This window comes from Pseudomonas fluorescens (assembly GCF_902498065.1).
Classification (GTDB): Bacteria; Pseudomonadota; Gammaproteobacteria; order Pseudomonadales; family Pseudomonadaceae; genus Aquipseudomonas; species Aquipseudomonas fluorescens_BJ.
The window spans coordinates 1-57186 of record NZ_CABVIR010000002.1; the positions used below are offsets into that span (position 1 = coordinate 1).

Consider the following 57186-nt stretch of genomic DNA (forward strand, 5'->3'; position numbering starts at 1 on the left):
TCCTGCGGCTGAAGATAATCTTAAGGAGGAAATTGCAGATTCGATGATTTACCTTATAAGAATTGCCAATATTCTGGAGATTGATTTGCCTGTAGAGATCAATAAAAAAATAGAGAAAAATAAAATTCGATATGGAAAGCAAAGTGGTTAGGCGGGTTTTTTTTCTTGCTGTAAATACAGGGTATACAAAAGACGGAACCCCTGACAGACGTTTTTTAGACTTCTACTCTGAAAGAAGTGGCAGAGGGCTCCATTGCGCTATCGTGGGTAATGTGGCGATACCCAGCGGATTTGGTACAAATAGCAATACGCCACGGATTGAAATAAATCCAATTTGGGGTGAGGTAGCGGAGGCTATTGCAAGTAGAGGCACCCTTCCAGGGATACAGCTAAGTACAACTTGGGAGAATTACGTTGGGGCAAAGAATTTTATAGCCAAAACGCCACTTGAGCAATTGACGAACTATAAAAACGTAGCATCAAAATTTGATGATGACCATGTCCGAGCGCAGTTCGCATCACTCGAAACCGCTACCAAAGTCGCAGTTGATTCAGGCTTCAAGCACATTCAGCTTCACGCTGCTCATGGTTATTTTTTTAATCTTGTTCTTGATAATCGATTTTCAAATAATCATGGCTTAGCGATAGAGTTAACTCATAAGTGGCTTGAGTTGGCAATAGGGGCGGAGGTCGAAACCTCTATCCGAATATCGGCTGTTACTGGGGCTGAAAATTTTGATTTGGAGCAAAGCTCTTTCCTTGAGGAAATTGTAAAAGTTCCCTTTGATTTTCATGATATATCTGAAGGGTTTTACAATATTAACAAAAAACTAATATATCCATCCATACAAAAAATATTGGATGAACGTATTGATCGGAGTGTTGCTCTTGCCGTTAAGTATCCAGAAAATAATTTTATCGTGTCTGGTAAGTCGCGTATTCTGGAGCTAGAAAATGTACCTGAAAATGTCCATGTTGGTATCTGCAGGGATCTTATAGCTAACGCGAATTTTTTGGATGAGCAAGAAAGAGGATGTAAAAATAAAATGAAGTGTCACTATTATTCTCGAGGAGAAAGCTTTATGACTTGCGGTCAATGGGGGCGGGGGACAAGCACTTTATAGTATTAGCAACATCGAAAGAGCGTTCGGGTGGGGGGATTGCAAGAGGCTGATTATAGCAAGTGGGCGCTCGGGCATGTTGTTCGCTGCACTCACCATTGTGTCTGCATCAGTGTTCCCGATATTTTTGTTGGGGAAGCTGTTTACGTTGAATTTTCTGGTTGTGATGCTGGTGTTACTGCGTCGTTTTTTGCATGCGCTGTCATATTCATATTCTTCAGTGTTGCTTTTATTCTTACAAAAATAAGGTCCAATATTGGATGGGGCTGGAGTCGATGATTTCAATTAAGGCAGGTTGGGAATTGATGAGTGGGGCGTGGCGCGAGTTTCATTGAATGTCTTTCAAATAGTCCTTGAGAGCAGCAAGCGGGACGTAAAATTGCTCCATCGCCTGCGCAATGCTGAGTTTTGCTGCCAGTCGATGCAGTTCGCGTCCCAGAACGGAATCAATACCGCCGACAGCATTCAGCGCCAAACCCAAGCATTCATCCACTTTTCCCTGAATCCCCTCAACATCCCCCCTCCTTACCAACAACCCAAAAACCTCCCGCTCATAATCACTCATGATCGGATCATCCCGCAAAATCGGACTCGATCCCTCGGTCTCATAAGCCAGCTTCAGACAGAACAAAGCAACAGTTTCCAGCAGCAGTTCCATGGGATGAATCCTTGAGAATTGTCGTACCAACCGAGAACGATAAGATCAAAAGCATCGCCAGCAAGCCGGCTCTTACAGGTCGGCGGGGTGTCAGGTGCTTTTCTACAGGCGAAAAAAAAGGCCTTGCTAAGCAAGACCTTTCTTAATTTTGGTGCCCCGAGGGAGACTCGAACTCCCACTCCTTTCGAAAACGGATTTTGAATCCGCCGCGTCTACCAATTCCGCCATCAGGGCTCAATGGCGGCGAAGTATAGAGATGAGATTACCGTCGGTCAATCAGGTACATAGAGAATTTTCACTATTTCGGCTAGACTTCCGGCCCCTGCTAGACGAACCCCATCATGCGCGTTGCTGACTTTACTTTCGAACTCCCTGATTCGCTGATTGCTCGCCACCCTTTGGCCGAGCGTCGCAACAGTCGCCTGTTGACCCTGGATGGGGTCAGCGGCGCCCTGGCGCACCGTCAATTCACTGATTTGCTTGAGCATTTGCGCCCGGGCGATTTGATGGTGTTCAACAATACCCGGGTGATTCCGGCGCGGCTGTTTGGCCAGAAGGCTTCCGGCGGCAAGCTGGAAATCCTGGTGGAGCGGGTGCTCGACAGTCATCGCGTGCTGGCCCATGTGAGGTCCAGCAAGTCGCCGAAGCCGGGTTCGAAGATCCTGATCGATGGCGGTGGCGAGGCCGAGATGCTGGCGCGTCACGATGCGTTGTTCGAGCTGGGGTTTAGCGAGGAGGTGTTGCCGCTGCTCGACCGCGTCGGGCACATGCCGCTGCCTCCTTATATAGACCGCCCGGATGAAGGCTCGGACCGCGAGCGTTATCAGACGGTGTACGCCCAGCGCCTGGGCGCGGTGGCGGCGCCGACGGCGGGGTTGCATTTCGATCAGCCGCTGATGGAGGCGATTGCCGCCAAGGGCGTCGAGACCGCGTTCGTGACCTTGCACGTGGGCGCGGGTACGTTCCAGCCGGTGCGGGTCGAGAAGATCGAAGACCATCACATGCACAGCGAATGGCTGGAAGTCGGCCAGGACGTGGTTGATGCCGTCGCCGCTTGTCGCGCTCGCGGTGGTCGTGTGGTGGCGGTGGGGACCACCAGCGTGCGTTCCCTGGAAAGCGCCGCGCGCGATGGCGTGCTCAAGCCGTTCAGTGGCGACACCGACATCTTTATCTACCCGGGCCGGCCGTTTCATGTGGTCGATGCCCTGGTCACCAACTTTCATTTGCCCGAATCCACGCTGTTGATGCTGGTTTCGGCGTTCGCCGGTTATCCCGAAGCCATGGCCGCTTATAAAGCCGCCGTGGAGCATGAATACCGCTTTTTCAGCTACGGTGATGCGATGTTTATCACCCGTAATCCCGCACCACGTGGCCCTGAGGACAAAGAATGAGTCGCCAAAGTCGTATGTCGTTTGAGTTGCTTGCTACTGACGGCAAGGCTCGTCGCGGTCGTTTGACCTTCCCTCGCGGTACCGTCGAGACCCCGGCGTTCATGCCGGTCGGTACTTACGGCACCGTGAAGGGCATGTTGCCGCGGGATATCACCGCCACTGGCGCGGAAATCATTCTGGGCAACACCTTCCACTTGTGGCTGCGTCCTGGCACCGAAGTGATCAAGAAGCACGGCGACCTGCACGATTTCATGCAGTGGAAAGGCCCGATTCTTACAGACTCTGGCGGTTTCCAGGTGTTCAGCCTGGGCGCGATGCGCAAGATCAAGGAGGAGGGCGTGACCTTCGCTTCTCCGGTGGACGGCGCCAAAGTGTTCATGGGTCCGGAAGAGTCGATGCAGGTCCAGCGTGACCTGGGCTCGGACATTGTGATGATTTTCGACGAATGCACGCCGTACCCGGCTGACGAAGACGTCGCGCGCATTTCCATGGAGCTGTCGTTGCGTTGGGCCAAGCGTTCGAAAGAAGCCCATGGCGACAACACGGCGGCGCTGTTCGGTATCGTGCAGGGCGGCATGCACCAGGACCTGCGCATGCGTTCGCTGGAAGGCCTCGACCAGATCGGTTTCGATGGCCTGGCCATTGGCGGTCTGTCGGTGGGCGAGCCCAAGCACGAGATGATCAAGGTGCTGGATTACCTGCCGGGCCAGATGCCGGCTGACAAACCTCGTTACCTTATGGGCGTTGGCAAACCGGAAGATCTGGTTGAGGGTGTGCGCCGCGGTGTGGACATGTTCGATTGCGTGATGCCAACCCGTAATGCCCGCAATGGGCATCTGTTCATTGATACTGGCGTGCTGAAGATCCGTAACGCGTTCCATCGCCATGATGATTCGCCGCTCGATCCGACCTGCGATTGCTATACCTGCCAGAACTTCTCCCGCGCTTATCTGCATCATCTGGACAAGTGCGGCGAAATGCTGGGAAGCATGCTCAATACCATCCATAACTTGCGTCATTATCAAGTGCTTATGGCTGGTTTGCGCGAGGCTATTCAACAGGGTACATTGGCCGCCTTTGTCGATGCCTTCTACGCCAAACGCGGGTTACCTGTTCCGCCTTTGGACTGAGTTTTCTGACCCCAAGATTCAACATTTGCAACTGGAGTGCTAAATGAGCTTTTTTATCTCGAATGCCATGGCTGACGCTGCTGCACCGGCCGCTGCCGGCCCAATGGGTGGCGGTTTTGAGTGGATTTTCCTGGTCGGTTTCCTGGTCATCTTCTACCTGATGATCTGGCGTCCACAGGCCAAGCGCGCCAAAGAGCAGAAGAACCTGCTGAGCAGCCTGCAGAAAGGCGACGAAGTTGTGACCACCGGCGGCATCGCCGGCAAGATCACTAAAGTGGCTGATGATTTCGTGGTTCTGGAAGTTTCCGACACCGTCGAAATGAAGTTCCAGAAAGGCGCCATTGCCGCCACGCTGCCAAAAGGCACGCTGAAAGCGATCTAAGTTTCAACTTCTACTCAATCGACGGGGCGCGCAAGGCGCCCCGCGTCATAAGCGGGCGGCGTGATGCTGAACAAATACCCTCTGTGGAAATACATTCTGATCCTGGCGGTGCTGGCGGTCGGTCTGATTTATTCCGCTCCCAATCTATATCCTGATGACCCGGCCATTCAGGTCAGCGGTGCAAGCACTGCGCTGCAAGTCAATCAGGCTGATCTGGATCGTGTGAGCGCTGCGCTCAAGGAATCCGGGATCAACGTCAAGGCAGCCACGCTGGCGGCCAACGGCAAGGGCGGTCTGATTCGTCTGACCAAGGCTGAAGACCAGCTGCCGGCCAAAGACGTCGTGCGCAAGGCATTGGGTGATGACTACGTCGTTGCACTGAACCTGGCACAAACCACCCCGCAATGGTTGCGCAGCCTGGGCGCGCACCCGATGAAGCTGGGTCTGGACTTGTCCGGTGGTGTGCACTTCCTGCTGGAAGTGGACATGGACAAAGCCCTCGACGCACGTTTGAAAGTGTACGAAGGCGATGTAAAGAGCCTGTTGCGTAAAGAGAAACTGCGCTATCGCAGCCTGCCGCAACTCAACGGTGCCATCCAGCTGGGCTTCGCTGATGAAGCTTCCCGCGAACAGGCCCGCGCACTGATCCGCAAGAACTTCAACGATTTCGACATTGTTCCGGCCGACCTCAATGGTCAGGCGGTGCTGCGTCTGGCGATGACCCCGGCCAAGCTGGCGGAAATCCGCGAATACTCCATCAAGCAGAACTTGACCACGGTACGTAACCGCGTCAACGAACTGGGTGTTGCCGAACCGATCGTTCAGCGTCAGGGCGCCAACCGCATCGTGGTTGAGCTGCCGGGCGTGCAGGACACCGCAGAAGCCAAGCGTATCCTCGGCAAGACGGCCAACCTTGAGTTCCGTCTGGCGGCTGAGCCTGGCGCTTCGAAAGCCACTTCCGAGACTTTCGAGTTCCGTGAAGGCAATCGTCCGCCGGCACAGATCGAGCGTGGCCTGATCATCACCGGTGACCAGGTGACTGATGCCAAGGCTGGCTTCGGTGAGCAAGGCACGCCAGAAGTGAACATCCGTCTGGATGGCCACGGTGGCGAACTGATGAGCCGCGCGACGCGCAGCAACGTCGGTCGCAGCATGGCGGTGATCTTCATCGAGCAACGTCCGGTTACCACTTACGTCAAGCAAGTGGTTAACGGCGTCGAGAAAGACGTACCGGTTCAAACCTTCAAGGAAGAGAAGAAGATCATCAGCCTGGCGACCATTCAGTCGCCGCTGGGTGCTCAATTCCGCATCACTGGCCTGAATGGTCAGGGCGAGTCGTCCGAACTGGCGCTGTTGCTGCGTGCCGGTGGTCTGGCTGCACCGATGTACTTCGCTGAAGAGCGCACAATTGGCCCGAGCCTGGGTGCCGACAACATCACCAAAGGTATCGATGCATCGCTGTGGGGCATGCTGTTTGTCTCGCTGTTCATCATCGCCATCTACCGCTTCTTCGGCATCATCGCCACCGTCGCGCTGGCGGTGAACATGGTGCTGCTGCTGGCCCTGATGTCGCTGCTGGGTGCAACGCTGACCCTGCCGGGTATCGCCGGTATCGTATTGACCATGGGTATGGCGGTCGACGCCAACGTGCTGATCTTCTCGCGGATTCGTGAAGAGATCGCGGCGGGCATGACCGTACAGCGGGCAATCAACGAAGGCTTCGGCCGGGCATTTACTGCGATTCTCGACGCCAACCTGACAACACTGTTGGTCGGCGGGATTCTCTTTGCGATGGGCACCGGCCCGGTCAAAGGCTTCGCAGTGACCATGTCCCTCGGGATCTTTACCTCGATGTTCACGGCCATCATGGTGACCCGCGCGATGGTCAACCTGATCTTCGGCGGTCGTGACTTCAAGAAGTTGTGGATTTAAGGGGCTGCCATGTTACGTACAATCAACTTCATGGGCGTTCGCAACGTTGCGTTCGGCGTCACATTGTTCCTTACCGTGCTGGCCCTGTTCAGCGTCGCCACCAAGGGCATGAACTGGGGCCTGGACTTCACCGGCGGTACGCTCATCGAGCTGACCTACGAGCGTCCGGCCGATGTCACCAAGGTGCGTGAGCAACTGGCGACTTCGGGTTATCACGAGGCAATCGTGCAGAGCTTCGGTGCGACTACCGATTTGCTGGTGCGCATGCCGGGTGAAGACCCGCAGCTGGGTCATCAAGTGGCGGAAGCGCTGCTGAAAGTCGGCGGCGACAACCCGGCAACGGTCAAGCGCGTCGAGTTCGTCGGCCCGCAGGTCGGTGAAGAGCTGCGCGACCAGGGCGGCCTCGGCATGCTGATGGCGCTGGGCGGCATCCTGATCTACCTGGCGTTCCGCTTTCAGTGGAAGTTTGCGGTCGGTGCGATCGTATCCTTGATCCACGACGTGATCGTGACCATCGGTATCCTGTCGTTCTTCCAGATCACCTTCGACCTGACGGTATTGGCGGCGGTGCTGGCGATCATTGGTTACTCGCTCAACGACACCATCGTGGTATTCGACCGGGTTCGTGAGAACTTCCGGGTGCTGCGCAAGGCCAACCTGATCGAGAACATCAACATCTCGACCACGCAAACCCTGCTGCGGACCATGGCGACTTCGATCTCCACCTTGCTGGCGATCGCGGCACTGCTGTTCTTCGGTGGCGACAACCTGTTCGGCTTCTCCATCGCCCTGTTTATCGGTGTTCTGGCGGGTACTTACTCGTCGATCTACATCGCTAACGTGGTGCTGATCTGGCTGAACCTGAGCAGCGAAGATCTGATTGCTCCTGTGGCCACTGACAAGGAAGTCGACGACCGTCCATAACGGCCATCGCTTTTCCAGCTGTCAGCCGAAAAAGGCGCGAGTTGAACTCGCGCCTTTTTTTATGCTCCAAGGCTGGGAGAAGCGCGGACATGTTCCGCATGTGATGGTCAGGAGGTTCATGTGAACAAGTCGTTGCTGGTTGGTGCGGTATTGGGTGCTGTCGGTGTGACTGCCGGGGGTGCTGTTGCCACCTACAGCCTGGTTAAAAGCGGCCCTGAGTATGCGCAAGTTCTAGCCGTTGAACCGGTCAAGACACAAATCAAAACGCCACGTGAAGTGTGCAAGGACGTCGCAGTGACCCGGCAGGCGCCGGTGAAAGATCAACACCAGATTGCCGGTACAGTGGTGGGTGCGCTGGCAGGTGGTCTGTTGGGTAACCAGATCGGCGGTGGCACCGGCAAGAAAATTGCCACGGTTGCGGGCGCGGTCGGTGGTGGTTATGCCGGCAACAAGGTCCAGGAAGGCATGCAGGAGCGTGACACCTACACCACGACTCAAACTCGCTGTAACACCGTGAATGACATCAGCGACAAGGTTGTTGGGTACGACGTCCGTTACTCGCTGGACGGCAAGGAAGGCAAGGTGCGGATGGATCGCGATCCGGGCAACCAGATTCCGGTGGATAAAGAAGGTAAGTTGATCCTGTCGCAGAATCAGCAGGGTCAGTAAATCGCTCAGATTCAAAAAGAAGCACCCTTTGGGGTGCTTTTTTTGTGCCCGGAATTCATGCGTCACCACAAATCCCCTGTGGGAGCGGGCTTGCCCGCGATGGCGTCATCAACTGCACCATCAATATAGACTGACACTCCGCTATCGCGGGCAAGCCCGCTCCCACAGGGATCTACAGTGTTCTTGAGGGTGGATTTGCAGGCATAAAAAAAGCACCCCGAAGGGTGCTTTTTCTGTCGCGGGAAGCTTAGCGCTTCAGCGAGGCCGGCAGGTGCGGCTGGATCGCCGTCAGCACTGCCTTGAAGCACTTGGTGTTGCCGGCAACGATGTGGCCTTTCTCAAGGAAATCGTGACCGCCGGTGAAGTCGCTCACCAAACCGCCGGCTTCCTGGATCAGCAGGGCGCCTGCAGCCATGTCCCACTCAGACAGGCCCGACTCCCAGAATGCGTCGAAACGGCCAGCAGCCACATAGGCCAGGTCCAGGCTCGCCGAGCCAGCGCGGCGGATGCCGGCAGTCTGGCCAACCAGGGCGCGGAACATGCCCAGGTAGTTGTCGAGGTTGTCCATCTGGTCGTCGCGGAACGGGAAACCGGTACCCAGCAGGGCGCCGTCCAGGCTGGTGCGACCGCTGACGCGCAGGCGACGACCGTTCAGTTGAGCGCCGCGACCACGGCTGGCGGTGAATTCTTCCTGGCGAACCGGGTCCAGAACAACAGCGTGTTCCAGGCGACCGCGGTATTTGCAGGCGATGCTGACAGCGAAATGAGGAATGCCGCGCAGGAAGTTGGTGGTGCCATCCAGTGGATCGATGATCCACAGGTATTCTTCGCCTTCGATCCCGGTGCCGGCGTGCATGCCGGTTTCTTCACCCATGATCGAGTGATTCGGGTAAGCCTTGCGCAGCGCGTCGATGATTTTCTGTTCAGCGGCGCGGTCCACCTCGGATACGTAATCCTTGGCGTCTTTTTCGTCGACCTTGATGGTATCCAGGCGCTCGATGGAGCGGAAGATCAATTCACTGGCGCTGCGGGCGGCGCGCAGCGCGATATTCAGCATGGGCTGCATGGATGTGTCACCTAAGGTTGTTAAAGAAAGCCGGGCATTCTATCAGAACTTTTCTACAGGAGAAGGTCGGCGTTCGCTTTCATAGCTTAACGGTAGTAGGCGCTGTAAGATTCGGCTCCCCTTTATTGTGTTCGAGAACGCCTCCCGTGCTGCATAACATTCGTGTCGTCCTGGTCAATACCAGCCACCCCGGCAATATCGGCGGGGCTGCGCGTGCCATGAAGAACATGGGCCTGTCGCGGCTGGTGCTGGTCGAACCGAGGTTGTTCCCGCATCACGAGGCCGATGCCCGCGCCTCCGGTGCCGGCGACATCCTTGAAAACGCGCAAGTCGTCGCCACCTTGGAAGATGCCTTGGTCGGCTGCAATCTGGTGCTCGGCACCAGCGCTCGTGACCGGCGTATTCCCTGGCCGCTCCTCGATCCTCGCGAATGCGGGACGAAAGTGGTCGAGGAAGCAGGGCAGGGCGCCGAGATTGCCTTGGTGTTTGGTCGTGAAGATTCCGGCCTGACCAATGAAGAGCTGCAGCGATGTCATTATCACGTGCACATCCCATCAGACCCTGAGTTCAGCTCGCTGAACCTTGGGGCAGCGGTGCAGGTGTTGAGCTATGAAGTGCGTATGTCCTGGCTCGCGGCCCAAGGCCAGCCGAGCAAGGTCGAGAAGGAAGAAGTGGCATCGGTCAAAAGCGCTGAGCTGGCGACCATGGATGAGCTGGAACGGTTCTATGAGCACCTGGAACAAACCCTGGTCGCCATCGAATTCCTCGATCCCGAGAAACCACGGCACTTGATGGCGCGCCTGCGTCGGTTGTACGGACGAAGCTCGGTCAGCCGGGCGGAAATGAATATATTGCGTGGCATCCTCACGGAAACCCAGAAAGCGGCCCGTGGTGAGCTTCTAAAGCGGAAGGATTAAAAATGTTCGAGCGTTTGCGTGAAGATATCCAGAGTGTTTTCCATCGTGACCCGGCGGCGCGTAACGCTTTTGAAGTCCTGACTTGCTACCCGGGCATGCACGCCATCTGGATTCATCGTTTGTCTTCGATGTTGTGGCGAGCGGACCTGAAATGGCTGGCGCGGCTGGTGTCGAACTTCGGCCGCTGGTTGACCGGGATCGAGATCCATCCGGGCGCCAAGGTCGGTCGTCGGTTCTTTATTGACCATGGCATGGGCATTGTCATCGGTGAAACCGCTGAAATCGGCAACGACGTCACGCTTTATCAAGGTGTGACGCTCGGTGGCACCAGTTGGAATAAAGGTAAGCGTCATCCGACTCTGGAAGATGGCGTTGTGGTGGGTGCTGGTGCCAAGGTGCTCGGCCCGTTCACCGTGGGGGCGGGGGCCAAGGTGGGCTCCAATGCCGTGGTGACCAAGGCTGTGCCGGCCGGGGCGACGGTGGTTGGCATTCCGGGGCGGATCATCGTCAAATCCGATGAGGAGCAGGACGCCAAGCGCAAGGCCATGGCCGAGAAGATCGGTTTCGATGCCTACGGTGTCGGCGAAGACATGCCCGATCCGGTGGCGCGCGCGATCAATCAGTTGCTCGATCATTTGCAGGCGGTTGATGGGCGTCTGGAGGGGATGTGCGGGGCGCTGAAGGATCTGGGCAGCAATTACTGTGCGAAAGATCTGCCTGAGCTGCGCGAAGAAGACTTCGCGTGTGTGAAGGACAAGGATCAGAGCCAGGCCGGCTAGGCCGAGTCGACTTTAGTCGCGGGCAAGCCCGCATCCACAAGGTCTCGGGTGAAACACCGATTGTGTGAACAACGAGATCCCTGTGGGGGCGGGCTGGCCCGCGATGAACGATAACGCGGTACTACTGGCTGTCACAGGCCAGCCTTTGTTATGATGCGGCCGCTCTTTTGCGGGTAAACCTGACTAAAGTACTAGGTCTTATAGTTGACTTAAATACTCGGGAATTGCATACTCGCCCCATTCCGAACTCCGTGGTAATTGTCCATGCGACTGACTACAAAAGGCCGATACGCCGTGACCGCCATGCTCGATCTGGCGTTGCACGCGCAGCACGGGCCGGTGTCCCTGGCCGATATCTCCGAGCGCCAAGGCATCTCCCTGTCCTACCTCGAACAGCTTTTCGCCAAATTGCGCCGCAGCAATCTGGTGTCCAGCGTCCGTGGTCCGGGCGGCGGCTACCAGCTGTCCCGCGACATGCAGGGCATCCAGGTCGCCCAGGTGATCGATGCGGTAAACGAATCGGTCGACGCCACCAAGTGCCAGGGCCAAGGGGATTGCCATCAAGGCGACACCTGCCTGACCCACCACCTGTGGTGCGACCTGAGCTTGCAGATCCACGAATTTCTGAGCGGTATCAGCTTGGCTGATCTTGTCACTCGCCGTGAGGTACAAGAAGTAGCCCAGCGTCAGGACCAGCGCCGTTGCAACAGCAAGGCGCCGCGCCTGGACAAGATTGAAGCGTCCGCCGTCGAATGACAGCCAGAGAGCTAACGGCACGCCAGCCAGCCTGATTTAGGAGATAGTCCATGAAATTGCCGATTTACCTTGATTACTCTGCGACCACCCCGGTTGATCCGCGTGTTGCGCAAAAAATGAGTGAATGCCTGCTGGTCGACGGAAACTTCGGTAACCCGGCGTCCCGTTCCCACGTGTTCGGCTGGAAAGCTGAAGAGTCGGTCGAAAACGCTCGTCGTCAGGTCGCAGACCTGGTCAACGCCGACCCGCGTGAAATCGTCTGGACCTCCGGTGCTACCGAATCCGACAACCTGGCAATCAAGGGTGCGGCGCATTTCTATGCGACCAAAGGCAAGCACCTGATCACCACCAAGATTGAGCATAAGGCTGTCCTCGACACCATGCGCCAACTGGAGCGTGAAGGCTTCGAAGTAACCTACCTCGAGCCTCAGACCGATGGCCTGATCACGCCGGCGATGATCGAAGCAGCGTTGCGTGACGACACCATCCTGGTCTCGGTCATGCACGTGAACAACGAAATCGGCACCATCAACGACATCGCCGCCATCGGCGAACTGACCCGTTCCAAGGGCATCCTGTTCCACGTCGACGCTGCTCAGTCCACCGGCAAGGTCGACATCGATCTGCAGAAGCTGAAAGTCGACATGATGTCGTTCTCCGCCCACAAAACCTACGGCCCTAAAGGCATCGGCGCGCTGTACGTCAGCCGCAAGCCGCGTGTGCGCATCGAAGCGACCATGCACGGCGGCGGTCACGAGCGTGGCATGCGTTCCGGCACCCTGGCGACCCACCAGATCGTCGGCATGGGCGAAGCCTTCCGCGTAGCCAAGGAAGACATGGCGGCCGAAAACGTGCGTATCAAAGCCCTGAGCGACCGTTTCTTCAAGCAGGTCGAAGACCTGGAAGAGCTGTACGTCAACGGCAGCATGACCGCCCGCGTTCCGCACAACCTGAACCTGAGCTTCAACTATGTTGAAGGCGAGTCGCTGATCATGGCGCTCAAGGATCTGGCAGTTTCGTCCGGCTCGGCCTGCACCTCGGCTTCGCTGGAGCCTTCGTACGTACTGCGCGCCCTGGGCCGCAACGACGAACTGGCACACAGCTCGATCCGCTTCACCTTCGGCCGTTTCACCACCGAAGAAGAAATCGACTACGCCGCGCAGAAAGTCTGCGAGGCCGTTACCAAGCTGCGCACCCTGTCGCCGCTGTGGGACATGTACAAAGACGGTGTCGACATTTCGAAAATCGAGTGGGCGGCACACTGATTTCAAGTCGCCGCAAACCAGCCCTGTCGAACCCAGGTTCCCAGGGCTTCAAGAGCGACTCTCTGATGAGTGAGGATTAAGAATCATGGCTTACAGCGAAAAGGTCATCGACCACTACGAAAACCCGCGTAACGTCGGCAAGATGGACGCGGAAGACCCGGATGTCGGCACTGGCATGGTCGGCGCTCCGGCGTGCGGCGACGTGATGCGCCTGCAAATCAAGGTCAACGAGCAAGGCATCATCGAAGATGCCAAGTTCAAGACCTACGGTTGCGGTTCGGCTATCGCCTCCAGCTCCCTGGCGACCGAGTGGATGAAAGGCAAGACTCTGGATGAAGCAGAGACCATCAAAAACACTCAGCTGGCCGAAGAACTGGCCCTGCCGCCGGTGAAAATTCACTGCTCCGTACTTGCTGAAGACGCTATCAAAGCGGCCGTTCGCGACTACAAGCAGAAGAAAGGCTTGATCTGAATTTTTGGCGACGAGTAAGGAGTCACCGATGGCTATCAGCATGACAGAAGCGGCTGCTCAACACGTGCGACGCTCCCTCAACGGGCGCGGCAAAGGTGAAGGGATTCGTCTGGGTGTTCGCACCACAGGCTGTTCCGGCCTTGCCTACGTGCTGGAGTTTGTCGACGAGGTGGTTGCAGAGGATCAGGTGTTCGAAAGTCACGGCGAGAAAGTGATCATCGACCCTAAAAGCCTGGCCTACCTGGACGGCACCGAGCTCGATTTCGTCAAGGAAGGGTTGAACGAAGGCTTCAAGTTCAACAACCCCAACGTACGCGGTGAATGTGGCTGCGGCGAAAGCTTCAACATCTGAGGCTTCTTGTGGGTACTCCTTGTCATTTCGCTTTATTTGAGCTGCAACCGAGTTTCAATCTGGATCTCGACCAGCTGGCTACGCGCTACCGTGAGTTGGCGCGCAGTGTTCATCCGGACCGTTTTGCGGACGCTTCCGAGCGCGAGCAGCGGTTGGCGCTAGAGCAATCCGCGAGCCTCAACGAGGCCTATCAGACGCTCAAAAGTCCCCCGAAGCGCGCGCGATACCTGCTCGCTCTGAATGGTGGCGAGCTGCCGCTGGAGGTCACGGTGCATGATCCGGAGTTTCTTCTGCAGCAGATGGCGCTGCGTGAAGAGCTCGAAGACCTGCAGGACAGCGCTGATCTGGCCGGTGTTGCGGTGTTCAAGCGTCGCCTGAAAACCGCGCAGGATGAACTGAACCAAAGCTTCGCAGCCTGTTGGAACGATGCAGCGCAACGCGAGCAGGCCGAACGCCTGATGCGGCGCATGCAGTTCCTCGACAAGCTCACCTACGAAGTGCGCCAGTTAGAAGAGCGCCTCGACGATTAACCCAGTGCCGCTCCGGTCGCACGCCTGATATACAGATAAGTCCTGATCACGATGGCCCTACTGCAGATCGCCGAACCCGGCCAAAGTCCTCAACCGCACCAGCGTCGTCTGGCTGTGGGGATCGACTTGGGCACTACCAATTCGCTGGTCGCTGCATTGCGCAGTGGTCTTTCCGAGCCTCTGGCCGACGCTGACGGGCAGGTCATTCTGCCGTCTGCCGTGCGCTACCACGCCGATCGCGTCGAAGTGGGCGAGTCGGCCAAACTGGCTGCCGCTGCCGATCCGTTGAACACAGTGCTGTCGGTCAAGCGCTTGATGGGTCGTGGTCTGTCCGACGTCAAGCAATTGGGCGATCAACTGCCGTACCGCTTTGTCGGCGGCGAGTCGCACATGCCGTTCATCGACACCATTCAGGGGCCGAAAAGCCCGGTCGAAGTCTCCGCCGATATCCTCAAGGTGCTGCGTCAGCGCGCCGAGGCTACTCTGGGTGGCGAACTGGTTGGCGCGGTGATCACCGTTCCGGCCTATTTCGACGATGCTCAGCGTCAAGCCACCAAGGACGCGGCCAAGCTGGCCGGCCTGAACGTGCTGCGTTTGCTCAATGAGCCGACCGCTGCTGCCGTGGCCTACGGTCTGGATCAGCACGCTGAAGGTCTGGTCGCGATTTATGACCTGGGCGGCGGCACCTTCGATATTTCTATTCTGCGCCTGACCGGCGGTGTGTTCGAAGTGCTGGCCACTGGTGGCGACAGCGCCCTGGGCGGCGATGACTTCGACCATGCGATTGCCGGCTGGATCATAGAGAGCGCCGGTTTGTCCGCCGACCTCGATCCGGGTGCGCAGCGCAATCTGCTGCAAACCGCTTGCGCGGCCAAAGAAGCCCTGACCAATGCTGGCGCCGTAGAAGTCGCTTACGGCGACTGGAACGCCGAGCTGACCCGCGAAGCGTTCAATGCGCTGATCGAGCCAATGGTTGCTCGCAGCCTGAAAGCCTGTCGCCGCGCCGTGCGTGATTCCGGTATCGAGCTGGAAGAAGTGCACGCCGTGGTCATGGTCGGCGGTTCGACCCGCGTCCCTCGTGTTCGTGAAGCAGTCGCCGAGGCCTTTGGTCGCCAGCCGCTGACCGAAATCGATCCGGATCAAGTGGTGGCCATCGGTGCCGCGATCCAGGCCGATACCTTGGCTGGCAACAAGCGCGATGGTGGCGAACTGTTGTTGCTTGACGTGATTCCGTTGTCCCTGGGGCTGGAAACCATGGGCGGCCTGATGGAGAAGGTGATTCCGCGCAACACCACCATCCCCGTCGCTCGCGCCCAGGACTTCACCACGTACAAAGATGGTCAGTCGGCCATGGCGATTCACGTATTGCAGGGCGAGCGTGAGCTGATCAGCGACTGCCGCTCCCTGGCGCGCTTCGAGTTGCGCGGCATTCCGGCGATGGTGGCCGGTGCGGCAAAGATTCGCGTGACCTTCCAGGTTGACGCCGACGGCCTGCTCAGCGTCTCGGCCCGTGAATTGGGTTCGGGCGTTGAAGCCAGCATCCAGGTCAAGCCGTCCTACGGCCTGACCGACGGCGAAATCGCCAAAATGCTCAAGGATTCGTTCCAGCACGCCAACGACGACAAGGTCGCCCGTGTATTGCGTGAACAGCAAGTCGATGCCCAGCGCCTGATCGAAGCGGTGCAAGCCGCCCTCGAGGCTGACGGCGAGCGTTTGCTCGACGCCGAAGAGCGCATGGTCATCGAATTGCAGATGCAGGAACTGACCGAACTGATGAAAGGTACCGATGGCTACGCCATCGAGCAGCAGACCAAGCGTCTGTCGCAAGTGACCGACGCCTTTGCTGCCCGCCGCCTGGACTCGACGGTGAAAGCCGCACTGGCGGGGCGCAACCTGAATGAAATCGAGGATAACTGATGCCGCAGGTCATTTTTCTGCCCCACGAGAAGTTCTGCCCGGAAGGCATGGTTGTCGAGGCTGAGCCCGGCATCTCCATTCTCGAGCTGGCCCATGAACACCACATCGAGATGGAAAGTGCCTGCGGTGGCGTCTGCGCCTGCACTACTTGTCACTGCATCATCCGCGAAGGTTTTGACTCGCTGGAAGAAGCGGATGAACTGGAAGAAGACTTTCTTGATCGGGCCTGGGGTCTGGAAGCGCAATCGCGTCTAGGCTGTCAGGCGATCGTCGGGACCGAAGACCTGACCGTCGAAATTCCGAAATACTCGCTCAACCACGCCGCCGAAGCGCCGCACTGATTCAAGGAACTGTCATGAGTCTCAAGTGGACTGATGTACTGGAAATCGCAATCCAGCTGGCCGAAAGCAAGCCTGATGTTGACCCAATGTCGGTCAACTTCGTCGATCTGCGCAAATGGGTGATGGAATTGCCCGAGTTCGACGACAAGCCTGAACATTGTGGCGAAAAGATCCTGGAGGCCATTCAGGCCCACTGGATCGAAGAACGCGACTGAGCCACGCTGCAGGTTAGGCAATACCCAAGAACCCGCGTATAATTCGCGGGTTTAATTTTTCACAAATTACCGTTTCTGGAGTTACACCATGGCTGTTCAACGTACTTTCTCCATCATCAAGCCTGACGCTGTTGCAAAAAACGTCATCGGCGAGATCACCACTCGTTTCGAAAAAGCAGGCCTGCGCGTTGTAGCTTCGAAACTGAAGCAACTGTCCAAAGCCGAAGCTGAAGGCTTCTACGCTGAGCACAGCGCTCGTGGTTTCTTCGGCGACCTGGTTGCTTTCATGATCTCCGGTCCGGTTGTCGTTCAGGTTCTGGAAGGCGAAAACGCTATCGCTCTGAACCGTGAGCTGATGGGCGCTACCAACCCTAAAGAAGCTGCTGCCGGCACCATCCGTGCTGACTTCGCTGATTCCATCGATGCCAACGCTGTACACGGTTCGGACTCCGAAGCCGCTGCTGCTCGCGAAATCTCGTACTTCTTCGCAGCTACTGAAGTAACCACTCGCTAAGCATTGGCTTAAGAGTGAAGGTGAATCCATGACTACATCGACTGTAAAAACCAACCTGCTGGGTCTGACTCAACAGGAAATGGAAAAATTCTTCGACTCGATCGGGGAGAAGCGTTTCCGTGCCGGTCAGGTAATGAAATGGATTCACCACCTTGGCGTCGATGATTTCGACGCCATGACGAACGTCAGCAAGGCCTTGCGCGACAAGCTCAAGGTTATTGCCGAAGTTCGCGGTCCTGAAGTCGTCAGCGAGGACATTTCCACCGACGGCACCCGTAAGTGGGTGGTGCGCGTGGCATCCGGCAGCTGCGTCGAGACCGTTTACATTCCCCAGGGCAAACGCGGCACTCTGTGCGTTTCGTCCCAGGCAGGCTGTGCCCTGGATTGCAGTTTCTGCTCCACCGGCAAGCAAGGTTTCAACAGCAACCTCACCGCCGCCGAAGTCATCGGTCAGGTGTGGATTGCCAATAAATCGTTCGGCAGCATCCCGGCAACTGCCGACCGTGCCATCACCAACGTGGTGATGATGGGCATGGGCGAGCCGCTGCTGAACTTCGACAACGTCGTTGCGGCCATGCATCTGATGATGGACGACCTGGGTTACGGCATTTCCAAGCGCCGTGTGACCCTGTCGACCTCCGGCGTGGTGCCGATGATCGATGAGCTGTCCAAGCACATCGACGTCTCCCTGGCGTTGTCCCTGCACGCACCGAACGACGCATTGCGTAACCAATTGGTGCCGATCAACAAGAAGTATCCGCTTAAGATGTTGCTCGAGTCGTGCCAGCGCTACATGTCGTCGCTGGGCGAAAAGCGCGTGCTGACCATCGAGTACACCTTGCTCAAAGACATCAACGACAAGGTTGAACATGCCGTTGAGATGATCGAGCTGCTCAAGAACATCCCGTGCAAGATCAACCTGATTCCGTTCAACCCGTTCCCGCATTCCGGTTACGAGCGTCCGAGCAACAACGCGATTCGCCGTTTCCAGGATCAGCTTCACCATGCCGGCTTCAATGTCACCGTACGCACCACCCGCGGTGAAGACATCGATGCCGCGTGTGGCCAATTGGTAGGGCAGGTGCTGGATCGCACCCGTCGCAGTGAACGTTATATCGCCGTGCGCGAGTTGAGCGCTGACAGCGATATGGCGCAGAACGCTGCGAAATAATTCAAGAGAGGATCTCTATGTCCCTGCGCTTCGCGCTGCTTGTGCTGTTGGCCAGTCTCTGTACTGGTTGCGTCCTGTCGGGCGATTTCAATCCGATGAAGACCAGCAAGGGCCGCGATGAAGCGCGTGTTGCCTACGTGCAACTGGGTTTGGGCTACTTGCAGCAGGGTATGACCGAGCGCGCCAAGGTGCCGCTGAAAAAGGCCTTGGAGCTCGACAGCTCGGACCCTGACGCCAACGCCGCTTTGGGTCTGGTGTTTCAGGCGGAGATGGAGCCGGAGCTGGCGGACGAGCATTTTCGCAAGGCGCTGTCGTCCCGGTCCAACGATGCACGCATCCTGAATAATTACGGCAGTTTTCTTTTCGAACAGAAACGTTACAAAGAGGCTTACGAGCGCTTCGAACAAGCCGCCGCCGATACCCTGTATCCTGAGCGTTCACGGGTGTTCGAGAACCTGGGCATGACCGCTTCCAAGCTTGGCCAGCGTGATCTGGCCCGGCAGCAACTGGAAAAAGCCCTGCGTTTGAACCGTCAGCAACCCCGCGCATTGCTGGAAATGGCTGAGTTGTCTTACGAAGACAGGCATTATGTGCCCTCGCGTGACTATTACGACCGTTTTAGCCTGCTCGCGGAGCAAAATGCACGTAGTCTATTGCTCGGCGTTCGGCTGGCAAAAGTGTTTGAAGATCGCGATAAGGCCGCCAGTTTTGGCCTGCAATTAAAACGACTCTATCCCGGTTCGCCGGAATATCAGCAATACCTGTCGGAGCAATGATGAAAGCGGCGCATCCCGAAGTTGTAGCAGCGAATCGCGTTAACCCCGGTGAGACTTTGCGCCAGGCCCGCGAAAGCAATGGCTGGTCGCTGGCCGAAGTGGCCCTCAAGCTCAACCTCACCGTTAATTCCCTGAGTAATCTGGAAGCCGGCGCATTCGACAAGCTGCCGGGGCATACTTTCGCTCGCGGTTATATTCGCGCGTACGCCAAATTGCTGGGCATGGACCAGACCGTTCTGGTTCAACAGTTCGACCAATCCACCGGCACTGACTCCCAGGGCGCCAACGTCCACAGCCTGGGTCGCATTGAAGAGCCGGTGCGGGTTTCTCACACTATTCTGCGAATCGTCAGCCTGCTGTTGCTGATCGCGGTGATCGGCGGTGGTTTTGTCTGGTGGCAGGATCAAACCTCATTGCGCACCAAAGACCTGATCAGTCTGAGTCCGGAGCACGTTGAAGTCGAAGGCGCCGACGGCACCACCCAGATCCATCCGCTGGACGAGCCGGAAGACCAGGCTGTCGCGGAAGGCCAGGCGGAAGGCTCGACGTCGCTGGCATTGCCGCAAGCCGAAAATTCCACTGACGCACCGGCCGACGCTGAAGCCACTGCGCCTGCAGTTGCTCCAACCGCACCGGTTTCCCCAGCACCTGCTGCACCGACGCACAGCACCGCGCCGGTTGTCGCGACGCCGGTAGCGCCATCCCCGACCGCACCTGTGGTATCGACCCCGCCTGCGAGCGCTTCGGTCACACCAACAATTCCTGCTCCGGCAGCGGCTGCCCCGGTTGCCGGCCAAGGCCAGGTTCAACTGCAATTCACCGCCGATTGCTGGACACAAGTCACCGACGGCAGCGGCAAAGTGCTGGTGAGTGGCCTCAAGCGTAAAGGCGAAAACGTTACTGTCAGCGGCAAGCCACCGTTTGCCGTGCGCCTGGGCTTCGCCCGTGGTGCGCAGGTCAGCTACAACGGACAGGTGGTTGATGTCGCTCCGTTCACCAGTGGCGAGACTGCTCGCCTGAAGTTGGGTCAATAAGTCATGCACGGCGAATCTCCAATCAAGCGTCGCGAATCCCGGAAAATCTGGGTCGGTAACGTACCTGTTGGCGGCGATGCGCCCATCGCTGTGCAGAGCATGACCAACAGCGACACCAATGATGTCGCCGCCACTGTCGCCCAGATCAATCGTCTGGAAGCCGCTGGCGTCGATATCGTGCGCATTTCCGTGCCGGACATGGACGCCGCCGAAGCTTTCGGCAAGATCAAGCAACTGGTCAAAGTGCCGTTGGTGGCCGACATTCACTTCGACTACAAGATCGCTCTGCGCGTAGCCGAATTGGGTGTTGATTGCCTGCGCATCAACCCGGGCAACATTGGTCGCGAAGACCGCGTGCGTGCGGTAGTCGATGCCGCCCGCGATCGCGGGATTCCGATCCGCATCGGCGTCAACGCCGGTTCCCTGGAAAAAGACCTGCAAAAGAAATACGGCGAGCCGACACCGGCCGCGCTGGTCGAGTCTGCCCTGCGTCACGTCGAGCACCTTGAGCGCCTGAACTTTCAGGACTTCAAGGTCAGCGTGAAAGCCTCCGACGTGTTCATGGCCGTCGCTGCTTACCGCCTGCTGGCCAAGGAAATCGTCCAGCCGCTGCACTTGGGCATCACCGAAGCCGGTGGTTTGCGTTCAGGCACAGTGAAATCCGCCGTGGGCCTCGGTATGCTGCTCGCCGAAGGGATTGGCGATACTATCCGCATCTCGTTGGCGGCTGACCCGGTCGAGGAAGTGAAAGTCGGCTACGACATTCTCAAATCCCTGCACCTGCGTTCCCGTGGCATCAACTTCATCGCCTGCCCGAGCTGCTCGCGGCAGAACTTCGATGTGGTCAAAACCATGAACGAGCTGGAAGGGCGCCTCGAAGATCTGCTGGTGCCGCTGGATGTCGCGGTTATCGGGTGCGTGGTCAACGGGCCGGGCGAAGCCAAGGAAGCCCATATCGGCTTGACCGGCGGCACGCCAAACCTGATTTACATCGACGGCAAGCCGTCGCAGAAACTGACTAATGACAATCTGGTGGATGAGCTTGAACGCTTGATCCGCCAGAAAGCGGCCGAAAAGGTCGAGGCTGACGCAGCTGTAATCGCTCGCGGCTGATCGAACGAATTTAAGGATTTAAAGTGAGCAAGTCTCTGCAAGCCATACGTGGCATGAACGACATCCTGCCCGAACAGACTCCCCTGTGGCGTCATTTCGAGGGCACCGTTTCGCGTCTGCTGGATAACTACGGTTACAAGCAGATCCGTATGCCGATCGTCGAGTTCACCGAGCTGTTCAAGCGCTCCATCGGTGAAGTGACCGACATCGTCGAAAAAGAGATGTACACCTTCGAAGACCGTAACGGTGATTCGCTGACCCTGCGCCCTGAAGGCACGGCGGCCTGCGTGCGTGCGGTGCTCGAACACGGCATCACTGGCGGTGGCCAGGTGCAGAAGCTTTGGTACATCGGCCCGATGTTCCGCCACGAACGTCCGCAGAAAGGCCGTTATCGCCAGTTTCACCAGATCGGTGTCGAGGTGTTCAACCTCGATGGTCCGGATATCGACGCCGAGCTGATCGTGCTGACCTGGCGCCTGTGGGGCGAGCTGGGTATCCGTGATGCGGTCAAGCTTGAGCTCAATAGCCTGGGCACCAGCGAATCCCGTGGTCGTTATCGCGAAGCACTGGTCGAATTCCTGTCCGCGCACCTGGACAAGCTCGACGAAGACAGCCAGCGCCGTCTGAAGACCAATCCGTTGCGCGTTCTGGACACCAAGAACGCCGACACTCAAGCGATCCTGGTCGACGCGCCGAAAATGGCCGACTACCTCGACGACGAATCCCGCGCGCACTTCGAGGGCCTCAAGGCTCGCCTGGACGCCGCCGGTATTCCTTACGTGATCAACCCGAAGCTGGTACGCGGGCTCGATTACTACAGCAAGACCGTTTTCGAATGGGTCACCGACAAGTTGGGCGCTCAGGGCACCGTGTGTGCCGGCGGTCGTTACGACGGTCTGGTGGAACAGATGGGCGGCAAGCCGACCCCGGGCGTTGGTTTCGCCATGGGCATCGAGCGTCTGGTGCTGCTGCTTGAGACCCTGGAGCAGATCCCGCAAGAGATCTCCCGTCAGGTCGACGTCTATCTCTGCGCATTCGGCGAGGCTGCCGAGTTGGCGGCCCTGAAGTTGAGCGAAAAGGTTCGCGATCAATTGCCCAACCTGCGCCTGCAGATCAATGCCGGCGCCGGCAGCTTCAAAAGCCAGTTCAAGAAAGCCGACAAGAGCGGTGCACTGTACGCATTGATCCTCGGTGACGACGAAATGGCCCAGCAAGTGGTAGGTTTCAAACCCCTGCGTGGCCAGGGCGAACAACAAAGCATTGCCTGGGATGCGCTTGCTGCACACCTGGCCACCTGCGTCGTGCAGGGTTGAAGCTGTCATAAACAGCCGATTTAGCGATTAAGGAGTATTGGGGTGTCGAGTACCGAAGACGAAAACCTGGCGGATTTGAAGGACTGGTGGACACGCAACGGCAAGCCCCTGGTCACTGGCGGCCTGTTGGCGCTGGTCATCGTGTTCGGCTGGCAGGCCTTTCACAAGTATCAGAGCAATCAGTCGCAAGGCGCCTCGATTCTCTATCAGCAATTGCTCGAAACCACGCTGACGCCTGACGGCAAGCCTGATGCCGCCCGTGTTTCGGACCTGGCCGGCAAGCTCAACAGCGAATTTGGCGGTAGCGCCTACGCACAATATGGCAGCCTGTTCGTGGCGAAAGTCGCGGTCGACAGCGGCAAGCTGGACGACGCTGCCACCGAGCTGAAAGCCATCGTTGCCAAACCGGCCAACCCGGCACTGGGCGAAATCGCCCGTCAGCGCCTGGCGCAGGTACTGGCCGCGCAGAGCAAGGTCGATGAAGCCCTGAAGCTGCTCGAAGGCGATGCCGATAAAGCATTCCTGGCCACTCGCGAAGAACTCAAGGGCGACCTGCTGGTGCAGTTGGGTCGTACCGACGAAGCAAACGCTGCGTATCAAAAAGCCAAGGCGGCATTGTCGGATGAAGCGGCAGTCGGTGGCCTACAAATCAAGCTGGACGATCTGGCCAAAGGGGATGCGTGACGTGATCCGTTGGAAACATGCAGCATTGCTGGCTCTGGCCGTTTTGGCCGCGGGTTGCAGCAGCAACAGCAAAAAAGAATTGCCACCTGCCGAGCTGGTCGACTTCAAAGAAGAAGTGGTCCTGCAAAAACAGTGGAGTCGTTCGATCGGTGACGGTCAGGGCGAAACCTACAACATGCTGGTTCCGGCGATCGATGGCGATACCATCTATGCCGCCGACGTCACTGGCGTGGTGATGGCGATGGATCGCAGCAATGGCGACGTCAAATGGAAGAAAGATCTTGAGCTGCCCGTTTCCGGCGCCGTTGGCGTGGGTTATGGCCTGCTCGTGATCGGAACGACCAAGGGCGAAATCGTTGCGATGGACGCCACCAACGGTGAAGAGAAATGGCGCGCTCGCGTGTCCAGCGAAGTGCTCGCGCCGCCGGCCAACAACGGTGACGTGGTTGTCGTTCAGACTCAGGATGACCGTCTGATCGGTCTGGATGCCGCTACCGGCAACCAGCGCTGGTTGTATGACAGCACGCCTGCCGTCCTGACCCTGCGTGGCACCAGTGCGCCGATCGTGACCAACCGCCTCGCAGTGGCTGGCTTGTCGACCGGTAAAGTGGTTGCGCTCGATATCTCCAACGGCGTGCCGGTGTGGGAACAGCGGGTTGCGATCCCACAAGGTCGTTCGGAACTGGAGCGCGTTGTCGATATCGACGGCGGCTTGCTGCTGTCCGGCGGTACGTTGTACGTCGCCAGCTACCAGGGTCGCGTTGCGGCACTGGACCTGGAAAGCGGTCGTCAGCTCTGGCAGCGTGATGCGTCCAGCTATGCCGGCGTTGCCCAGGGTTTCGGCACTGTGTACGTGAGCCTTTCTTCGGGCACCGTTGAAGGCGTCGACGAGCGTTCCACCACGGCTTTGTGGAGCAACGACTCGCTGGCTCGCCGTCAACTGTCGGCTCCGGAAGTGTTCTCCAGCTATGTTGCAGTCGGTGACATGGAAGGCTACGTCCACCTGCTGAGCCAGGTAGACGGTCGCTTCGTCGGCCGCGAACGCATCGACAGCGACGGTCTGCGTGCCCGTCCGCTGGTGGTGGGTGACACGATTTATCTGTATGGCAACAGCGGCAAACTGGAAGCCCTGACCATCAAGTAACGACTATGCTTGGGGTTTAACCCCCAAGCGGCCCCGTCCTGCGGGGCTCGCAGCGTTTCCAAGCGCTGCCCCGAGCACCAGCCGCTGCCTCGCAGCGGCTTTTGTATTTTCTGAAATAACGAAGTGGAGAGCCGCATGGTTCCCGTAATCGCCCTGGTGGGCCGACCGAACGTCGGCAAATCCACCTTGTTCAACCGCCTGACCAGGACTCGCGACGCCATCGTCGGCGACTTGTCCGGTCTGACCCGTGATCGCCAATACGGTGAGGCCAAGTGGCAAGGGCGTTCCTACATTCTGGTCGACACCGGCGGTATCTCCGGTGACGAGCACGGTATGGACGAAAAAATGGCCGAGCAGTCGCTGCTGGCCATTGAAGAAGCCGATGTCGTTCTGTTCCTGGTAGATGCCAAGGCCGGTTTCACCGCCGCCGACCAGATGATCGCCGAGCATTTGCGCAAACGTAACAAGCGTTCCTACGTGGTTGCCAACAAGGTCGACAACATCGACCCTGAAATGGCCCGCGCCGAATTCGCCCCGTTGGGCATGGGCCACGCGATCCCGATCGCCGGCGCTCATGGTCGTGGCATCACCCAGATGCTGGAAATCGCCCTGAGCGACTTCCCGAAAGACGAAGAAGAACCGGAAGACGGCGAAGAAGAGCTCGTTGCCGAAGGCGAGGAAGCCAAGCGCATTCCTGGCCCAAGCGAAAAAGACGGGATCAAGATCGCTATCATCGGCCGCCCGAACGTCGGCAAGTCGACCCTGGTCAACCGCATGCTCGGTGAAGACCGGGTAATCGTGTATGACCAACCCGGCACTACCCGCGACAGTATCTACATCCCGTTCGAACGTAACGACGAGAAGTACACGCTGATCGACACCGCCGGTGTGCGCAAGCGCGGCAAGATCCACGAAGAAGTCGAAAAATTCTCCGTGGTCAAAACCCTGCAAGCGATCAAAGACGCCAACGTGGTGATTTTCGTGATGGACGCCCGCGAAGGCGTGGTGGACCACGACCTCAACCTGCTTGGCTTTGCCATTGAATCGGGTCGCGCGCTGGTCATCGCGATCAACAAGTGGGACGGCATGACGCCGAGCGAGCGCGACTTCGTGAAGGTCGAGCTGCAACGTCGACTGTTCTTCGTTGACTACGCCGACATCCACTTCATCTCGGCGCTGCACGGCACGGGCGTGGGCAACCTCTACGCCTCCGTACAGAACTCGTTCAAGTCCGCGGTCACCCGCTGGCCGACCAACCGCCTGACCCAGATTCTGGAAGATGCGGTCGGTGAGCACGCGCCGCCGATGGTCAACAACCGCCGGATCAAGCTGCGTTACGCTCACTTGGGTGGTGCGAACCCGCCGATCATCGTGATTCACGGTAACCAGATCGAGAAGGTGCCGAAGTCTTACGTCCGTTACCTGGAAAACACTTACCGTCGTGTTCTGAAGCTGGTCGGTACGCCGATCCGCATCGAGTTCAAAGGTGGCGAGAACCCGTATGAAGGCAACAAAAATTCGCTGACTGACCGTCAGGTCAACAAGAAGCGTCGCATGATGTCGCACCACAAGAAAGCCGATAAAAAGCGCCGCGACAAGCGCTGATCAGAGGCTTGCCGAGACCCTTGTGGGAGCGGGCTTGCCCGCGATGGTTGCACCGCATCAGGTACACCGCGTTATCGTTCATCGCGGACAAGCCACCACAGGGATCGGGGTGAAAGGGAGGGCGCTTTATGCGCCCTTTTTTTATGGGCGTCGGATGGGCTATCCTCGGGCTCTCCCGCGCCGCCGTTAGAGCCGGGTGTAGAGCAGGGAATGACCGATGATCACCAGTAAGCTGCCGAATGTCGGCATCACTATCTTCACGCAGATGTCTCAGCTCGCGGCGCAAACCGGGGCGATCAACCTGTCCCAGGGTTTTCCCGATTTCGATGCCCCGCAAGCCCTGTGCGATGCGGTCGGTCGGCACATCGCCAATGGCCATAACCAGTATTCGCCGATGACCGGCCTGCCGGTCCTGCGTCAGCAAGTGGCGGCGAAGATCGCTCGCAGCTACGGCGTCAATGTCGATGCCGACCACGAAGTCACCATTACGCCCGGGGCCACCCAGGCGATCTTCTGCGCCATTCAAGCGGTTATCCACAGCGGCGACGAAGTGATCGTGTTCGATCCGTGCTACGACAGTTACGAGCCGTCGGTGGAGTTGGCCGGTGGCCGTTGCGTGCATGTGCAGCTCGGGCTGAATGATTTCTCCATCGACTTCCAGAAACTGGCTGAGGCCATTACCCCGCGCACGCGGATGATTGTGCTGAACACACCGCACAACCCAAGCGGCGCGTTGATCAGCCGTGCCGAGCTCGATCAGTTGGCGGATTTGATCCGTGATCGCGATATCTACCTCGTCAGCGACGAAGTCTACGAACACCTGGTATTTGACGGTGTGCCTCATGTCAGTGTGCTTAATCACGAAGAGCTGTATCAGCGCGCCTTCGTAGTCAGTTCGTTCGGCAAGACCTATCACGTCACTGGCTGGAAAACCGGTTATGTGGTCGCGCCACCGGCCCTCACGGCGGAGCTGCGCAAGGTGCACCAGTACGTCAGTTTTTGCGGGGTTACGCCATTGCAATACGCTTTGGCCGACTTCATGGCCGAACACCCGGAACACATAGAAGAACTGCCGGGTTTCTACCAGGCCAAGCGCGACCTGTTCTGCGACCTTCTGACGCCGTCGCGCTTCAGTTTCACCCGCGTGACCGGCACCTATTTCCAGTTGGTCGATTACTCGCAGATCCGCCCGGACCTCAACGACGTCGAGATGGCGCTGTGGATGACCCGCGAACACGGCGTGGCGAGCATCCCGATCTCAGTGTTCTACCAGACGCCACCCGAAGGCCAGCGCCTGGTGCGCTTGTGCTTCGCCAAACGCGAGGAGACCCTGCGTGAAGCAGCGGCAAAACTATGCGTGATCTGAGTGCATTGCCAAATCTGACCATCGCGCTGATCCAGACAAGCCTGGCCTGGCATGACCGCCAGGCCAATCTGGAGCATTTCGAACAACTGCTGGAGCAGGCTCGCGGCGCCGACCTGATTATTCTGCCGGAGATGTTCACCACCGGTTTTTCCATGGAGTCCGAGACGCTCGCGGAGCCGGAAAACGGTCCCACCAGCAAATGGCTGCGCGCCCAGGCTGCGCAACTCGATGCTGTGATCACCGGCAGCATCATCGTTCAGGCCGCTGATGGCAGTCATCGCAATCGCCTGTTGTGGGCGCGACCGGATGGCGAGGTCTGGCATTACGACAAGCGCCACTTGTTCCGCATGGCCGGCGAGCACAATCACTACACACCGGGCGAGCGTCAGGTGCAGTTCGAGCTCAAAGGCTGGCGCGTGCGGCCGCTGATTTGCTACGACTTGCGTTTCCCGGTGTGGAGCCGGGACGCTCAGGACACCGACCTGTTGCTGTACACCGCCAACTGGCCGGGGGCACGGCGTCAGCACTGGAACCGTTTGTTGCCGGCACGGGCGATCGAAAATCTTTGCTATGTAGTGGCAGTGAATCGCATTGGGACTGACGGCAAAGGCTTTGCGTATACCGGCGACAGTCAGGTGCTGGATTTCCAGGGCGAGACCTTGCTCAGTGCCGGCGAAGCCGATGGCGTGTTTCAGGTGGTATTGAATGCCGCCGACCTTCAGGCTTATCGCACGCGTTTTCCGGCGAATCTGGATGCTGATACGTTTGAGTTCACCTGATCGGTGAGGGTTTAACGATTCATGGTTTCAGATTTCTCTGGAGGGGCCGATAGCAAGGTCAGCCAAGGAGGAATGCCCCATGATCAACGTGAGCACCATCACTATTAACTCGTACGCCGTGTCCTCGCCGAATGTCGCGACCGGAGAGCCTGACGAACGCAAGCTGGTCCCGGTTGATGACGCGACTGACGAGGATGGCAAGCTGCGCGTCAACAGCGCCGGTGCCAACATCGACTCTGTCGGCGGCGCCAGTGACCCGATTAGCATGTTGAAGAAACAGATCGAAGCAGCCCAGAAATTGCTGGCCGAACAGCAGGCTCAACTGGCGAATGCGCAGAAGATCCAGGACGACGAGCAGAGGGCGGCGCAGGTGATGGAAATCCAGAACCAGATCGCCGTGACCAGCAGCAACTTGCAAGTGCTGCAAGCCGCGTTGTTGCAGGCGATGTTTAGCGTTGATACTCACGCCTGACATGGTTGTTGCCTGAGCGGGCCCCATCGCGGGCAAGCCCGCTTTCACAGTGAAGGGGGCGAACACAATTTGTGTGTACATCCGGTCCCTGTGGGAGCGGGCTTGCCCGCGATGGGGCCATAACAGGCAACACAAAAACAGCAGGCAAACAAAAAGGCCCCAAGGTTCGCACCTTGGGGCCTTTTGCATTGCTGCAAACGCTTACGCCGCTTTCGCTTCCGGCTGGCTCAACGAGCGGTTCAGCGCGCTGAACAGGGCCTTGAAGCTGGCGGTGGTGATGTTTTCATCGATACCCACGCCGTGCACCGCACGTTGTCCTTCCACGCGCAGTTCAATGTAGGCCGCAGCCTTGGCGTTGGTGCCCGCGCCGATGGCGTGTTCGTTGTAATCCATGATTTCCACCGGAATCGGCAGACCGGCTACCAGTGCTTCCAGTGCGCCGTTGCCTTTGCCACGCCAGTGCAGGTTGGTTTCACCCTGGCCTTTGCCGGAGACTTCCACTTCCACGGCGCTGTGACCGTTTTCTTCCTGCAGGCGATGGCTGACCAGCGCGTACGGGGTGTTGGCCTGCAGGTATTCGCTGTGCAGCAATGCGTGGATCTGCTGAGCAGTCATTTCGAGGCCCAGACGATCGGTTTCACGCTGCACGACCTGGCTGAACTCGATCTGCATGCGACGCGGCAAGCTGATGCCGTACTCCTGTTCCAGCAGGTAAGCGATACCGCCCTTGCCCGACTGGCTGTTGACGCGGATCACCGCCTCGTAGCTGCGACCGATGTCGGCCGGGTCGATCGGCAAGTACGGCACTTCCCACAGGGCATCCGGTTTCTGCTGGGCGAAGCCCTTGCGGATGGCATCCTGGTGCGAGCCGGAGAACGCGGTGTGAACCAGGTCGCCGACGTACGGGTGACGCGGGTGCACCTGGATCTGGTTGCACTCTTCGACGACTTTGCGCACGCCGTCGATGTCGGAAAAGTCCAGCTCAGGGTGAATGCCCTGGGTGTAGAGGTTCAGTGCCACAGTCACCAGATCGACGTTGCCGGTACGCTCGCCGTTGCCGAACAGGCAGCCTTCGACACGATCCGCGCCAGCCATCAGGCCCAACTCGGTGGCGGCCACGCCGGTGCCACGGTCGTTGTGGGTGTGCAGGCTGATGATCACGCTGTCGCGACGGTTGATGTGACGGCCGAACCATTCGATCTGGTCGGCATAGATGTTCGGGGTCGCGCATTCAACGGTGGCTGGCAGGTTGAGGATCACCTTGTGCTCAGGCGTCGGGTTCCAGACTTCGATGACCGCGTCGCAGACTTCCTTGGCGAATTCCAGCTCGGTCGCGCTGAAGGTTTCCGGCGAGTATTCGAACGTCCACTGGGTGTCCGGCTGAAGGGCGGCGTATTTGACGAACAGCTTGGCAGCGTTGACCGCGATAGCCTTGATCCCGTCCTTGTCCTGATTGAAGACAATGCGGCGGAAGGAAGGGGAGGTCGCGTTGTACAGGTGAACGATGGCTTTCTTCGCCCCGCGCAGGGATTCGAAGGTGCGCTCGATCAGGTCTTCACGGCCCTGGGTCAGCACCTGAATGGTGGTGTCGTCCGGGATGTGGCCGTCTTCGATCAGGGTGCGCACGAAGTCGAAGTCGGTTTGCGAAGCGGCCGGGAACGAGGCTTCGATTTCTTTCACGCCGACCTGCACCAGGGTTTTCCAGAAACGCAGCTTCTTGACCGCGTCCATCGGCTCGATCAGCGACTGGTTGCCGTCGCGCAGGTCGGAGCTGCACCAGATCGGCGCGGCGGTGAGTGTCTTCGACGGCCAGGTACGGTCCGGAATGTCGATGGTCGGGAACGCGCGGTATTTCGAAGACGGGTCTTTGAGCATGCTCATCGGGAAATCCTTATTGTGTGGGCCGAAAAAAGGCGGCCTGCCGGTGGATCAAAAGTTCTTGGGAAAAGCGTAAGACGAGGCGTCGCAATTCAGCCCGGCAGTCGTGCGCTGACGAGGCACAGACTGCGGTGCTGGCGAAGCTGAATGAGGGTGTGAGAGGTTTTCATGCCTTCAACCCTAACCGCGAGGGTGAAGGATGGCAAGCAGTCGAAAAAAATTGAGAGGAATATCCGAAAAGCCTCTTTAATCGAGATTTTATTGCTCTAATTATCAGTGATCGTTTTGTTGTTTGCGCAAGGTTTGCGCCATGCGCAATTGAATACTTTGAATTGTTGGTTTCGTCAGCACAGCTATTCTTAAAGTCTCGGCAAGACGACTGGCAGGCAGGAGTCGAGAATGAACGAATCGGATTGGAAGCGTTACAGCGCGTTGCGTCCCTTGGCCCATGAGCGGATGTGTGTCCGGATCATGGAAGAGGTTGAGCGCACGGTGCTGGATAAAAGCCTGGCGACTTATGAGCGGATAGAAGCCAGTGAAGAGTTGCTCAAGGCTGGACAAAAGGAACTGTATTGGGCGTTCGGTGTGTTCAGGTGTTCACGGCATGAGGCCCGCTCGCATTTGCTTGGGCTGTGTGCTCGGGAGTTGATCCGACCTGAGGAATTGACTGGTTTCTCGGAGGAGACCCAGGCGTGGATCAAACACTGCCTAGCGGATCGGGAAGTCCACGGGATTGAGGATCTTGAGGCGGAATAAGCAGCGGTAGTGATGGCCTCTTCGCGAGCAGGCTCGCTCCCACATTTGATCTTTGTCGCACCGAAGATCCATTGTGGGAGCGAGCCTGCTCGCGATAGGGCCGCTAGCCTCAACGGCTATTTATGGCTGGAACGCACCGATAAAGATGGCCGGATCCACCCGCGCATCATTCAGGCTGATATTCCAGTGCATATGCGGCCCGGTCGCCCGCCCGGTGGCGCCAACCTTGCCGACCACACCGCCACGCGCCATCTGTTGCCCGACCTTCACATCAATCTTCGACATGTGGCAGAACATGCTGATAAAGCCCTGCCCATGGTCGACAAACACCGTGTTGCCATTAAAGAAGTAGTTACCGATCAGAATCACCTTGCCCGCCGCCGGGGTCTTGATCGGTGTGCCGGCGCCCACGGCGAAATCCAGGCCCGAGTGGGGATTGCGCTCCTCTCCATTGAAAAAACGGCGTACACCGAACTTGCTCGACAGCGGCCCGTTGACCGGTTTGTCCAACAGCAGGTTGCTCGGGGTATTCGGACTGAACGTGCGGTAGGCGGCGATCTGCTCGGCCAGTTCGCGCTCGATGCGTTTGAGATTGTCCGGGTCCGGATTGACCTGTTGGGTGTTTTTCAAGGTGATGCGCTGTTCCGGGTATTTCTTGTTGCCGACGGTGAAGCTCAGATTACGACCGCCGCTGCTGATGGACTGCGCCCCCGGCTTGACGGTCAACGGCACACCCACAATCGCCAGCCAATTGTTCTGTTCCTTGACCACCAGCACCGGTTTTCCTTGATAACTGGCTTTCGGTGCCTGGGCCGCGGCGCCCAGATCCACCACCGCCACGCCGCCCGGCACCGGTTTGTTCAGCAGACGGGTGATGTAGCTGTCGGCGTGGGCGTTGAAGGTCAGGCACAGCAACAGCAGTGGAGCTAGAAAACGCGGCATGGATCAATCCAGTAAAGAAAGGGTGACAGGCGTCAGGTGATTGTCTTCGACCCGCACTTGCAGTTCGCCTTCACCCAGTTTGGCTTTGAGGCGCTGGCCGTTGTGGGTTTGCGCGGCGTTGCGGATCGCGTTGCCGCGCTCGTCGAGCAAAATGCTGTAGCCACGGCCGAGGGTCGCCAACGGGCTGACCACGTGCAGCGTCTGCACCTGACTTTGCAATTGCAGGCGACGGGATTTGAGGCCTTCGCGGATGGCCCGGGGCAGGCGTTCGGCGAGGCTGTCGAGGCGCTGGCGCAGCATCGCCAGTTGCCGCCCCGGATGCTGCCCGGCGAGGCGGGTTTCGAGGCGGATCAAGCGTTCGCGACGGGTATTGAGGCTGCGTTCGAAGGCACGGCGCAGGCGCATGTCCAGATCATCCAGGCGTTGTGCTTGCTGGCGCAGACGTTCGCCGGGATGGCGCAAGCGCCGAGAGATGCCTTCGAGGCGCAGTCGATCACGCATCAGGCGATCGCGCATGCGCATCACCAGCCGACGGTGCAGGCTCTCGACCCGACGCACCAAATCACTTGAGTCCGGTGCCAGCAGTTCGGCGGCAGCGGATGGCGTCGGGGCGCGAACGTCGGCCACGAAGTCGCTGATCGAGACGTCGGTTTCATGGCCGACGGCGCTGACAATCGGTGTCACGCAAGCGTCTACGGCGCGAGCCACGGCTTCTTCGTTGAAACACCAGAGGTCTTCCAGCGAGCCGCCGCCACGGGCCAGGATCAATGCATCAAAACCACGGGCGTCCGCCAGTTTCAGCGCGCGGACAATCTGCGCCGTCGCTTCGCGGCCCTGCACGGCGGTGGGGATCAGCGTCAACTGTACCTGCGGCGCACGACGACGAAACACGCTGATGATGTCCCGGATCACCGCGCCGGTCGGCGAACTGATGATGCCAATGCGCTGCGGATGCGCCGGCAGCGGCACTTTGCGCTCGGCACTGAACAGGCCTTCGGCGCTGAGTTTTTCTTTCAAGGCATCGAACGCCAGGCGCAGCGCGCCATCACCGGCCGGCTCGACGGTATCGAGGATCAGTTGATAATCGCCACGTCCCTCGAACAGCGAAACCTTGCCGCGCACCTTGACCGCCAGACCATCCTTCAGCGCCTGACGAACCCGCGCCGCGTTCTGCCGAAACAATGCGCAACGCACCTGGGCGCCGCTGTCCTTGAGGGTGAAATACACGTGGCCGGACGCCGGGCGGGCGAGGTTGGAGATTTCGCCTTCGACCCAGATATTGCTGAACACGTCTTCAAGCAACACCCGCGCGCGGCCGTTGAGCTGGCTGACAGTCAGGACTTCACGGTCCAGGCCGAGTCTTGCAAAGGGATCTTTAATCATGGGGCGCAGTTTAAAGGCATTCGGCGCTGAATCTCCATGCGTCAGCGTAAATCCCTGTGGGAGCGAGCTTGATCGCGATGACGGTTTAACATTCACCATTGATGTCGACTAACACATCGCTATCGCGAGCAAGCTCGCTCCCACAATGATTTGTGCAGGTGTTGATGAAGCGTTGGGCCAGTGCCGTCGGATTCTGCCGGCAGGCGAGGGCGACGGTGCTGTGGCAATCCGGGTCGGCCAGGGGCAGGAAATGAATGTCGGGCGGCGCAATGTCCTGCATCGATTCCGGCAGCAGGGCGATGCCGAACCCGGCCTGAATCAATTGCAGTTGCGTGGTTTTGCGCGACACCACTCGGGCCGCTTTTGGAAAGAACCCCTGACGCATGCACAGCTCGGCGGACAGATAACTCAACCCGCCACGCTGGGGATGAGGAATGGAGATAAACGCCTCATCCTTCAGTTGCGCCAGGTCGATGCCCCGAGCGGACTTATCCACAGCCAGCCGGTGATTGGGCGGGACGGCCAGGAGCAATCGTTCGTTGTACAAAGGAACAATCTGCACGCCTTCGCGTTGGCGCAACACCGGCAGGCGTAGCAGTCCGACATCCAGCCGGTTGTCCGCCAACGCTTCAAGCTGCGCTTCGGAAGACAGCTTGGCGATGTCCATGGACACGCCGACATGCTGGCTCAGGTAATCGCTGATGCCTCGCAGCAGGCGGCCACTCATGGGCACGGTGCTGGAATGGCTGAGGCGCAAGGTGCCGAGTTCTCCATTGCCGACCTGGGTGGCCATCTCACTGGCTTTGGCCAATTCGTTCAGCAGGTTTCTGGCCCGGGGCAGGAAGGCTTCACCGGCGGCCGTCAGTCGAGGCAAGCGTGCAGTGCGCTCGAACAACGGCGTTTGCAGGCGGGTTTCCATGTCCTTTATTTGCCGGCTCAAGGCCGACTGAGCAATGAACAGTCGTTCGGCTGCAGCGCTGAAACTCCCGCACTCTGCGATTTCCACGAAGTAACGCAATTGACGGGTTGAAAGCACGAGGTATGCCTTTTTGAGATGAGAGGGCGGCTTTGAAGATATTAGTCGCAAGACTCAGCGCTGGCTAAAGTCATCACAGGTATTTAATGAAGGCGTGCAGATGAGCGTGCTTGAGTTGTTGCACCAATGGCCATTTGGCGCGACGGATTGGCTGGTGATCGGGTTGGGCATCGCCCTGGCCTATATCGTGTTTGGCATCGCCGGGTTTGGCACCGCGCTGGTGGCCGGGCCGATTCTGATTCTGTTCATGCCGCTGTCGAAGATCGTGCCGTTGCTGGTGCTGCTGGATTTTGTCGCGGCGTTCGGCAATCTGCTGCCCTCGCGACGGGATGTAGCCAAGCCGGAACTGCTGCGGCTGCTGCCGTGCATGGCGGTGGGTTGCACGCTGGGTGTGATCTTTCTGCTGAACCTGAAGTCCGACCTGTTGCTGCTGTTGATGGGGCTGTTTATCAGCGTCTATGCGGTTTATAGCCTGTGGGTCAAAACCCGCCCGACGCAGTTGTCGGCAGGCTGGGCGGTGCCGATGGGCACGGTTGGCGGGATGTTCGGGGCGCTGTTTGGTAGTGGCGGCTTTTTATATGCGATCTATTTGAACAGTCGGTTACCGAAAGACGCGGCGCGCGCGACTCAAAGTGCACTGATCAGTTGCAGCACCGTGGTGCGCCTCAGCCTGTTTGCTGTCGCGGGTGTGTATACCGAGCTACCCTTATTGGTATTGGCCTTGTGTCTGTTGCCGGCCATGGCGTTGGGGTTGTGGATTGGCCGGCGGCTGACCATGAGATTGTCCCGAGAGGCGTTTGTGCGGCTGGTGACGTGGTTGGTGCTGGCCAGCGGGATTGCGTTGATCGGGCGGTATTTGAGTACTTGACCGGATTTCGTCAGGGATTAAGCTGCCCGCCGTTCCGACGCCTTCGCGGGCAAGCCTGCTCCCACAGTGACCGGGGTGGACATGATTTTTATGTACACCACCAAGCCTTGTGGGAGCGGGCTTGCCCGCGAAGGCGTCAAACGGTACGCCGCAGAACTTTCCATTTTGACGCAGCAGGCTTGCACCATGAATTCTCAAAGCATCATCGTCCCGAAAATCTCCACGCTGCCGGTGCACGAACCCCGGGCAAGGGCGGTCGTGCGGTGGCTGGTGCGCAAGAACATCATCAAGGAAGAGCTGACCACTTGTGGCCGCACCGGCAATCGCATGGGCCACGCCATCGCCGACGGTGCCCGCGCAGTGGTGTTGCACCCGCAAGCGCTGCCGTTCGGCGAGCCGATCAATGGCCTGGAGATTGTTACCAAGCGCTGCATCTACACGCCGGCCAAGGGGTTCCTTGAAGAAGCAGGCTGCGCCGAGTGTCGCAAGGAAGTCGGCGAAGCGCTGTTCGAAAGCCTGGAAGACTGGATGCCGGGGCGCACCGATAACTTCACCTGCCCGGAATGCGGGCATGAAGACGACATCAACGGTTTTCTTTTCCTGCAGGAATGCGGCTTTTCCAACCTGGGATTCATTTTCAACAATTGGGCCGAGGCGGGGTTCAAGCAGAGCTTTATCGATGAGTTTGCCGATTGGCTGGATCAGCCGGTGAGTTGGGTCAAAGTCGAGCTGTAGGCGACGACAATCCCCGTATATCAGTAATGCTAATAATAGACAGAGTTTTACATTGAACCCGAGGGGGTGTCTGACTATAATGGCGCGCTTCCATTTTCCCGCTCGGGAGCCCCCGCGATGCTGCGTATCAGCCAAGAAGCTCTGACATTCGACGACATTCTCCTAGTGCCTGGTTATTCCGAGGTGCTTCCTAACGAAGTCAGTCTCAAGACCCGCCTTACCCGTGGCATCGAGCTGAATATTCCTCTGGTTTCTGCCGCCATGGACACCGTTACTGAAGCCCGTCTGGCAATCGCCATGGCTCAGGAAGGTGGCATCGGCATTATCCACAAGAACATGACCATCGAGCAGCAAGCTGCCGAAGTGCGCAAGGTCAAGCGTTACGAAGCCGGCGTGGTCAAGGACCCGATCACCATCGAGGCTGAAGCCACGGTTCGTGAACTGTTCGAACTGACCCGCATGCACAACATCTCCGGCGTTCCGGTTTTGCACAATGGCGACCTGGTCGGCATCGTCACTTCCCGTGACGTGCGTTTCGAAAATCGTCTGGAAGCCACTGTCCGCGAAGTGATGACGCCTAAAGAGCGTCTGGTCACGGTCAAGGAAGGCGCCGACAAGAACGACGTTCGCGAGCTGTTGCACAAACACCGCATCGAACGCGTACTGATCGTCGACGACAAATTTGCCCTCAAAGGCATGATGACCGTCAACGACATCGAAAAAGCCAAGGCTTACCCGCTGGCCAGCAAGGACGATCAAGGTCGTCTGCGCGTTGGCGCTGCCGTCGGTACCGGTAAAGACACCGGTGACCGCGTAGCTGCCCTGGTCAATGCCGGCGTTGACGTGGTGGTGGTCGACACCGCACACGGTCACTCCAAAGGCGTGATCGACCGCGTTCGTTGGGTCAAACAGAATTTCCCTGAAGTGCAGGTGATCGGCGGCAACATCGCCACTGGCGCTGCCGCCAAGGCCCTGGCCGAAGCTGGCGCCGATGCCGTCAAGGTCGGTATCGGCCCTGGCTCTATCTGCACCACCCGCATTGTCGCCGGTGTCGGCGTCCCGCAAATCAGTGCCATCGCCAACGTTGCCGCTGCCCTCGAAGGCACCGGTGTTCCGTTGATCGCCGACGGCGGCATCCGTTTCTCCGGTGACCTGTCCAAGGCAATCGTGGCCGGTGCTTCCTGCGTGATGATGGGCTCGATGTTCGCCGGTACTGAAGAAGCGCCGGGCGAGATCGAACTGTTCCAGGGGCGTTCGTACAAGGCTTACCGCGGCATGGGTTCGCTGGGCGCCATGTCCCAGGCTCAAGGTTCCTCCGACCGTTACTTCCAGGACTCCTCCGCGGGTGCCGAGAAGCTGGTTCCGGAAGGCATCGAAGGGCGTGTTCCTTACAAGGGCTCCCTGAGCGCCATCATCCATCAACTGATGGGCGGCCTGCGTTCCTCGATGGGCTATACCGGCAGTGCCGACATCGAAGAAATGCGCACCAAGCCTGAGTTCGTGCGGATCACCGGCGCTGGCATGGCCGAGTCCCACGTCCACGACGTGCAGATCACCAAAGAAGCGCCAAACTACCGCGTAGGTTGAGGCTTCAAGCAAAACGTTAAGTAACCCGGGGCTGTTCTATTCAGCCCCGAGTTGTTTCTGAATCACGACTGTTTCTGAATTACTTAGACGAGACTGAATCATGGCCCTCGACATTCACGCTCACCGCATCCTGATCCTCGATTTCGGTTCCCAGTACACCCAGCTGATTGCCCGCCGTGTGCGTGAAATCGGCGTGTACTGCGAACTGCACCCGTTCGACATGGATGACGAAGCGATTCGCGAATTCGCTCCAAAAGGCGTCATTCTCGCCGGCGGCCCCGAGTCCGTGCACGTAGCCGACAGTCCGCGCTGCCCGCAAGCCGTATTTGACCTGGGCGTTCCGGTCTTCGGTATTTGCTACGGCATGCAGACCATGGCTGAGCAGCTGGGTGGCAAGGTTGAAGGTTCCGAACTGCGTGAGTTCGGTTACGCCCGTGTCGACGTGGTCGGCAAGAGCCGCCTGCTCGACGGCATCGAAGACCACATCGACGCCGACGGCCTGTTCGGCCTCGACGTGTGGATGAGCCACGGTGACAAAGTCACCAGGATGCCACAGGAATTCCACATCCTGGCCAGCACCCCGAGCTGCCCGATCGCCGGCATGTTCGACGATGCTCGCGGCTACTACGGCGTGCAGTTCCACCCGGAAGTGACCCATACCAAGCAGGGCGGTCGCATCCTCTCGCGCTTCATCCTCGACATCTGCGGCTGTGAAGCCCTGTGGACGCCGTCGAAGATTGCTGAAGACGCCATCGCCAACATTCGCGCCCAGGTCGGCACCGATAACGTATTGCTTGGTCTGTCCGGCGGCGTTGACTCCTCGGTGGTTGCTGCACTGTTGCACAAAGCCATCGGCGACCAGCTGACCTGCGTCTTCGTCGACAACGGCCTGCTGCGTCTGCACGAAGGCGAGCAAGTGATGGCCATGTTCGCCGAGAACATGGGCGTCAAGGTGATCCGCGCCAACGCCGAAGACCAGTTCCTGAACAACCTGGCCGGCGAGTCCGACCCAGAGAAGAAGCGCAAGATCATCGGCCGTACCTTCATCGACGTCTTCGATGCCCAGTCCAACAAACTGGACAACATCAAGTACCTCGCCCAAGGCACCATCTACCCGGACGTGATCGAGTCGGCTGGCGCGAAAAGCGGCAAGGCTCACGTGATCAAGTCGCACCACAACGTGGGTGGCCTGCCGGAAGAGATGAACCTCAAGCTGGTCGAACCCCTGCGGGAGCTGTTCAAGGACGAAGTCCGTCGTCTGGGCCTGGAACTGGGCCTGCCGTACGACATGGTCTACCGTCACCCGTTCCCGGGCCCGGGCCTGGGCGTGCGGATCCTCGGTGAAGTGAAGAAGGAATACGCCGACCTGCTGCGTCGCGCCGACCACATCTTCATCGAAGAACTGCGCAAGGCCGACTGGTACCACAAAGTCAGCCAGGCGTTCGTGGTGTTCCAACCGGTGAAATCGGTTGGCGTGGTCGGCGATGGCCGTCGTTACGCCTGGGTCGTGGCCCTGCGTGCCGTGGAAACCATCGACTTCATGACCGCGCGTTGGGCACACCTGCCTTACGAACTGCTGGAAACCGTCAGCGGCCGCATCATCAATGAAATCGAAGGCATCTCCCGCGTCACTTACGACGTGTCGAGCAAGCCGCCGGCGACGATTGAGTGGGAATGATTGGACGTCCGGTACTGACCGGCACCCACTAGCAAGAGTCACCCTGAAGCCCGCGTAATTGCGGGCTTTTGGTTTTTTGGGTCTGGCAAAAACTGGCAGCTTTGCGCATCGCCAGGCACCGTGTTTATGTGGCATGGTACGGGGCATTTACTGAGTCCAATGCCATGCTTGGTGCTCGATTCCATGCCGCCTCCTTTGGGGAGGGGCATGGTATCAAGTCTCATCATCCACCCGGTTTCATTGGGTTTTCTCGTGGTGCGTGAGTGACGGGCTTTATGTAGCCGTCCGGTCAATTCCACAGCAGCACGCGACAGCGTACAAGGAACTTTTGCTCTGCAAATAGCTCAATACAGACCTTCTTTTAGACAGTTCAGGGATCGAATGAAAACTTCTTTGGCGTTTCCATTAGCAATCACTTTCGCTCTTGTCATGACCGGCTGCAGCAGCCGGCAGGCGGGTGATCTTACTTCAGAGCCGGTCGTTCCACTGGCCATGAATGACCATCAAGCCAGCGTGACTTTCCGTACCATAGGCGGCGAGGGTGATCGTCCTGTCAGTTACACGTACGGGTATGCCAATACTGGATTTGTGAGCGCGGGTGAGCGGGTTTATGACTCTGCTTACTTCAAGCGCGTACCGGCTTATCTGAAGAAAATCGCCGGTGGTACTGACAGCATCAGTAAGTTGGTCGAGGCGGACAAAACGGTATACGTGCAAGGGGAGGTCAAGGACAAACCGTTTACCTTTAACGGTATTCCCATGCCTACGCCGTTCGACAAGGAGCAGCCTGTTGCGCAGCAATTCACGCCGCAAGCCAAGAAGAATTACGTGGTTGAAACCGTGATCGCCGACACTTGGGTCATGAACGTGTACGAAGTCTCCGCAACGGGTGAACGCAAAACCATTGGCGTTCCAAAAAAAGATGCCGGCGCAAACTGACCGCGCAGGGATTTCATGAGTAGCTGCAGACCCGGCCAGCCTGCAGGAAAGACCAATGAAGTTATTGATCGTCTGTAACACCCGAAAGGCCCCGTGAATGTGAGTTCACGGGGCCTTTTTGCGATCAGGCCGCTGCAGTGGGCAGGCGTCCTTCCAGCGTCAGGCCCATGCGATTGAGCGCGTGGACAAGGCTGATCAGATTCGCGTAGGTCACCTGATGCACGTCGATCCAGGCCGGACGGTCGATGCGGAAGCCGCCATCCGCTGTGCGCTCGATCATCGTTCGCATAATCAGGTTGGTCCGGCTGCGATGGATCAGCGTCAAGGTTTCGTCTGACCTTTCAATGGTAAACATGCCCTGGCGGAACAGCAGCTGATTGATTTGCTGTTGCGTTCTTTGAATGGCCTGAGTCGGCACCTTCAGGCTGATGTCGGCGTATAACGTGTCGACATTGCCGTGCATCTGGGTGGTAACCTCTGCAAAGTCACGGCCTACGTCGATGCCTTGGTCGATGTCCAGGTGCAGGTTCTGATCAGGGCCCACTTCTTCGATGCGTAAGCCGATCCCTCCCTCTGTTTCGCTGATGCCGGCCATTCCCCTGAACGTGTTGGTACTCTCCTGATCGGTGAGCACCACCCATTTTCCGCCGCCGTTGCGGGCTTGAGTGGCTCGCATGATGGTATGGGTGAGGTAGGTCTTGACGGATTGCCGTGACAGGGCGCGGAAGTTCGAGTCGGTGTAGCGATAGCTTGCCAGGCAATCGGTGGCCTGGATTCGAATGCCGTTTTGTTGGGCCGTCCTGACGACTTCCAGAGGCGTGAACTGTCCGGCAGGATCACCTGGCAGCTTTTGCAGATACCTTTCCAGCATGCCGTGCATCTGCCCGGTTTCAGCGAAGTCATTCAGGTCGACTTGATTGAAGTCGTTGAGCAAACGATGCATGTAGAGGGTCTTGACGCCTTGCTTGGCCAGCGTCGGCATGTTTTCGATCAGGAACCGCATGCTGGCGATGCGATCCTGGCTTTCACCGACCACCAGCCCCGGCGCTGCCTCGAATACCTTCTCGATGAGTTCTGTAACGGTGGTGGATGGGGTGATCACGGGCTGAACCGGGCGAGCGGGCAACGAAGCAAAAAAGCGCTCCGGACGCTGGAATCCGGTCGCATCCCTGACCAGTACCGTGCGACGTCCGGCGACGAACTCTTCATAGGGGGTGATCCCTCTGAGCTCCCCGTTAGGCATCGTGACGATTTTGATATGAGTCTCTTGTTCTCCCAAGGCCAGGAAGTTCAGTGCGCGTCCATTGGGAGCATCGTATCGGGTCAGGTGCGTGAGTAAATCAGCCTTTGGCCGTGCATGAGTATGCGGCGCGGAGGGGCCCGGAACAGGCTTGCTGAGGCCTTTGCCGCCGCCCATCAACCCGCGTTTGGGCGCCAGCTCCCATTCTCCCTCGGCATTCAGGCGTACGGGAATCGATCCTGAAAAGGCATTCGGGTTTTCCGGATTGATGATGGCCCAGGTCCCGCCGCCGTTGACGTCCGCTTCATAACGCACGTAGTAGGCCTGATCGTTTATCAGGATGGCGTGGGAAGGCTGTGAATCGAGTGTGTAGACGCCCTGGAATTTCCCACTGCTGGCCATAGGGTAGTTTTCGAGGATTTCATTGCTTTGCCAGTGCTCTGGCACTTCAAACGCTTGTGCGGTTTCATCGGGCAGGGTGGGCAACAGACCCGCGGGCACGGGACTTTCCTCTGACTCTAAAGGCGCCTGCGGGTCTTGCGTGCCGGCGGTTTCTTGCGGATCGAGCGGCTTGTTCAAATCCGCCATTTCGGCCGCTTCTGCCGCCTCAGCCGCCGCCCCGACGTCGTCCAATACGTTGATTTCCTTGAGCAACGGGATATTGAACAGGGTATTGACGCCGGCGAGCACCGCGCCGATGACACCCGCCTTGCGCTCCGCTGCAGTTTTGCCGTTCACCGCCTTGTCGATGTTCAAACCCATCGCGGCGATGCTGGCCCCGATCACGGGCAGGGCGATGGGCCAGCCGAGTACTGCCAATGGACCGAAGACCTTCAGGCCGACGGTCAGATAACCCAGCCACAGGTGCTCTCGCATCTGCCCATTGGTCACCAGGGTCAGATTGGCCTCTTCCAGCATCGCGCTCTTGACCGCCTGGCTCTGCCAGGTGAACACGTCACCGCTGAGGGTGATGTCTTTTTGATTGATCAAATGGTGGTCGTATTTGCCCCAGGTGCCGACCAGCTGATTCATCAACGGAGTGATGTTTTCCTGCACTTCCTTGCGCACCGACAGCGGGAAATGAGTCATGAACTCGGTGCGGGGCTTTTCCTCGTTCATTTGCAGCAGCATCCACCAGTGCATGTCCGTCACTGTCGGGTGCACGTGGAAGGCCTCAGCGGCGCCGGGAACGTACGTGATCTGCCGACCGTTGCTCTTAACGATGCGCAGAATATCGGTGGCGACGTGCCCGGCGACATCCAGCGCGCAGACACGAAGATCCGCAGGCGTGGCGGTTTGCGCTTGCAGCGTCGCCAGGGTGATCGGCCAGGATGCGTCACCGACGACGGCCCTGATGACGGTCTGGAAATCCTCTTCCCCCAACTGACTGCTTTCGCGGGCCTCGATGGCTTTGCTCAGGTAATTACATTTGGCCAGGGCTCGGTAGTCATCGAAATGGGTGGCCCAGAACGCATTGAGTTTATTCAGATAGCGTTGACTGAGGTTCTTCTCCCACAGGTCGGCGAGCACCTTACTGGGGTGCATCCGCACTTCATTGGTTTCGTTGTAAATGCTGGCGTTGGCATCCGCGGTGTAAAACCCGCCATTGCTGTTCAGTTCGAGGGCGTCGTCCTGGTCGGTCACACGGTACCGATGGATCACCAGTTGCGTCAGGGTGAAGGATTCACTGGGTTTGGGCGCGTGCTCCCAGCCCAGAAAGGCCTTGCTGCTGCTGGCCGAGACATTGTCGAAGCGATGCCACCAGACCTGATCGGGGTCCAGGTGGGTGATGCCGTATTTTTTCAGGATTTCACTGGCTACCGCATGGGCTTCTTCCTGCAAACCGGGGCAGGCTGTCACCACGGTCGGCGCTATGAGTCTGAGTGTTTCCCGGTCGGCGGTATTGCTTGATGCGGGGGTATTTTGGTCGTTGGACATGCTCTCGCTCCTTGAGAAATGGGCCGCGATGATTGCCCGTTTCCATCCAGGAGGTGCACTACATAGTTATGCCCACGCGCGATTGAAGAACCTGTAGGGTCTCAGCGCCGCGCCACGTCCGAAAAGTAGAACTTGTCGAGGGTGTGCCGTGATTCCGTGTACTCGAACTGCCGGCCGTCCTGCAGAAACGTATGGTTGCTGACCACGATCACATGGCTCTGGCCGTCGAGGTCGAGGTGTTGCTGGTCGTCCTTGTTGCAGGGCACGGCTTCGATGGTGCGCTGGGCGTAGGCGATTTGCAGTTGCAGGGACTGTTCGATGAAGGCGTAGATCGAGTGTTCGGCGATGTCCCGCGATAGCCCGGGGATCACGTCGCTGACGAAATGGTTGATATCGAGGATCACTCGTTTTCCATCGATCCGCCGTACGCGTTTGATCCTTGTGATCAGGCTGCCTTCTTCAGCCTTGATATGTTCCAGCAGCGCACCTTCGAGCGGGATCTGGCTGAATTCGACCACCTCGGTGCTGACGTTGTTGCCCAATCGCGGATGGGTTTCCTGAAAGCTGACGATGCCGCCCAACTGAAACTCGATCGGGTCGGTCGACAACACAAAGGTGCCTTTTCCGTGGACTTTCTGGGCGAAACCGCGCTCCTGTAGTTGCTCGATGGCCTTGCGCACGGTGCCGCGACTGGCCTGGTAGCTGTCCATCAATTCGGTTTCGGAGGGCAACCGGGCGCCGCGCTCCAGACGTTCGGTCGTGATGCTGGCAAGCAGATCGCTGTAGATCTGGTTGTATTTACTCATGGGGATGGCTCTGTGCCGCAATGTACTCAAGGTTTCGAACCTTAAGGGCAGGGTAGGGGTTTGTCCATTCGGCTTTGGGTTTTCATCGTTTGTGAGGGTAGGAAAAATCGCCGCCTGTCGGGATGTAAATAAACAAATTCAAACTCGTCTGTACGAGTTGTTGATTTAACTCGTACAGACGAGTACTTTTCGCTTCGGCGTGCTGCCAATAACAAAAAACCACAGCGGAAAAACAAGCATGAGCCACGACTATCCGAACATCGTCACCGAGCTGCTGCAAAGCCTCGGTGGCCGCGACAACCTCGAGCAAGCCGCGCATTGCGTCACACGTCTGCGCCTTGCCCTCAAGGACCCGAGCCAGGTCGACAGCGCCACGTTGAACCAGATCGACCTGGTCAAAGGCTCATTCTTTACCGGCGGCCTTTTCCAGGTGGTCATCGGTCCCGGCGAGGTGGAGAAGGTTTACGCAGAACTGCGCCGTCAAACCGGTCTTGCCGCGTCAACAATCGCCGACGTCAAACAGAAAAGCGCCGACAAGATAAACGCCATGCAGCGCCTGGTGCGGGTGTTTTCCGACGTGTTCATGCCGATCCTGCCGGCGCTGATCATTGCGGGCCTGCTGATGGGCATCAACAACCTCATCGGTGCCAAGGGCATGTTCATCGAGGGTCAGACCCTGCTGGAGGCTTACCCCAGGCTTGACGGGCTCTGGAGCCTGATCAACCTGATGGCCAACACGTCGTTCGTGTTCCTGCCCGCATTGGTGGGCTGGTCAGCGGCCAAGCGTTTTGGCGGCAGCGAAATTCTCGGCATCGTGCTCGGCCTGATGCTGGTTCACCCCGATCTGCTCAATGCCTGGAACTACGGCAAGGCTGTTGCCGGTCTCGACGGCCAGAGCCTGCCGTATTTCGACATCCTCGGTTTGTTCCAGATCGAAAAGGTCGGTTATCAGGGGCAGATCCTGCCGATCCTGCTGGCGGCCTTCGTGATGAGCGTTATCGAAAAATGGCTGCGGGCGCGAGTGCCCAATGCCGTGCAATTGTTGGTGGTGCCGATCACCACCATCGTGGTCACCGGCGTGCTGGCGCTGGCGGTCATTGGCCCGGTGACCCGGCATCTGGGCATTCTCATCACCGAAGGGGTGGTCACCCTGTTTGATCTGGCGCCGATGGTCGGCGGTGCGATCTTCGGCCTGCTTTACGCCCCCCTGGTGATCACCGGCATGCACCACATGTTTCTCGCGGTCGACTTGCAGCTGATCTCGACCCAGGGCGGCACCTTTATCTGGCCGATGATCGTCATGTCCAACCTCGCCCAAGGCAGCGCGGCGCTCGCGGTGTTCTACATGACCCGTAATGCGCGGGACAAATCCATGGCGTCGACCTCAGCGATTTCGGCTTATTTCGGCATCACCGAACCGGCGATGTTCGGGGTCAACCTGCGCTACAAGTTTCCGTTTTACGCCGCACTGACCGGCTCGGCGCTGGGTTGCATCTTCCTGTCGCTGAACAAGGTCCAGGCCTCGGCCATCGGTGTCGGCGGCTTGCCCGGATTTATCTCGATCATTCCGCAGTTCATTCCGATGTTTGTGATCGGGATGATCATCGCGATGGTCGTGCCGTTTGTTTTGACCTGTGGGTTGAGCATGAAGATTGTTCGGCCTGGGTATCGGGTCGCCTGACAGATCGCATTCGACTTGCCCGCGAAGAGGCCCTAAAGGCCAGTACAAAACTTACTGAAGGAATCCGCCATGCAAGACTGGCAACGTTCGGTGATCTACCAGATCTACCCGAAGAGTTTTCACAGCCACGCGGGCAACCCCACGGGTGATTTGCTCGGCGTCGTGGCCAAGCTCGATTACCTGCACTGGCTGGGCGTCGATTGCCTGTGGATCACGCCGTTCCTGCGTTCGCCCCAGCGCGACAACGGTTACGACATCAGCGATTACTACGCCATCGATCCGAGCTACGGCACCATGGCCGATTGTGAGTTGCTGATCGTCGAGGCCGGCAAGCGCGGGATCAAGTTGATGCTCGATATCGTGGTCAACCACACCTCGATCGAGCACACCTGGTTCCAGCAGGCCCGCAGCAGTCTCGACAACCCGTACCGTGACTTCTACATCTGGCGCGATCAGCCAAACAACTGGGAATCCAAGTTCGGTGGTTCGGCATGGGAGTACGAGGCGCAGACCGGCCAGTACTTCCTGCACCTGTTCGATCACACTCAGGCCGACCTGAATTGGGACAACCCGAAGGTACGCGCCGAAGTCTTCAAAATGATGCGTTTCTGGCGCGATAAAGGCGTGGGCGGTTTTCGTCTGGACGTGATCAATCTGATCTCGAAACCTGCGGACTTTCCCGACGACAATACCGACGGCCGACGCTTCTATACCGACGGCCCGAATGTGCACGAATACTTGCAGCAAATGCACCGCGAAGTGTTCGAGGGCCATGACCTGATCAATGTCGGCGAGATGTCGTCTACCCGTCTCGAACATTGCATTCGCTACTCGCGGCCGGAGTCGAAAGAGTTGTCGATGACCTTCAATTTTCATCACCTGAAGGTCGATTACCCGAACTTGCAGAAGTGGGTTCGCGCTGATTTCGACTTCCTCGAACTGAAGCGCATTCTCTCCGACTGGCAAACCGGCATGCAGGCCGGCGGAGGCTGGAATGCGTTGTTCTGGTGTAATCACGACCAACCGCGGGTGGTCTCGCGATTCGGTCATGATGGCGAGCATCGGGTGGTGTCGGCGAAGATGCTCGGCACCGCGCTGCATTTTCTCCAGGGCACACCATTTGTGTATCAGGGCGAAGAACTGGGCATGACCAATCCAGGTTTCGATCACATCGATCAATACCGCGACGTCGAGACCCTGAACATCTTCCGCCTCAAGCGCGAGGCGGGTGCGAGCGATGCCGACAACATGGCGGCAATCATGCAGAAGTCTCGCGATAACGGCCGTACGCCGATGCATTGGAATGGCGAACTGAACGCCGGTTTCAGTACGGTGGAACCCTGGATTGGCGTGCCGGCCAACTCGGCGCAGATCAACGTCGCCACTCAACTCGACGACCCGGATTCAGTGCTGCATCACTACCGTCGACTGATCAACTTGCGGCGTACCGAAGTGCTGATGTCCGATGGTATTTACCGTCAGTTGCTGCCTGAACATGCGCACGTCTGGGCGTATATACGGGAAGGAAGCGACGAACGTTTGCTGGTACTGAACAACTTCTACGGGACACCGTGTGAAGTTGAATTGCCGGATGACGTAATCAATGAGTTCATGACTCAACGCCTGGTTATCTGCAACTACCCGGACTGTCCGCCGCGAAATCGACAGGTGTTTTTACGACCGTATGAATCGTTTGTTTTGCACCTGACCGACCACTAAAAACACCGACTTCAAAAAAACACGCAGAACGCTGCGCGGGGGAGTTTTGCGCGCTGATTTTGCGGAACAACACAATAAAAATAATGAGGTGGTTCTTGAAAACAACAATAAATCGCAGCCTTGTCGCCGCGAGCGTCTGTCTGGCGTTGCCTTTGTCGGCCCATGCGCTGGAGTTCGGCGGTTACCTGCGCAGCGGTGTCGGGACGTCGGTCAACAGCGGTAAACAACAGTGTTTCCAACTGCCCGGAGCACAGACCAAATACCGCCTCGGTAACGAGTGCGAGCAATATGGGGAACTGGAGCTTCGTCAGGACGTGTACACCCTGGATGACGGTTCGGTACTCAGTGTCGACGGCATGGCTTCGCTGTATAACCAGTACGACAAGGACCTGACGTTCAACGGCGATAACGGCTCGGTGCGCCTGCCGCAGCTGTACGCGCAGTGGTCGAACATGCCCAGCCTCAACGGCGGTTCGCTGTGGGCCGGTCGGCGTTACTACAAACGCAACGACATCCACATTTCCGACTTTTACTACTGGAACCAGAGCGCCACCGGCGGCGGCATCGAGGACGTGCTGATCGGCGATCTGAAATACAGCTACGCCTTTTCGCGCAAGGACAACCTGTACCAGAAGGATTACATCAATCGTCACGATTTCAACGTTGCCGGCTTCAACACCAACCCCGGTGGTGAGTTGGAATTTGGCCTGAGCTACATCGACAAACCCGACAGCCGTGACGCTCATCGCGGCTGGGCAATCACCACCCAGCATGTGCAGAAGGGTTTTCTGGGTGGCAAGAACAAACTCGCGTTTCAGTACGGCGAAGGCCCAGGCACCGGATTGGGTTATACCGGTAACGTAAAGCTGGACGACAGCAACAAAAGTTACCGGGTGGTGGAGTTCTTCGACTGGCAAGTGACGCCGCGATTTGGTGGGCAAGTCGAGGCGGTATATCAGAAAGACATTCGCCCGGACGGCACCGATCAGAACTGGATTTCCCTGGGGATTCGCCCGGCGTACGCGATCACCGAGCAATTCAAACTGGTGACCGAACTGGGCCACGATCAGGTCGAAGCCACAGGTGGCACACGCAAGCTGAGCAAGTTCACCTTCGCCCCGACCTGGTCGCCCAAGGGCCCTGAATTCTGGGCGCGGCCCGAAGTGCGTTTGTATTACACCTACGCCAGCTGGAACGAGGCGGCCAAGCGTGCGGCCAATGAACTGGCAGCGGGTTCAGCGTTGTCCGACACCGGTGCCTTCGGCACGGCGCGGCACGGTGCGAATGTCGGATTGCAGGTCGAGTACTGGTGGAAATAAGCGATGCTGTCGGAGCGTCGCGCTCCATCGGCACTTCAAAGAACAAAACAGCAGGTGACGTCATGGCCACACCCCAACAATTGCAGCTCCACGCACCCCTGTCCGGCGTATTGATGCCTCTGGACCTTGTGCCCGATCCGGTGTTTTCCGGCCGGATCATCGGCGATGGGCTGTGCATCGATCCGGCTTCAACAACGTTGTGCGCGCCGCTGGCAGGGGTGGTCAGCAATGTGCAAGCCAGTGGGCATGCGATCAGCATCACCCATGAAAAGGGTGTGCAGGTGTTGATGCATATCGGGCTCGACACGGTGAACCTTGAAGGGAAAGGGTTCACGCGGTTGGTGGAGGAGGGGCAGCAAGTTGACGTCGGGCAGGCGCTGATCGAGTTCGATGCCGATTTTGTTGCATTGAATGCACGTAGCCTGCTGACCTTGATGCTGGTGGTCAGCGGCGAGCCGTTCACTTGGTTGGCGGCGGAAAAGGGGTGGGTCGACAGTGGTCAGCCGCTGCTGGGTTTGAACGCTGTCGAGCAGACAGCGGGTGTGTCCGTGGCGCAAGAGGGCGAGGCGCTGTTCTCCACACCGGTGACGTTACCCAACCCGAACGGCTTGCACGCCCGTCCTGCGGCGGTGTTCGCCCAGGCGGCGAAGGGTTTCACGGCAAGCATTCATCTGCATAAACAGCAGGAGAGTGCGAACGCGAAATCCCTGGTGGCGATCATGGCGTTGCAGACGGCTCACCATGAAGTTGTGCAAGTCAGTGCGGTCGGCCCGGATGCCGAGGCGGCGATCAAGACACTGACGGAGCTGCTGACCGCCGGTTGTGGCGAGACAGTGCCTGTGATGGCGGATGTTGCGCCGCTGCCCCTGGAGATTTCATCGCCCAAGGTGCTGCGTGGGGTATGTGCTTCGGCGGGGTCGGCATTTGGCCAAGTGCTGCAGATCGCCGAGCAGGCCCTTGAGGTGAGCGAATGGGGTGAAGGTGCGCAGGTTGAGCGCAATCATTTGTCCGCCGCTTTGACCAAGGCCATTTCAGCGTTGCAGCAGCTGCGCGACAACGCCACGGGCGATGCCCAGGCAGAGATTTTCAGGGCTCACCAGGAACTGCTCGAAGACCCGGGTTTGTTGGAGGTGGCTCATGTGCTGATCGACGAGGGCAAAAGCGCCGGGTTCGCCTGGCGCGCGGCCACCGAATCGACGGCAACCTTGTTCAAAAGCCTGGGCAATGCGCTGCTGGCCGAACGAGCGGCAGACCTGGCCGATGTCAGCCAGAGAGTGCTCAAGTTGCTGCTCGGCGTGCGGGACCGCGAGCTGGAGTTGCCTGAAGGCGCCATCCTGATTGCTGAACAACTGACGCCGTCCCAGACCGCCGGGCTCGATACCCGTAAGGTGCTGGGTTTTGCCACGGTCGGTGGTGGCGCCACCAGCCATGTCGCGATCCTGGCGCGGGCATTCGGTTTGCCGGCGATCTGCGGGTTGCCGGTGCAAGTGCTGGCGCTGGTCAACGGCACCCAGGTGTTGCTCGATGCCGATAAGGGGGAGTTGCAGCTCGACCCGGATCTGGCCGCCATCGAACACCTTCAAGCCAGGCGCAAACTCGTGCAGCAACGCCAACACCATGAATTGGCGCAGGCGTCACTGGCTGCCTGTACCCGCGACGGACATCATGTCGAGGTGACGGCCAACATCGCTTCGCTGGCGGAAGCCGAACAGGCCATGGCGCTGGGAGGCGCGGGTGTCGGTTTGCTGCGTTCGGAGTTTCTCTATCTGGATCGCCATCATGCGCCGAGCCATGACGAGCAGGCATCCACCTACAGCGCCATCGCCCGCGCCCTCGGGCCTGCGCGTAACCTGGTGGTGCGCACGCTGGATGTCGGCGGTGACAAGCCTTTGGCCTACGTCCCGATGGACAGTGAAACCAACCCCTTTCTGGGTGTGCGCGGGATTCGTCTGTGCCTGGAGCGTCCGCAACTGTTGCGCGATCAATTCAAGGCAATCCTGAGTTGTGCGGGACAGACTCGTTTGCACATCATGCTGCCGATGGTGACGCAACTGTCGGAGTTGCGTGTGGCTCGGCAACTGCTGGAAGAGGAGACGCTTGCCCTGGGCCTCACGGAACTGCCGAAGCTGGGGATCATGATCGAGGTGCCAGCGGCCGCGCTGATGGCGGACCTGTTCGCGCCCGAAGTGGATTTTTTCTCCATTGGCACCAACGACCTGACCCAATACACCATGGCCATGGACCGCGATCATCCGCGGCTGGCCAGTCAGGCTGACAGTTTTCATCCTGCGGTGCTGCGACTGATCGCCAGCACCGTGAAAGCCGCCCATGCCCACGGCAAGTGGGTGGGCGTTTGCGGCGCGCTGGCCTCGGAAACCTTGGCCACGCCGCTCTTGCTGGGGCTGGGGGTGGACGAGTTATCGGTGAGTGTGCCGTTGATTCCGGCGGTCAAAGCGAGGGTTCGCACAGTGGACCTGGTGGATTGCCAGGCCATTGCCCAACAGATCCTGAGCCTGGAAAGTGCCGGGCAAGTACGCGAGGCCTTGCGGCTGTATTGCGACGCGACGGTCGAAACTTCACTGGTGATGGAGAACTGAACATGTTCGAGAAAATGCAGCAAGCGTTCTGGAAAGCCTTGACGCCGGATCTGATCGTGGATGAACCGAAGGTGGCTGTGCCATCGGCGTCTGGTCTGGCAGCGAATGTGGTGGCCGCGTTGGGTGGTGTGGATAACCTCAAGTCGCAGCAGCCTGTGGCGCTGACCCGGGTTCGCGTGGAATTGCGCGACGTGGGGCGGATGAATCGGCAGGCGTTGAATCTGGCAGGTGTGCCCGGCGTCATGATGCTTGAGGGCGGGGTGGTGCACCTGATCACCGGCCTTCAGCCCTAACCGATCCTTCGCCACGGGCGATGTGCGTCTCTCGGTCGCCCTTACTGTTTCTCAACCGCAGGTGTATCGTATTCGCCTTTTGCAGGTCTGCGGACCTGTCGCTGATACGTGAGGTAGTTGAGTTCATGTCCTTTACCCGTCGCCAAATCCTCGGTGGCCTGGCCGGTCTTGTTGTCGTTGGCGTCGGTGCGGGGGGCGCGTCGCGGTATTGGCTGGGCAAGATGGCCGACGCCAATGCGGGCCACGACTATGAGCTGATCGCCGCGCCGCTGGACGTCGAACTGGTGGCGGGGCACAAGACCGAAGCCTGGGCGTTCGGCCCGTCGGCGCCGGGCACCGAGTTGCGCGTGCGTCAGGGCGAATGGCTGCGGGTGCGTTTCATCAACCACTTGCCGGTGGCGACCACCATTCACTGGCACGGCATCCGCCTGCCGCTGGAAATGGACGGCGTACCTTACGTCTCGCAACTGCCGGTGTTGCCGGGTGAATACTTCGATTACAAATTCCGCGTGCCGGATGCCGGCAGCTATTGGTATCACCCGCACGTGAACAGCAGCGAAGAACTCGGCCGAGGCCTGGTTGGCCCGCTGATCGTCGAGGAACGCGAGCCGACCGGTTTCAAGTACGAAAAGACCCTGAGCCTCAAGAGCTGGCACGTTGATGAAGAAGGCGCGTTCGTCGCGTTCAGCATTCCTCGCGAAGCGGCCCGTGGCGGTACGGCGGGGCGCCTGTCGACCATCAATGGTGTCTCGCAAGCGGTGATCGACTTGCCCGCCGGGCAGATCACCCGCGTGCGTCTGCTCAATCTCGACAACACCCTGACCTATCGCCTCAACATCCCCGGCGTCGAAGCGCAGATCTACGCGCTGGATGGCAATCCTGTCGAGCCACGTCCGCTGGGCAAGGAATATTGGCTCGGCCCCGGCATGCGTATTTGTCTGGCGATCAAGGCGCCGCCGGCCGGCGAAGAATTATCACTGCGCAACGGCCCGGTACGTTTGGGCACATTCCGCTCAGTGGCGAACAGCGATGCACCGACCCAATGGCCGCCCGCATTGCCCGCCAACCCGGTGGCCGAGCCGGACCTGGCCAATGCCGAGAAACTCAACTTCAATTTCGAATGGGTGGGCTCGGTGTCGGTGAATGTCGACAACGGCAAGCCGCCGAGCCTGTGGCAGATTAACGGCAAGGCGTGGGACATCACCGACAAGACCTGCGCCGACCGCCCGATTGCCAAGCTCGAGAAGGGCAAGAGCTATATTTTCGAATTGAAAAACATGACTCAGTATCAGCATCCGATTCACCTGCACGGCATGAGCTTCAAGGTCATTGCCTCGAACCGGCACAAGGTCATCCCGTATTTCACCGACACGTACTTGCTGGGCAAGAACGAGCGTGCGCAAGTGGCGCTGGTGGCGGATAACCCTGGGGTGTGGATGTTCCATTGCCATGTGATCGACCACATGGAAACCGGCCTGATGGCCGCCATCGAGGTGGCGTGATGCGACAGATTCGTCCTGCGGCGATCATTGACCGCAGTCGTGATCGCGACTTCATGCGCGAAGCGCTGGCGCTGGCCGCTCAAGGCGCGGCACTGGGTGAAGTGCCGGTGGGCGCGGTGCTGGTGCAGGACGGTGAAATCATCGGTCGCGGCTTCAATTGCCCGATCAGCGGCAACGACCCCAGCGCGCATGCCGAGATGGTCGCGATCCGCGCCGCGGCGTTGGCGGCCAGCAACTATCGCCTGCCGGGCAGTACGCTGTACGTGACGCTTGAACCGTGCAGCATGTGCGCCGGGCTGATCGTGCATTCGCGGATTGCGCGGGTGGTGTATGGCGCTCTGGAACCGAAAGCCGGGATTGTGCAAAGTCAGGGGCAGTTTTTTACCCAGGGCTTTTTGAATCACCGGGTGTTGTATGAGGGCGGGGTGTTGGCGGAGGAGTGCGGGGCGGTGCTCAGCGAGTTCTTCAAGGCCCGTAGGGCGAAACCTTCAGACTGAACACCGATCCCCTGTGGGAGCGAGCTTGCTCGCGATGGCGGCGGCACATCCAACAATGATGTCGACTGAAACACCGCCATCGCGGGCAAGCCCGCTCCCACAGGGTTATTGGTTGCCTGGAGATCGGGGGTTACTTGCGAGCCACGATCACCGCACGCATCGGCGCCGGCAGCCCTTCAATCGTCTTGCTGTGATCTTCCGGATCGAGGAAGTCGCTGAGCGACTGATACTTCATCCACTCCGTCCCGCGTTGTTCCTCGACGGTCGTCACGCTGACATCCACGCACTTCACGTCCGTGAAACCGGCACGCCGCAACCAGAGCATAAGCGCCGGCACCGATGGCAAAAACCACACGTTACGCATCTGCGCGTAACGATCTTCCGGCACCAGCACTTGTTGTTGATCACCTTCGATCACCAGCGTTTCCAACACCAGTTCGCCGCCCTTGACCAGGCAATCCTTCAACGCCAGCAAATGTTCGATCGGTGAACGGCGGTGGTAGAACACGCCCATGGAAAACACTGTGTCGAAGCCTTCGAGCTCCGGTGGCAGGTCTTCGAAGGGGAAGGGCAGGTGCCAGGCATTCGGCTCGGACAAATAGCGCTGAACGGCCTGGAATTGACAGAAGAACAGCCAGTTGGGATCAACACCGATCACGCTGTCCGCACCGGCGCCGAGCATGCGCCACATGTAGTAACCATTGCCGCAACCGACATCGAGGATGCGTTTGCCCTTCAGGTCCAGGTGCGGCGCGACACGCGACCACTTCCAGTCCGAACGCCATTCGGTGTCGACGTGAACGCCGAACAGATCGAACGGACCCTTACGCCACGGCGACAAACCCATCAGCGCCGTACGCATTTGCGCGCGGGTGGCATCGTCGCAATCGGTGTCCAGGGTCAGGCCGTTGAGCAAATCGACTTCGCTAGGCTGGATTTTTGGCAAGGCGTCCAGCGCACTCTGCCAGCGCTCCAGGTCGCCGTGACCCTTTTCCATTTTCTTGTCGAGTTGCGCTTGCAGGGTGCTGGCCCAATCGGCCAGCGGTGTGCCGGCCAGACGGCGGGCGAGGGGGGACAGATCAATCATGGCAAGGCAATCAACGAGGCAAAGTTAAGACACTGGAACCACGGCACGACTTTCGAGAACCCGGCGGCCAGCAGGCGTTCGCGGTGTTCTTCGAGGCTGTCGGGCTTCATGACGTTTTCGATGGCGCTGCGCTTCTGGGCGATTTCCAGTTCGCTGTAACCGTTCGCGCGTTTGAACGCGACGTGCAGGTCGGTGAGCAGCGTGTGTTCTTCGGGGTCGTTGAAGCGCAGCTTCTCCGAGAGAATCAATGCGCCGCCGGGCAGCAGCGATTGATGGATGCGGCTGAGCAACGCGGTGCGCTGTTCGGGAGCGATAAATTGCAGGGTGAAGTTCAGCGCCACCACCGAGGCTGGCTGAAAGTCGAGGGCGAGGATGTCGCCTTCGATCACTTCGACCGGCAGCAACTCCTGGAACATCGAGTCCTGACCGTTGAGGTATTCGCGGCAGCGCTCGACCATCGCCGTGGAGTTGTCCACAGCGATCACCCGGCAACCGTCGGTGCGCACGTGACGGCGCAACGCTTGAGTCACGGCGCCAAGCGACGAGCCGAGGTCGTAGAGCACGCTGTTGGGTTGGGCGAATTGCGCGGCGAGCACGCCGAGGTTTTCAACGATGGTCGGATAGCCGGGCACCGAGCGCTTGATCATGTCCGGGAACACCCGCACCACGTCCTCGTTAAAGGCGAAGTCAGGCACCTGGGCCAAAGGCTGGGCGAAAAGGCGATCGGGTTCTTTGCTCACGGCGGTTCCAGCGGCGTATGTGGAAAAGGCCGGCATTTTAGCCAACTTGGCGCGGGGATGCGCGGGTTGTCTGATAAACCGCCGAGACTGGATCGGGAATCTTCGCTGTCGGGGAGATTGCTTTCGCGAGCAGGCTCGCTCCCACAGGATTGCGCTGTACTTGTGGGAGCGAGCCTGCTCGCGATGAATTCAGCGCGGTTTCGGGCCAAACGCCGACGCCGCAATTCCCCACTGCCCCAGCCAGTAACTGAGGATGATCACGTAAGGCGCGGCATGAAACGGTGCAACAAACCGGTTGATGCCAATCACGCTGTCCGAGAACACAAACGCCAACGCGCCGCCCGCCGCCAGCAGCGCCGAGCGTTTCGGCACATCGGTACCCAAGCGAGCCAGTGCGCGCCAAAGCATCGCGCTGATGGCCAGGCCGTAGACGATCACCGGGATCAGCAGCGGACCTAAACCATTGGCAATCAAAATCCCCAGCAGCAACGCACCAACGCCCAGCGCGAGGATCAATGGCAGCACCGCCAATCGCCGGCAATCGCTCACATACGCTTTCAAGTAGGCGAGGTGCGCGACCAAAAACGCCCCGAGGCCGAACACGAACAAATCCCCCGGCCACGCGAGCAACACATCGCCCAGCAGGGAGAAAATCAATCCAAGGCTGATCCAGCGTCGATATTCGCTGGGCGGCGCGTCGTGCAGCCAGCCGAGCAGGGCCAACACGGGCAACGGTTTGACCAGCAGGCAGAGCAGCGCGGCGTGCACGCTCAGGCCGTAAAGAAAGGTCACCGCGCCCATCAGCGCCAGAATCAGCCAGCCCACGATCAGTTAACCGAGATCGCGCAATCGAAAGTTTCGACCGGCAACACTTCCGGTGCCCACGGCTGTTGCGAGGTCAGGCGCAAGCGTCCGGAACCGGCGGCGAACGCCTGAAAGCGCCAGGTCGATACGCCGGCCGCACCCACGACACCGGCATCTTCCGGGTTGCGATAAACCTCCGGCCCCAGAGAGCGCAATACGCCACCGGCCGAATCCTGGATCGCCCAGCGGTAACCTGTGGTCGGGTTGCTCGGCAGGGTCAGGATCAGGTTTTGCCCACTGGTGAGTTTCACCGGGCATTCGCTTTGTTTTTCCACGGTCACGTTGTGTTTCGGTTGCGTGGCGCAGGCGGCCA

Annotated in this window: 54 protein-coding genes and 1 tRNA gene (1 of these 55 only partly in view); 42 read left to right on the forward strand and 13 right to left on the reverse strand. The window is 58.7% G+C overall.

What is annotated here, in order from left to right; all coding sequences use genetic code 11:
- The first annotated feature begins 131 nt into the window (after nt 1-131).
- On the forward strand, nt 132-1124 hold the full coding sequence (locus tag F8N43_RS09150) for a hypothetical protein (protein ID WP_150653667.1): 993 nt from the start codon (nt 132-134) through the stop codon (nt 1122-1124).
- A gap of 325 nt (nt 1125-1449) precedes the next feature.
- Here the strand turns inward: F8N43_RS09150 and F8N43_RS09155 are convergent, their stop codons facing one another.
- A complete protein-coding gene (locus tag F8N43_RS09155) occupies nt 1450-1779 on the reverse strand; it encodes a hypothetical protein (protein ID WP_150653668.1) in 330 nt (109 codons plus the stop codon).
- 149 nt (nt 1780-1928) lie between these two features.
- Nucleotides 1929-2013 (reverse strand) — tRNA-Leu (locus F8N43_RS09160).
- 107 nt (nt 2014-2120) lie between these two features.
- On the opposite strand from F8N43_RS09160, the gene queA reads away from it, so the two are divergent.
- From queA to F8N43_RS09190, 6 genes are all read left to right on the forward strand, one after another.
- Nucleotides 2121-3170 (forward strand): tRNA preQ1(34) S-adenosylmethionine ribosyltransferase-isomerase QueA, encoded by a 1050-nt coding sequence (gene queA / locus F8N43_RS09165; RefSeq protein ID WP_150638960.1) that lies wholly within the window; start codon nt 2121-2123, stop codon nt 3168-3170.
- A 14-nt stretch (nt 3171-3184) separates the two neighbouring features.
- The gene (tgt, locus tag F8N43_RS09170) at nt 3185-4300 is read left to right on the forward strand and encodes a tRNA guanosine(34) transglycosylase Tgt (protein ID WP_170219133.1); all 1116 of its coding nucleotides are present in this window, start codon (nt 3185-3187) and stop codon (nt 4298-4300) included.
- 43 nt (nt 4301-4343) lie between these two features.
- On the forward strand, nt 4344-4682 hold the full coding sequence (gene yajC / locus F8N43_RS09175) for a preprotein translocase subunit YajC (protein WP_007916913.1): 339 nt from the start codon (nt 4344-4346) through the stop codon (nt 4680-4682).
- 63 nt (nt 4683-4745) lie between these two features.
- Nucleotides 4746-6614, forward strand: a complete 1869-nt coding sequence (gene secD / locus F8N43_RS09180) for a protein translocase subunit SecD (RefSeq protein ID WP_150653669.1) — start codon at nt 4746-4748, stop codon at nt 6612-6614.
- 9 nt (nt 6615-6623) lie between these two features.
- Complete coding sequence (gene secF, locus F8N43_RS09185) at nt 6624-7538, forward strand: protein translocase subunit SecF (protein WP_150631950.1); 915 nt, start codon at nt 6624-6626, stop codon at nt 7536-7538.
- Nucleotides 7539-7658: 120 nt separating this feature from the next.
- Nucleotides 7659-8207 (forward strand): glycine zipper 2TM domain-containing protein, encoded by a 549-nt coding sequence (locus F8N43_RS09190; RefSeq protein WP_150631951.1) that lies wholly within the window; start codon nt 7659-7661, stop codon nt 8205-8207.
- A 247-nt stretch (nt 8208-8454) separates the two neighbouring features.
- Here F8N43_RS09190 and suhB read toward each other — a convergent pair whose 3' ends face one another.
- Entirely contained in the window at nt 8455-9273 is an 819-nt protein-coding gene (gene suhB / locus F8N43_RS09200; RefSeq protein ID WP_008014726.1) for an inositol-phosphate phosphatase, read from the reverse strand.
- A gap of 146 nt (nt 9274-9419) precedes the next feature.
- Between suhB and trmJ the strand changes: the two genes are divergently transcribed.
- The 22 genes from trmJ (at nt 9420) to F8N43_RS09310 (ending at nt 28788) form a co-directional block, all read left to right on the forward strand.
- Nucleotides 9420-10190 carry a tRNA (cytosine(32)/uridine(32)-2'-O)-methyltransferase TrmJ gene (gene trmJ, locus F8N43_RS09205; RefSeq protein ID WP_008045111.1) on the forward strand — a complete coding sequence of 257 codons (771 nt, stop codon included), beginning with the start codon at nt 9420-9422 and terminating at the stop codon, nt 10188-10190.
- A 2-nt stretch (nt 10191-10192) separates the two neighbouring features.
- Nucleotides 10193-10969, forward strand: coding sequence for a serine O-acetyltransferase (gene cysE / locus F8N43_RS09210; protein WP_150653670.1), 777 nt, complete (start codon nt 10193-10195; stop codon nt 10967-10969).
- 264 nt (nt 10970-11233) lie between these two features.
- On the forward strand, nt 11234-11725 hold the full coding sequence (gene iscR, locus F8N43_RS09215) for a Fe-S cluster assembly transcriptional regulator IscR (RefSeq protein ID WP_007903581.1): 492 nt from the start codon (nt 11234-11236) through the stop codon (nt 11723-11725).
- 50 nt (nt 11726-11775) lie between these two features.
- Nucleotides 11776-12990, forward strand: coding sequence for an IscS subfamily cysteine desulfurase (locus tag F8N43_RS09220; RefSeq protein WP_150631953.1), 1215 nt, complete (start codon nt 11776-11778; stop codon nt 12988-12990).
- 85 nt (nt 12991-13075) lie between these two features.
- A complete protein-coding gene (gene iscU, locus F8N43_RS09225; RefSeq protein ID WP_003443374.1) occupies nt 13076-13462 on the forward strand; it encodes a Fe-S cluster assembly scaffold IscU in 387 nt (128 codons plus the stop codon).
- A 28-nt stretch (nt 13463-13490) separates the two neighbouring features.
- Nucleotides 13491-13814, forward strand: coding sequence for an iron-sulfur cluster assembly protein IscA (gene iscA, locus F8N43_RS09230; RefSeq protein ID WP_007903589.1), 324 nt, complete (start codon nt 13491-13493; stop codon nt 13812-13814).
- An 8-nt stretch (nt 13815-13822) separates the two neighbouring features.
- Nucleotides 13823-14344, forward strand: coding sequence for a co-chaperone HscB (gene hscB, locus F8N43_RS09235; protein WP_150631962.1), 522 nt, complete (start codon nt 13823-13825; stop codon nt 14342-14344).
- A gap of 51 nt (nt 14345-14395) precedes the next feature.
- A complete protein-coding gene (gene hscA / locus F8N43_RS09240) occupies nt 14396-16261 on the forward strand; it encodes a Fe-S protein assembly chaperone HscA (RefSeq protein WP_150653671.1) in 1866 nt (621 codons plus the stop codon).
- Nucleotides 16261-16602, forward strand: coding sequence for an ISC system 2Fe-2S type ferredoxin (fdx, locus tag F8N43_RS09245; RefSeq protein WP_008014719.1), 342 nt, complete (start codon nt 16261-16263; stop codon nt 16600-16602). The genes hscA and fdx overlap by 1 nt, the downstream gene beginning before the upstream one ends.
- A gap of 14 nt (nt 16603-16616) precedes the next feature.
- The gene (gene iscX, locus F8N43_RS09250; RefSeq protein WP_017123703.1) at nt 16617-16817 is read left to right on the forward strand and encodes a Fe-S cluster assembly protein IscX; all 201 of its coding nucleotides are present in this window, start codon (nt 16617-16619) and stop codon (nt 16815-16817) included.
- Nucleotides 16818-16905: 88 nt separating this feature from the next.
- Complete coding sequence (gene ndk / locus F8N43_RS09255; RefSeq protein ID WP_007916882.1) at nt 16906-17331, forward strand: nucleoside-diphosphate kinase; 426 nt, start codon at nt 16906-16908, stop codon at nt 17329-17331.
- 28 nt (nt 17332-17359) lie between these two features.
- Nucleotides 17360-18502 (forward strand): 23S rRNA (adenine(2503)-C(2))-methyltransferase RlmN, encoded by a 1143-nt coding sequence (gene rlmN, locus F8N43_RS09260; RefSeq protein WP_150638954.1) that lies wholly within the window; start codon nt 17360-17362, stop codon nt 18500-18502.
- Nucleotides 18503-18519: 17 nt separating this feature from the next.
- Nucleotides 18520-19278, forward strand: a complete 759-nt coding sequence (gene pilW, locus F8N43_RS09265; RefSeq protein ID WP_150631956.1) for a type IV pilus biogenesis/stability protein PilW — start codon at nt 18520-18522, stop codon at nt 19276-19278.
- Nucleotides 19278-20312: a helix-turn-helix domain-containing protein gene (locus tag F8N43_RS09270; protein WP_150653672.1), complete on the forward strand. Its 1035-nt coding sequence runs from the start codon at nt 19278-19280 to the stop codon at nt 20310-20312. The genes pilW and F8N43_RS09270 overlap by 1 nt, the downstream gene beginning before the upstream one ends.
- A gap of 3 nt (nt 20313-20315) precedes the next feature.
- Nucleotides 20316-21425 (forward strand): flavodoxin-dependent (E)-4-hydroxy-3-methylbut-2-enyl-diphosphate synthase, encoded by a 1110-nt coding sequence (gene ispG / locus F8N43_RS09275; RefSeq protein ID WP_010457850.1) that lies wholly within the window; start codon nt 20316-20318, stop codon nt 21423-21425.
- Nucleotides 21426-21448: 23 nt separating this feature from the next.
- The gene (hisS, locus tag F8N43_RS09280) at nt 21449-22738 is read left to right on the forward strand and encodes a histidine--tRNA ligase (RefSeq protein WP_150638952.1); all 1290 of its coding nucleotides are present in this window, start codon (nt 21449-21451) and stop codon (nt 22736-22738) included.
- Between the two features lie 42 nt (nt 22739-22780).
- Nucleotides 22781-23422, forward strand: coding sequence for a tetratricopeptide repeat protein (locus F8N43_RS09285; RefSeq protein WP_150633836.1), 642 nt, complete (start codon nt 22781-22783; stop codon nt 23420-23422).
- Nucleotides 23415-24566, forward strand: a complete 1152-nt coding sequence (bamB, locus tag F8N43_RS09290; protein WP_017340310.1) for an outer membrane protein assembly factor BamB — start codon at nt 23415-23417, stop codon at nt 24564-24566. The genes F8N43_RS09285 and bamB overlap by 8 nt, the downstream gene beginning before the upstream one ends.
- Nucleotides 24567-24701: 135 nt before the next feature.
- Nucleotides 24702-26171 (forward strand): ribosome biogenesis GTPase Der, encoded by a 1470-nt coding sequence (gene der / locus F8N43_RS09295; RefSeq protein ID WP_150633835.1) that lies wholly within the window; start codon nt 24702-24704, stop codon nt 26169-26171.
- A gap of 217 nt (nt 26172-26388) precedes the next feature.
- Nucleotides 26389-27537, forward strand: coding sequence for a pyridoxal phosphate-dependent aminotransferase (locus tag F8N43_RS09300; RefSeq protein WP_150633834.1), 1149 nt, complete (start codon nt 26389-26391; stop codon nt 27535-27537).
- Complete coding sequence (locus F8N43_RS09305) at nt 27525-28316, forward strand: amidohydrolase (protein WP_150633833.1); 792 nt, start codon at nt 27525-27527, stop codon at nt 28314-28316. Before F8N43_RS09300 ends, F8N43_RS09305 begins: the two co-directional genes overlap by 13 nt.
- A 79-nt stretch (nt 28317-28395) precedes the next feature.
- Nucleotides 28396-28788, forward strand: a complete 393-nt coding sequence (locus F8N43_RS09310) for a hypothetical protein (RefSeq protein WP_150653673.1) — start codon at nt 28396-28398, stop codon at nt 28786-28788.
- 201 nt (nt 28789-28989) lie between these two features.
- On the opposite strand, the gene leuA is transcribed toward F8N43_RS09310, so the two are convergent.
- Entirely contained in the window at nt 28990-30669 is a 1680-nt protein-coding gene (gene leuA, locus F8N43_RS09315; protein WP_150653674.1) for a 2-isopropylmalate synthase, read from the reverse strand.
- Nucleotides 30670-31065: 396 nt separating this feature from the next.
- Here leuA and F8N43_RS09320 point away from each other — a divergent pair, with 396 nt between their 5' ends.
- Nucleotides 31066-31422 (forward strand): hypothetical protein, encoded by a 357-nt coding sequence (locus F8N43_RS09320; protein ID WP_150638949.1) that lies wholly within the window; start codon nt 31066-31068, stop codon nt 31420-31422.
- Nucleotides 31423-31542: 120 nt separating this feature from the next.
- Here F8N43_RS09320 and F8N43_RS09325 read toward each other — a convergent pair whose 3' ends face one another.
- The 3 genes from F8N43_RS09325 to F8N43_RS09335 form a co-directional block, all read right to left on the reverse strand.
- Entirely contained in the window at nt 31543-32364 is an 822-nt protein-coding gene (locus tag F8N43_RS09325; protein WP_150633829.1) for a M23 family metallopeptidase, read from the reverse strand.
- Nucleotides 32365-32367: 3 nt separating this feature from the next.
- Entirely contained in the window at nt 32368-33747 is a 1380-nt protein-coding gene (gene xseA / locus F8N43_RS09330) for an exodeoxyribonuclease VII large subunit (protein ID WP_150638948.1), read from the reverse strand.
- Nucleotides 33748-33832: 85 nt separating this feature from the next.
- Nucleotides 33833-34783, reverse strand: coding sequence for a LysR family transcriptional regulator (locus F8N43_RS09335; protein WP_150638947.1), 951 nt, complete (start codon nt 34781-34783; stop codon nt 33833-33835).
- A 100-nt stretch (nt 34784-34883) separates the two neighbouring features.
- Between F8N43_RS09335 and F8N43_RS09340 the strand changes: the two genes are divergently transcribed.
- The 5 genes from F8N43_RS09340 to F8N43_RS09360 all read left to right on the forward strand — a co-directional run bounded on the left by F8N43_RS09340 (nt 34884) and on the right by F8N43_RS09360 (nt 40590).
- Nucleotides 34884-35651: a sulfite exporter TauE/SafE family protein gene (locus F8N43_RS09340; RefSeq protein WP_150653675.1), complete on the forward strand. Its 768-nt coding sequence runs from the start codon at nt 34884-34886 to the stop codon at nt 35649-35651.
- A 186-nt stretch (nt 35652-35837) separates the two neighbouring features.
- Nucleotides 35838-36386, forward strand: coding sequence for a sugar ABC transporter ATPase (locus tag F8N43_RS09345; RefSeq protein ID WP_150633825.1), 549 nt, complete (start codon nt 35838-35840; stop codon nt 36384-36386).
- A 117-nt stretch (nt 36387-36503) separates the two neighbouring features.
- Complete coding sequence (gene guaB, locus F8N43_RS09350) at nt 36504-37973, forward strand: IMP dehydrogenase (RefSeq protein WP_150633824.1); 1470 nt, start codon at nt 36504-36506, stop codon at nt 37971-37973.
- 100 nt (nt 37974-38073) lie between these two features.
- On the forward strand, nt 38074-39651 hold the full coding sequence (gene guaA, locus F8N43_RS09355; protein WP_150633823.1) for a glutamine-hydrolyzing GMP synthase: 1578 nt from the start codon (nt 38074-38076) through the stop codon (nt 39649-39651).
- 381 nt (nt 39652-40032) lie between these two features.
- On the forward strand, nt 40033-40590 hold the full coding sequence (locus tag F8N43_RS09360) for a hypothetical protein (protein ID WP_150633822.1): 558 nt from the start codon (nt 40033-40035) through the stop codon (nt 40588-40590).
- Between the two features lie 124 nt (nt 40591-40714).
- Here the strand turns inward: F8N43_RS09360 and F8N43_RS09365 are convergent, their stop codons facing one another.
- Together F8N43_RS09365 and treR are read right to left on the reverse strand one after the other, a co-directional pair.
- A complete protein-coding gene (locus tag F8N43_RS09365) occupies nt 40715-43768 on the reverse strand; it encodes a membrane-targeted effector domain-containing toxin (protein ID WP_150653676.1) in 3054 nt (1017 codons plus the stop codon).
- Nucleotides 43769-43869: 101 nt separating this feature from the next.
- On the reverse strand, nt 43870-44574 hold the full coding sequence (gene treR, locus F8N43_RS09370; protein WP_150633820.1) for a trehalose operon repressor: 705 nt from the start codon (nt 44572-44574) through the stop codon (nt 43870-43872).
- A gap of 238 nt (nt 44575-44812) precedes the next feature.
- On the opposite strand from treR, the gene treP reads away from it, so the two are divergent.
- From treP to tadA, 7 genes are all read left to right on the forward strand, one after another.
- Nucleotides 44813-46255, forward strand: coding sequence for a PTS system trehalose-specific EIIBC component (gene treP / locus F8N43_RS09375; protein WP_150653677.1), 1443 nt, complete (start codon nt 44813-44815; stop codon nt 46253-46255).
- Between the two features lie 69 nt (nt 46256-46324).
- A complete protein-coding gene (treC, locus tag F8N43_RS09380) occupies nt 46325-47974 on the forward strand; it encodes an alpha,alpha-phosphotrehalase (RefSeq protein ID WP_150653678.1) in 1650 nt (549 codons plus the stop codon).
- A gap of 95 nt (nt 47975-48069) precedes the next feature.
- Nucleotides 48070-49293 carry a maltoporin gene (locus tag F8N43_RS09385; RefSeq protein ID WP_150633817.1) on the forward strand — a complete coding sequence of 408 codons (1224 nt, stop codon included), beginning with the start codon at nt 48070-48072 and terminating at the stop codon, nt 49291-49293.
- Between the two features lie 62 nt (nt 49294-49355).
- A complete protein-coding gene (gene ptsP / locus F8N43_RS09390; protein ID WP_150653679.1) occupies nt 49356-51890 on the forward strand; it encodes a phosphoenolpyruvate--protein phosphotransferase in 2535 nt (844 codons plus the stop codon).
- A gap of 2 nt (nt 51891-51892) precedes the next feature.
- A complete protein-coding gene (locus tag F8N43_RS09395; RefSeq protein WP_150638940.1) occupies nt 51893-52183 on the forward strand; it encodes a PTS transporter subunit EIIB in 291 nt (96 codons plus the stop codon).
- A gap of 125 nt (nt 52184-52308) precedes the next feature.
- The gene (locus F8N43_RS09400) at nt 52309-53685 is read left to right on the forward strand and encodes a multicopper oxidase family protein (protein ID WP_150633814.1); all 1377 of its coding nucleotides are present in this window, start codon (nt 52309-52311) and stop codon (nt 53683-53685) included.
- The gene (gene tadA, locus F8N43_RS09405) at nt 53685-54182 is read left to right on the forward strand and encodes a tRNA adenosine(34) deaminase TadA (protein ID WP_084320809.1); all 498 of its coding nucleotides are present in this window, start codon (nt 53685-53687) and stop codon (nt 54180-54182) included. Before F8N43_RS09400 ends, tadA begins: the two co-directional genes overlap by 1 nt.
- Before the next feature lie 130 nt (nt 54183-54312).
- On the opposite strand, the gene cmoB is transcribed toward tadA, so the two are convergent.
- From cmoB to F8N43_RS09430, 4 genes are all read right to left on the reverse strand, one after another.
- Complete coding sequence (cmoB, locus tag F8N43_RS09415; protein ID WP_150633811.1) at nt 54313-55269, reverse strand: tRNA 5-methoxyuridine(34)/uridine 5-oxyacetic acid(34) synthase CmoB; 957 nt, start codon at nt 55267-55269, stop codon at nt 54313-54315.
- The gene (cmoA, locus tag F8N43_RS09420) at nt 55266-56045 is read right to left on the reverse strand and encodes a carboxy-S-adenosyl-L-methionine synthase CmoA (protein WP_191623748.1); all 780 of its coding nucleotides are present in this window, start codon (nt 56043-56045) and stop codon (nt 55266-55268) included. Before cmoA ends, cmoB begins: the two co-directional genes overlap by 4 nt.
- Nucleotides 56046-56198: 153 nt before the next feature.
- Nucleotides 56199-56834: a lysoplasmalogenase gene (locus tag F8N43_RS09425; RefSeq protein ID WP_150633809.1), complete on the reverse strand. Its 636-nt coding sequence runs from the start codon at nt 56832-56834 to the stop codon at nt 56199-56201.
- Nucleotides 56835-56836: 2 nt separating this feature from the next.
- Nucleotides 56837-57186 carry the 3' portion of a protease inhibitor I42 family protein gene (locus F8N43_RS09430; protein WP_150633808.1) on the reverse strand. The gene runs 43 nt beyond the window's last position, so only the last 350 of its 393 coding nucleotides appear in the window; the start codon falls outside the window, past its right edge; its stop codon occupies nt 56837-56839.

Bases quoted from the DNA above. Each gene is read 5' to 3' on its own strand.
- F8N43_RS09300 (WP_150633834.1), top strand. From the start codon at position 26,389: ATGATCACCAGTAAGCTGCCGAATGTCGGCATCACTATCTTCACGCAG.
- F8N43_RS09220 (WP_150631953.1), top strand. From the start codon at position 11,776: ATGAAATTGCCGATTTACCTTGATTACTCTGCGACCACCCCGGTTGAT.
- tgt (WP_170219133.1), top strand. From the start codon at position 3,185: ATGTCGTTTGAGTTGCTTGCTACTGACGGCAAGGCTCGTCGCGGTCGT.
- F8N43_RS09360 (WP_150633822.1), top strand. From the start codon at position 40,033: ATGAAAACTTCTTTGGCGTTTCCATTAGCAATCACTTTCGCTCTTGTC.
- treR (WP_150633820.1), bottom strand. From the start codon at position 44,574: ATGAGTAAATACAACCAGATCTACAGCGATCTGCTTGCCAGCATCACG.
- yajC (WP_007916913.1), top strand. From the start codon at position 4,344: ATGAGCTTTTTTATCTCGAATGCCATGGCTGACGCTGCTGCACCGGCC.
- F8N43_RS09340 (WP_150653675.1), top strand. From the start codon at position 34,884: ATGAGCGTGCTTGAGTTGTTGCACCAATGGCCATTTGGCGCGACGGAT.
- secD (WP_150653669.1), top strand. From the start codon at position 4,746: ATGCTGAACAAATACCCTCTGTGGAAATACATTCTGATCCTGGCGGTG.
- ispG (WP_010457850.1), top strand. From the start codon at position 20,316: ATGCACGGCGAATCTCCAATCAAGCGTCGCGAATCCCGGAAAATCTGG.
- iscA (WP_007903589.1), top strand. From the start codon at position 13,491: ATGGCTATCAGCATGACAGAAGCGGCTGCTCAACACGTGCGACGCTCC.
- der (WP_150633835.1), top strand. From the start codon at position 24,702: ATGGTTCCCGTAATCGCCCTGGTGGGCCGACCGAACGTCGGCAAATCC.
- F8N43_RS09345 (WP_150633825.1), top strand. From the start codon at position 35,838: ATGAATTCTCAAAGCATCATCGTCCCGAAAATCTCCACGCTGCCGGTG.
- F8N43_RS09395 (WP_150638940.1), top strand. From the start codon at position 51,893: ATGTTCGAGAAAATGCAGCAAGCGTTCTGGAAAGCCTTGACGCCGGAT.
- ptsP (WP_150653679.1), top strand. From the start codon at position 49,356: ATGGCCACACCCCAACAATTGCAGCTCCACGCACCCCTGTCCGGCGTA.
- F8N43_RS09270 (WP_150653672.1), top strand. From the start codon at position 19,278: ATGAAAGCGGCGCATCCCGAAGTTGTAGCAGCGAATCGCGTTAACCCC.
- xseA (WP_150638948.1), bottom strand. From the start codon at position 33,747: ATGATTAAAGATCCCTTTGCAAGACTCGGCCTGGACCGTGAAGTCCTG.
- secF (WP_150631950.1), top strand. From the start codon at position 6,624: ATGTTACGTACAATCAACTTCATGGGCGTTCGCAACGTTGCGTTCGGC.
- treC (WP_150653678.1), top strand. From the start codon at position 46,325: ATGCAAGACTGGCAACGTTCGGTGATCTACCAGATCTACCCGAAGAGT.
- hscA (WP_150653671.1), top strand. From the start codon at position 14,396: ATGGCCCTACTGCAGATCGCCGAACCCGGCCAAAGTCCTCAACCGCAC.
- cmoB (WP_150633811.1), bottom strand. From the start codon at position 55,269: ATGATTGATCTGTCCCCCCTCGCCCGCCGTCTGGCCGGCACACCGCTG.
- pilW (WP_150631956.1), top strand. From the start codon at position 18,520: ATGTCCCTGCGCTTCGCGCTGCTTGTGCTGTTGGCCAGTCTCTGTACT.
- rlmN (WP_150638954.1), top strand. From the start codon at position 17,360: ATGACTACATCGACTGTAAAAACCAACCTGCTGGGTCTGACTCAACAG.
- F8N43_RS09325 (WP_150633829.1), bottom strand. From the start codon at position 32,364: ATGCCGCGTTTTCTAGCTCCACTGCTGTTGCTGTGCCTGACCTTCAAC.
- iscX (WP_017123703.1), top strand. From the start codon at position 16,617: ATGAGTCTCAAGTGGACTGATGTACTGGAAATCGCAATCCAGCTGGCC.
- iscR (WP_007903581.1), top strand. From the start codon at position 11,234: ATGCGACTGACTACAAAAGGCCGATACGCCGTGACCGCCATGCTCGAT.
- guaB (WP_150633824.1), top strand. From the start codon at position 36,504: ATGCTGCGTATCAGCCAAGAAGCTCTGACATTCGACGACATTCTCCTA.
- F8N43_RS09310 (WP_150653673.1), top strand. From the start codon at position 28,396: ATGATCAACGTGAGCACCATCACTATTAACTCGTACGCCGTGTCCTCG.
- F8N43_RS09365 (WP_150653676.1), bottom strand. From the start codon at position 43,768: ATGTCCAACGACCAAAATACCCCCGCATCAAGCAATACCGCCGACCGG.
- bamB (WP_017340310.1), top strand. From the start codon at position 23,415: ATGCGTGACGTGATCCGTTGGAAACATGCAGCATTGCTGGCTCTGGCC.
- guaA (WP_150633823.1), top strand. From the start codon at position 38,074: ATGGCCCTCGACATTCACGCTCACCGCATCCTGATCCTCGATTTCGGT.
- F8N43_RS09155 (WP_150653668.1), bottom strand. From the start codon at position 1,779: ATGGAACTGCTGCTGGAAACTGTTGCTTTGTTCTGTCTGAAGCTGGCT.
- tadA (WP_084320809.1), top strand. From the start codon at position 53,685: ATGCGACAGATTCGTCCTGCGGCGATCATTGACCGCAGTCGTGATCGC.
- F8N43_RS09400 (WP_150633814.1), top strand. From the start codon at position 52,309: ATGTCCTTTACCCGTCGCCAAATCCTCGGTGGCCTGGCCGGTCTTGTT.
- fdx (WP_008014719.1), top strand. From the start codon at position 16,261: ATGCCGCAGGTCATTTTTCTGCCCCACGAGAAGTTCTGCCCGGAAGGC.
- ndk (WP_007916882.1), top strand. From the start codon at position 16,906: ATGGCTGTTCAACGTACTTTCTCCATCATCAAGCCTGACGCTGTTGCA.
- suhB (WP_008014726.1), bottom strand. From the start codon at position 9,273: ATGCAGCCCATGCTGAATATCGCGCTGCGCGCCGCCCGCAGCGCCAGT.
- queA (WP_150638960.1), top strand. From the start codon at position 2,121: ATGCGCGTTGCTGACTTTACTTTCGAACTCCCTGATTCGCTGATTGCT.
- cysE (WP_150653670.1), top strand. From the start codon at position 10,193: ATGTTCGAGCGTTTGCGTGAAGATATCCAGAGTGTTTTCCATCGTGAC.
- cmoA (WP_191623748.1), bottom strand. From the start codon at position 56,045: ATGCCGGCCTTTTCCACATACGCCGCTGGAACCGCCGTGAGCAAAGAA.
- F8N43_RS09150 (WP_150653667.1), top strand. From the start codon at position 132: ATGGAAAGCAAAGTGGTTAGGCGGGTTTTTTTTCTTGCTGTAAATACA.
- leuA (WP_150653674.1), bottom strand. From the start codon at position 30,669: ATGAGCATGCTCAAAGACCCGTCTTCGAAATACCGCGCGTTCCCGACC.
- F8N43_RS09320 (WP_150638949.1), top strand. From the start codon at position 31,066: ATGAACGAATCGGATTGGAAGCGTTACAGCGCGTTGCGTCCCTTGGCC.
- iscU (WP_003443374.1), top strand. From the start codon at position 13,076: ATGGCTTACAGCGAAAAGGTCATCGACCACTACGAAAACCCGCGTAAC.
- treP (WP_150653677.1), top strand. From the start codon at position 44,813: ATGAGCCACGACTATCCGAACATCGTCACCGAGCTGCTGCAAAGCCTC.
- F8N43_RS09305 (WP_150633833.1), top strand. From the start codon at position 27,525: ATGCGTGATCTGAGTGCATTGCCAAATCTGACCATCGCGCTGATCCAG.